The sequence below is a fragment of the Gordonia sp. 'Campus' genome (assembly GCF_022206305.1).
Taxonomy (GTDB): Bacteria; Actinomycetota; Actinomycetes; order Mycobacteriales; family Mycobacteriaceae; genus Gordonia.
This window is the reverse complement of sequence record NZ_JAKOIW010000015.1, coordinates 1-57,671: the sequence shown is the minus strand read 5'-3', so window position 1 is coordinate 57,671 and position 57,671 is coordinate 1. Positions and strand designations below refer to the sequence as shown.

52 protein-coding genes and 1 riboswitch (1 of these 53 running past the window's edge) are annotated in these 57,671 nt (G+C 68.0%); of the genes, 9 read left to right on the top strand and 43 right to left on the bottom strand.

Annotated elements, in window-relative coordinates; translation table 11 throughout:
• Window positions 1–293, top strand: the 3' portion of a protein-coding gene (locus MAY35_RS16245) for a quinone oxidoreductase (RefSeq protein WP_238422339.1). 679 nt of this gene lie to the left of the window's left edge; 293 of the gene's 972 nt are visible here — the last part of the coding sequence; its start codon lies beyond the left edge, outside the window; its stop codon occupies window positions 291–293.
• Between the two features lie 54 nt (window positions 294–347).
• Here the strand turns inward: MAY35_RS16245 and MAY35_RS16240 are convergent, their stop codons facing one another.
• The gene (locus MAY35_RS16240) at window positions 348–1,343 is read right to left on the bottom strand and encodes a heme o synthase (protein WP_238422338.1); all 996 of its coding nucleotides are present in this window, start codon (window positions 1,341–1,343) and stop codon (window positions 348–350) included.
• Between the two features lie 352 nt (window positions 1,344–1,695).
• Between MAY35_RS16240 and tkt the strand changes: the two genes are divergently transcribed.
• From tkt to pgl, 5 genes are read left to right on the top strand one after another with little or no spacing between them, the layout of a single operon-like run.
• A complete protein-coding gene (gene tkt / locus MAY35_RS16235; protein ID WP_238422407.1) occupies window positions 1,696–3,774 on the top strand; it encodes a transketolase in 2,079 nt (692 codons plus the stop codon).
• 51 nt (window positions 3,775–3,825) lie between these two features.
• Window positions 3,826–4,947, top strand: coding sequence for a transaldolase (tal, locus tag MAY35_RS16230; RefSeq protein ID WP_238422337.1), 1,122 nt, complete (start codon window positions 3,826–3,828; stop codon window positions 4,945–4,947).
• A gap of 6 nt (window positions 4,948–4,953) precedes the next feature.
• Window positions 4,954–6,507 carry a glucose-6-phosphate dehydrogenase gene (gene zwf / locus MAY35_RS16225; RefSeq protein ID WP_238422336.1) on the top strand — a complete coding sequence of 518 codons (1,554 nt, stop codon included), beginning with the start codon at window positions 4,954–4,956 and terminating at the stop codon, window positions 6,505–6,507.
• A 49-nt stretch (window positions 6,508–6,556) separates the two neighbouring features.
• Window positions 6,557–7,489 carry a glucose-6-phosphate dehydrogenase assembly protein OpcA gene (locus tag MAY35_RS16220; RefSeq protein WP_238422335.1) on the top strand — a complete coding sequence of 311 codons (933 nt, stop codon included), beginning with the start codon at window positions 6,557–6,559 and terminating at the stop codon, window positions 7,487–7,489.
• Window positions 7,486–8,223: a 6-phosphogluconolactonase gene (gene pgl / locus MAY35_RS16215; RefSeq protein WP_238422334.1), complete on the top strand. Its 738-nt coding sequence runs from the start codon at window positions 7,486–7,488 to the stop codon at window positions 8,221–8,223. The genes MAY35_RS16220 and pgl overlap by 4 nt, the downstream gene beginning before the upstream one ends.
• A 47-nt stretch (window positions 8,224–8,270) precedes the next feature.
• Here the strand turns inward: pgl and ppc are convergent, their stop codons facing one another.
• From ppc to MAY35_RS16125, 18 genes are all read right to left on the bottom strand, one after another.
• The gene (ppc, locus tag MAY35_RS16210) at window positions 8,271–11,102 is read right to left on the bottom strand and encodes a phosphoenolpyruvate carboxylase (RefSeq protein ID WP_238422333.1); all 2,832 of its coding nucleotides are present in this window, start codon (window positions 11,100–11,102) and stop codon (window positions 8,271–8,273) included.
• Window positions 11,103–11,150: 48 nt separating this feature from the next.
• Window positions 11,151–11,387 (bottom strand): preprotein translocase subunit SecG, encoded by a 237-nt coding sequence (gene secG, locus MAY35_RS16205; RefSeq protein WP_238422406.1) that lies wholly within the window; start codon window positions 11,385–11,387, stop codon window positions 11,151–11,153.
• Between the two features lie 110 nt (window positions 11,388–11,497).
• The gene (gene tpiA / locus MAY35_RS16200) at window positions 11,498–12,286 is read right to left on the bottom strand and encodes a triose-phosphate isomerase (protein WP_238422332.1); all 789 of its coding nucleotides are present in this window, start codon (window positions 12,284–12,286) and stop codon (window positions 11,498–11,500) included.
• A gap of 4 nt (window positions 12,287–12,290) precedes the next feature.
• Window positions 12,291–13,502 carry a phosphoglycerate kinase gene (pgk, locus tag MAY35_RS16195; protein WP_238422331.1) on the bottom strand — a complete coding sequence of 404 codons (1,212 nt, stop codon included), beginning with the start codon at window positions 13,500–13,502 and terminating at the stop codon, window positions 12,291–12,293.
• Between the two features lie 40 nt (window positions 13,503–13,542).
• Window positions 13,543–14,562, bottom strand: a complete 1,020-nt coding sequence (gene gap / locus MAY35_RS16190) for a type I glyceraldehyde-3-phosphate dehydrogenase (RefSeq protein WP_238422330.1) — start codon at window positions 14,560–14,562, stop codon at window positions 13,543–13,545.
• A gap of 180 nt (window positions 14,563–14,742) precedes the next feature.
• On the bottom strand, window positions 14,743–15,720 hold the full coding sequence (gene whiA, locus MAY35_RS16185) for a DNA-binding protein WhiA (RefSeq protein WP_238422405.1): 978 nt from the start codon (window positions 15,718–15,720) through the stop codon (window positions 14,743–14,745).
• A 113-nt stretch (window positions 15,721–15,833) separates the two neighbouring features.
• Window positions 15,834–16,862, bottom strand: coding sequence for a uridine diphosphate-N-acetylglucosamine-binding protein YvcK (gene yvcK, locus MAY35_RS16180; RefSeq protein WP_238422329.1), 1,029 nt, complete (start codon window positions 16,860–16,862; stop codon window positions 15,834–15,836).
• Window positions 16,859–17,836: an RNase adapter RapZ gene (gene rapZ / locus MAY35_RS16175; RefSeq protein ID WP_374237969.1), complete on the bottom strand. Its 978-nt coding sequence runs from the start codon at window positions 17,834–17,836 to the stop codon at window positions 16,859–16,861. The genes yvcK and rapZ overlap by 4 nt, the downstream gene beginning before the upstream one ends.
• A gap of 10 nt (window positions 17,837–17,846) precedes the next feature.
• Window positions 17,847–19,898, bottom strand: a complete 2,052-nt coding sequence (uvrC, locus tag MAY35_RS16170; protein ID WP_238422328.1) for an excinuclease ABC subunit UvrC — start codon at window positions 19,896–19,898, stop codon at window positions 17,847–17,849.
• 10 nt (window positions 19,899–19,908) lie between these two features.
• Entirely contained in the window at window positions 19,909–20,391 is a 483-nt protein-coding gene (locus MAY35_RS16165; protein WP_238422327.1) for a PH domain-containing protein, read from the bottom strand.
• The gene (ribH, locus tag MAY35_RS16160; RefSeq protein ID WP_238422326.1) at window positions 20,388–20,900 is read right to left on the bottom strand and encodes a 6,7-dimethyl-8-ribityllumazine synthase; all 513 of its coding nucleotides are present in this window, start codon (window positions 20,898–20,900) and stop codon (window positions 20,388–20,390) included. The genes MAY35_RS16165 and ribH overlap by 4 nt, the downstream gene beginning before the upstream one ends.
• Window positions 20,897–22,246 (bottom strand): bifunctional 3,4-dihydroxy-2-butanone-4-phosphate synthase/GTP cyclohydrolase II, encoded by a 1,350-nt coding sequence (locus MAY35_RS16155; RefSeq protein ID WP_238422325.1) that lies wholly within the window; start codon window positions 22,244–22,246, stop codon window positions 20,897–20,899. Before MAY35_RS16155 ends, ribH begins: the two co-directional genes overlap by 4 nt.
• Before the next feature lie 20 nt (window positions 22,247–22,266).
• Window positions 22,267–22,905 (bottom strand): riboflavin synthase, encoded by a 639-nt coding sequence (locus MAY35_RS16150; protein ID WP_238422324.1) that lies wholly within the window; start codon window positions 22,903–22,905, stop codon window positions 22,267–22,269.
• Window positions 22,906–22,949: 44 nt separating this feature from the next.
• A riboswitch (FMN riboswitch) is annotated at window positions 22,950–23,106 on the bottom strand.
• Window positions 23,107–23,188: 82 nt separating this feature from the next.
• Window positions 23,189–24,214, bottom strand: a complete 1,026-nt coding sequence (gene ribD / locus MAY35_RS16145) for a bifunctional diaminohydroxyphosphoribosylaminopyrimidine deaminase/5-amino-6-(5-phosphoribosylamino)uracil reductase RibD (RefSeq protein WP_238422323.1) — start codon at window positions 24,212–24,214, stop codon at window positions 23,189–23,191.
• 37 nt (window positions 24,215–24,251) lie between these two features.
• Window positions 24,252–24,956, bottom strand: coding sequence for a ribulose-phosphate 3-epimerase (rpe, locus tag MAY35_RS16140; RefSeq protein WP_238422322.1), 705 nt, complete (start codon window positions 24,954–24,956; stop codon window positions 24,252–24,254).
• An 819-nt stretch (window positions 24,957–25,775) separates the two neighbouring features.
• Window positions 25,776–28,301, bottom strand: coding sequence for a hypothetical protein (locus MAY35_RS16135; RefSeq protein ID WP_238422321.1), 2,526 nt, complete (start codon window positions 28,299–28,301; stop codon window positions 25,776–25,778).
• On the bottom strand, window positions 28,301–28,609 hold the full coding sequence (locus MAY35_RS16130; RefSeq protein ID WP_238422320.1) for a hypothetical protein: 309 nt from the start codon (window positions 28,607–28,609) through the stop codon (window positions 28,301–28,303). The genes MAY35_RS16135 and MAY35_RS16130 overlap by 1 nt, the downstream gene beginning before the upstream one ends.
• A gap of 96 nt (window positions 28,610–28,705) precedes the next feature.
• The gene (locus MAY35_RS16125; protein ID WP_238422403.1) at window positions 28,706–29,965 is read right to left on the bottom strand and encodes a DUF222 domain-containing protein; all 1,260 of its coding nucleotides are present in this window, start codon (window positions 29,963–29,965) and stop codon (window positions 28,706–28,708) included.
• 186 nt (window positions 29,966–30,151) lie between these two features.
• Here MAY35_RS16125 and MAY35_RS16120 point away from each other — a divergent pair, with 186 nt between their 5' ends.
• Together MAY35_RS16120 and MAY35_RS16115 are read left to right on the top strand one after the other, a co-directional pair.
• A complete protein-coding gene (locus tag MAY35_RS16120) occupies window positions 30,152–30,490 on the top strand; it encodes a helix-turn-helix transcriptional regulator (protein ID WP_238422319.1) in 339 nt (112 codons plus the stop codon).
• A complete protein-coding gene (locus tag MAY35_RS16115; RefSeq protein WP_238422318.1) occupies window positions 30,487–30,972 on the top strand; it encodes an SRPBCC domain-containing protein in 486 nt (161 codons plus the stop codon). Before MAY35_RS16120 ends, MAY35_RS16115 begins: the two co-directional genes overlap by 4 nt.
• A gap of 3 nt (window positions 30,973–30,975) precedes the next feature.
• Here the strand turns inward: MAY35_RS16115 and MAY35_RS16110 are convergent, their stop codons facing one another.
• The 18 genes from MAY35_RS16110 to MAY35_RS16025 form a co-directional block, all read right to left on the bottom strand.
• Window positions 30,976–32,430 carry an RsmB/NOP family class I SAM-dependent RNA methyltransferase gene (locus MAY35_RS16110; protein WP_238422317.1) on the bottom strand — a complete coding sequence of 485 codons (1,455 nt, stop codon included), beginning with the start codon at window positions 32,428–32,430 and terminating at the stop codon, window positions 30,976–30,978.
• Complete coding sequence (gene fmt, locus MAY35_RS16105; protein ID WP_238422316.1) at window positions 32,427–33,386, bottom strand: methionyl-tRNA formyltransferase; 960 nt, start codon at window positions 33,384–33,386, stop codon at window positions 32,427–32,429. Before fmt ends, MAY35_RS16110 begins: the two co-directional genes overlap by 4 nt.
• Window positions 33,386–35,362, bottom strand: a complete 1,977-nt coding sequence (locus MAY35_RS16100) for a primosomal protein N' (RefSeq protein WP_238422315.1) — start codon at window positions 35,360–35,362, stop codon at window positions 33,386–33,388. The genes fmt and MAY35_RS16100 overlap by 1 nt, the downstream gene beginning before the upstream one ends.
• A 58-nt stretch (window positions 35,363–35,420) precedes the next feature.
• Window positions 35,421–36,629, bottom strand: coding sequence for a methionine adenosyltransferase (gene metK, locus MAY35_RS16095; RefSeq protein WP_374237968.1), 1,209 nt, complete (start codon window positions 36,627–36,629; stop codon window positions 35,421–35,423).
• A gap of 89 nt (window positions 36,630–36,718) precedes the next feature.
• Window positions 36,719–37,990: a bifunctional phosphopantothenoylcysteine decarboxylase/phosphopantothenate--cysteine ligase CoaBC gene (gene coaBC, locus MAY35_RS16090; RefSeq protein ID WP_238422314.1), complete on the bottom strand. Its 1,272-nt coding sequence runs from the start codon at window positions 37,988–37,990 to the stop codon at window positions 36,719–36,721.
• A gap of 48 nt (window positions 37,991–38,038) precedes the next feature.
• Window positions 38,039–38,338: a DNA-directed RNA polymerase subunit omega gene (gene rpoZ, locus MAY35_RS16085; RefSeq protein ID WP_238422313.1), complete on the bottom strand. Its 300-nt coding sequence runs from the start codon at window positions 38,336–38,338 to the stop codon at window positions 38,039–38,041.
• A 90-nt stretch (window positions 38,339–38,428) separates the two neighbouring features.
• Window positions 38,429–39,046 (bottom strand): guanylate kinase, encoded by a 618-nt coding sequence (gmk, locus tag MAY35_RS16080; protein WP_374237967.1) that lies wholly within the window; start codon window positions 39,044–39,046, stop codon window positions 38,429–38,431.
• Window positions 39,047–39,098: 52 nt separating this feature from the next.
• Window positions 39,099–39,413: an integration host factor, actinobacterial type gene (gene mihF / locus MAY35_RS16075; protein ID WP_004021989.1), complete on the bottom strand. Its 315-nt coding sequence runs from the start codon at window positions 39,411–39,413 to the stop codon at window positions 39,099–39,101.
• 551 nt (window positions 39,414–39,964) lie between these two features.
• Window positions 39,965–40,795 (bottom strand): orotidine-5'-phosphate decarboxylase, encoded by an 831-nt coding sequence (pyrF, locus tag MAY35_RS16070; RefSeq protein ID WP_238422311.1) that lies wholly within the window; start codon window positions 40,793–40,795, stop codon window positions 39,965–39,967.
• Window positions 40,792–44,127, bottom strand: coding sequence for a carbamoyl-phosphate synthase large subunit (gene carB / locus MAY35_RS16065; RefSeq protein ID WP_238422310.1), 3,336 nt, complete (start codon window positions 44,125–44,127; stop codon window positions 40,792–40,794). The genes pyrF and carB overlap by 4 nt, the downstream gene beginning before the upstream one ends.
• The gene (gene carA, locus MAY35_RS16060) at window positions 44,127–45,296 is read right to left on the bottom strand and encodes a glutamine-hydrolyzing carbamoyl-phosphate synthase small subunit (protein ID WP_238422309.1); all 1,170 of its coding nucleotides are present in this window, start codon (window positions 45,294–45,296) and stop codon (window positions 44,127–44,129) included. The genes carB and carA overlap by 1 nt, the downstream gene beginning before the upstream one ends.
• The gene (locus tag MAY35_RS16055; protein WP_238422308.1) at window positions 45,293–45,928 is read right to left on the bottom strand and encodes a hypothetical protein; all 636 of its coding nucleotides are present in this window, start codon (window positions 45,926–45,928) and stop codon (window positions 45,293–45,295) included. The genes carA and MAY35_RS16055 overlap by 4 nt, the downstream gene beginning before the upstream one ends.
• On the bottom strand, window positions 45,925–47,250 hold the full coding sequence (locus tag MAY35_RS16050) for a dihydroorotase (RefSeq protein WP_238422307.1): 1,326 nt from the start codon (window positions 47,248–47,250) through the stop codon (window positions 45,925–45,927). Before MAY35_RS16050 ends, MAY35_RS16055 begins: the two co-directional genes overlap by 4 nt.
• A 31-nt stretch (window positions 47,251–47,281) precedes the next feature.
• Entirely contained in the window at window positions 47,282–48,232 is a 951-nt protein-coding gene (locus MAY35_RS16045; RefSeq protein WP_238422306.1) for an aspartate carbamoyltransferase catalytic subunit, read from the bottom strand.
• Window positions 48,232–48,831, bottom strand: coding sequence for a bifunctional pyr operon transcriptional regulator/uracil phosphoribosyltransferase PyrR (gene pyrR / locus MAY35_RS16040; RefSeq protein WP_238422305.1), 600 nt, complete (start codon window positions 48,829–48,831; stop codon window positions 48,232–48,234). Before pyrR ends, MAY35_RS16045 begins: the two co-directional genes overlap by 1 nt.
• A gap of 118 nt (window positions 48,832–48,949) precedes the next feature.
• A complete protein-coding gene (gene nusB, locus MAY35_RS16035) occupies window positions 48,950–49,435 on the bottom strand; it encodes a transcription antitermination factor NusB (RefSeq protein ID WP_238422304.1) in 486 nt (161 codons plus the stop codon).
• A 3-nt stretch (window positions 49,436–49,438) separates the two neighbouring features.
• On the bottom strand, window positions 49,439–50,002 hold the full coding sequence (gene efp, locus MAY35_RS16030) for an elongation factor P (RefSeq protein WP_238422303.1): 564 nt from the start codon (window positions 50,000–50,002) through the stop codon (window positions 49,439–49,441).
• A gap of 21 nt (window positions 50,003–50,023) precedes the next feature.
• The gene (locus tag MAY35_RS16025; protein WP_238422302.1) at window positions 50,024–51,133 is read right to left on the bottom strand and encodes a Xaa-Pro peptidase family protein; all 1,110 of its coding nucleotides are present in this window, start codon (window positions 51,131–51,133) and stop codon (window positions 50,024–50,026) included.
• A 93-nt stretch (window positions 51,134–51,226) separates the two neighbouring features.
• Here MAY35_RS16025 and MAY35_RS16020 point away from each other — a divergent pair, with 93 nt between their 5' ends.
• Window positions 51,227–51,766, top strand: coding sequence for a B-4DMT family transporter (locus tag MAY35_RS16020; protein WP_238422301.1), 540 nt, complete (start codon window positions 51,227–51,229; stop codon window positions 51,764–51,766).
• Window positions 51,767–51,839: 73 nt separating this feature from the next.
• Here the strand turns inward: MAY35_RS16020 and aroB are convergent, their stop codons facing one another.
• The 6 genes from aroB to mltG all read right to left on the bottom strand — a co-directional run.
• A complete protein-coding gene (gene aroB / locus MAY35_RS16015) occupies window positions 51,840–52,985 on the bottom strand; it encodes a 3-dehydroquinate synthase (RefSeq protein WP_238422300.1) in 1,146 nt (381 codons plus the stop codon).
• 11 nt (window positions 52,986–52,996) lie between these two features.
• Window positions 52,997–53,560 (bottom strand): shikimate kinase, encoded by a 564-nt coding sequence (locus MAY35_RS16010; protein WP_238422299.1) that lies wholly within the window; start codon window positions 53,558–53,560, stop codon window positions 52,997–52,999.
• Window positions 53,557–54,765, bottom strand: coding sequence for a chorismate synthase (gene aroC, locus MAY35_RS16005; protein ID WP_238422298.1), 1,209 nt, complete (start codon window positions 54,763–54,765; stop codon window positions 53,557–53,559). Before aroC ends, MAY35_RS16010 begins: the two co-directional genes overlap by 4 nt.
• Before the next feature lie 38 nt (window positions 54,766–54,803).
• Complete coding sequence (locus MAY35_RS16000; protein WP_238422297.1) at window positions 54,804–55,199, bottom strand: A24 family peptidase; 396 nt, start codon at window positions 55,197–55,199, stop codon at window positions 54,804–54,806.
• Window positions 55,200–55,280: 81 nt separating this feature from the next.
• A complete protein-coding gene (locus MAY35_RS15995) occupies window positions 55,281–56,153 on the bottom strand; it encodes a shikimate dehydrogenase (protein ID WP_238422296.1) in 873 nt (290 codons plus the stop codon).
• A gap of 14 nt (window positions 56,154–56,167) precedes the next feature.
• The coding region (mltG, locus tag MAY35_RS15990) for an endolytic transglycosylase MltG (protein ID WP_245404164.1) at window positions 56,168–57,671 on the bottom strand (1,504 nt) is incomplete at its 5' end.

Below are 57,671 nucleotides of genomic sequence, written 5' to 3'. Positions count from 1 at the left end.
TCCGCGGGACCATCGTGCTCTTCGGAGCGGCGAGCGGACCGGTACCGCCCTTCGACCTGCAGCGGCTGAACGCCGCGGGCTCGCTGTCGGTGACCCGGCCGACCCTCGCCCACTTCACCGCCACGGCACAGGAGCTGACGTGGCGGGCCGGCGAATACTTCGACGCAGTCCTCGACGGCCTCGAGGTCCGGGTCGGACAGAGCTATCGGCTCGCCGACGCGGCGGCCGCGCACACCGACCTCGAAGCTCGTGTCACCACCGGGACGACGGTGTTGCTGCCGCAGCAGAAGTGAACACCGTGGAGTGAGTACGGAAAAGCGAGAAACAGGGGCGTTCGGATAGAGCCGTCAGAAGTACGACGAGATGGTCTGCAGACCGATGACCGCGTCGATCGCGAGGCCGCAGAACACGATCGCCAGGTATTCGTTGGACTGCAGGAACACCTTGAGCGGGGTGACCTCGACTCCGCGTTTGGTGTCTCGGTACAGCTTGGTGACGCGCTCGAGGAACCACGCACCGGCCGCGAGGGCGATGACCGTGTAGATCCAGCTCGTCGCCGGGATCAGCAGCAATGAGCTGATGACCGTGAGCCAGGTGTAGACCAGCATCTGGCGGGTGACGCGCTCTTCGGTGGCGATGACGGGCAGCATCGGCACGCCGGCCGCCTTGTAGTCCTCCTTGTAGCGCATCGCCAGAGCCCAGGTGTGCGGGGGCGTCCAGAAGAAGATGACCGCGAACAGGACGATGGGTTGCCAGCTGATGGAGCCGGTCACCGCGGCCCAGCCCACCAGCGTGGGCATGCATCCGGCCGCGCCGCCCCACACCACGTTCTGCCAGGTGCGGCGCTTGAGGATGAGGGTGTACACACCGACGTAGAAGAGAATGGTCGCCGAGACGAGCAGTGCGGACAGCAGATTGGCTGCGAAGTAGAGGACGGCGAACGAGGCCGCCCAGAGGGCGAGGCCGAAGATCAGCGCGCTACGGGTGGCCACGGCGCGTCGGGCGAGCGGACGGCGCGCGGTCCGCTTCATCTTCTTGTCGATGTCGGCGTCGGCCACCATGTTCAGGGTGTTGGCGCTACCTGCGCCCAGCCATCCGCCGATGAGGGTGAAGGCGATGACCGCGAGGTCCACGTGCCCTCGGTCGGCCTGCAGCATCACCGGAATCGTCGCGACCAGGAGCAGCTCGATGACACGCGGCTTGGTCAGTGCGATGTAGGCCAGCAGCGTCGCACGCACGCGCCCGGCCCACGACTGATCGGCCGGCGCGACTGGATTCGTCGAAACCTGCGGATTCGATGCGGTGTCGGTCGAGTGAGATGCGGCGGAACTGTCCCCGCTCACACGCTCCCCTATCCTCACGAACACTCCTCGTCCGCCCGCACAGACGCCGCGGGCTACTACAGAGCATGGTAGACGTTTGCCTCTGCCAACCGTGAATCGAGGCACCGCCACCGGGACGGCGGACGACCCGGTGCGCGCCGTGACCGGCGGCGATGGATGAACTCGCCGGTAACCTTCGGTCGGCGCGCAGCGCCGGGCCGACGACGATTACTCTGGACCCGTACGCGCCGACAATCGTCGGTTGCCTGGTACGAGTCGGCAGGTGGCGAACCCGCGGTGCCGACGGGCCGCCGGCGTCCACCTCTTCACGTTCACCGATCGCACCGAGCAGGCACAGGAGATATTCAGCATCGTGGCCGACACAGACGAGATCCGCGCTTTGACCACCCCCCGCCATCCGGACGACTGGACCGAGGTCGACACCCGGGCCGTCGACACCGCCCGTGTGCTGGCCGCCGATGCCGTGCAGAAGTGCGGCAGCGGACATCCCGGTACCGCCATGAGCCTCGCGCCTCTCGCCTACACCCTCTTCCAGCGGGTCATGCGCCACGACCCCACCGACACCGACTGGGCCGGACGCGACCGATTCGTCCTCTCGTGCGGACACTCCAGCCTCACGCTCTACATCCAGCTCTACCTCGGCGGGTTCGGTCTCGAACTCTCCGACATCGAGGCGCTGCGCACCTGGGACTCGCTGACCCCCGGCCACCCGGAGTTCCGCCACACCCGTGGAGTCGAGATCACCACCGGACCTCTCGGACAGGGCCTCGCCTCGTCGGTCGGCATGGCGATGGCCGCGCGCCGCGAGCGCGGGCTCTTCGACCCCGACGCCGCTCCGGGCCAGAGCCCGTTCGACCACTACATCTACGTCGTCGCCTCCGACGGTGACATCGAAGAGGGCGTGACCTCGGAGGCCAGCTCGCTGGCCGGCACCCAGCAGCTCGGCAACCTGATCGTGTTCTACGACCAGAACCAGATCTCGATCGAGGACGACACCGACATCGCATTGTCGGAGAACGTCGCCAAGCGTTACGAGGCCTACGGCTGGCACGTCCAGACAGTCGAGGGCGGCGAGGACGTCGTCGCCATCGAGGCCGCGGTCGAGGCCGCCCGGCAGGTCATCGACAAGCCGTCGATCATCTGTCTGCGGACGATCATCGGCTACCCGGCCCCCAACATGATGAACACCGGAATGGCCCACGGGGCGGCGCTCGGTGAGGACGAGGTCGCGGCGACCAAGAAGGTGCTCGGTTTCGACCCGGACAAGAACTTCGAGGTGAGCGACGAGGTCATCGGGCACACCCGCAAGCTCATCGAACGCGGCGCCGAGCAGCGCAAGGCTTGGACCGCGTCGTTCGACGCCTGGGCCGAGAAGAACCCGGACCAGAAGGCGCTGTTCGACCGGCTCACCGCCCAGGAACTGCCCGAGGGCTGGACCGACGCCCTGCCGAGCTGGAATGTCGGCGACAAGGACGTGGCGACCCGCAGCGCATCGGGCAAGGTGCTCGGCGCCCTGGCCCCGGTTCTGCCCGAACTGTGGGGCGGCTCGGCCGACCTCGCCGGCTCCAACAACACGACGATGGACGGCGAACCGTCGTTCGGTCCGACCTCGATCAGCACCAAGAAGTGGTCGGCGAACCCGTACGGCCGGACCCTGCACTTCGGCGTGCGCGAACACGCGATGGGCTCGATCCTCTCGGGCATCGCCCTGCACGGGCCCACCCGCGCGTACGGCGGCACCTTCCTGCAGTTCGCGGACTACATGCGTCCCGCGGTGCGCCTCGCCGCCCTGATGGAGATCGACCCGATCTACGTCTGGACCCACGACTCGATCGGTCTCGGCGAGGACGGCCCGACGCACCAGCCGATCGAGCACCTCGCCGCGCTGCGCGCGATCCCCAACCTCGACGTGGTGCGCCCCGGTGACGCCAACGAGACGGCGTTCGCGTGGCAGCACCTGCTGACCCGGCGCAACCACCCGGTCGGCCTGGCCCTCACCCGCCAGAACATCCCGATCCTCGAGGGCACCTCCGCTCAGGGCGTCGCCAACGGCGGATATGTCCTCAGCGACTCCGAGGGCGATCCCCACGTCGTGCTCATCGGCACCGGTTCCGAGGTCCACCTCGCCGTCGAGGCGCAGAAGGCTCTCGCGGACAAGGGAATCAAGGCGCGCGTCGTCTCCATGCCGTGTGTGGAATGGTTCGACGAGCAGCCGCAGGGCTACCGGGACGACGTCCTGCCGCCGTCGGTGCCGCGTGTCGCCGTCGAGGCCGGCATCGCGATGCCGTGGTACCGGATCGTCGGTGCCGGCGGCGAGATCGTGTCGATCGAGCACTTCGGTGCATCCGCCGATTACAAGGTGCTGTTCACGAAGTTCGGGATCACCGCCGAGGCAGTGACCGCCGCCGCCGAGCGCGCTGTCGCCGGCTGAGCTAGCCGCTGACACCACCGGCAGAGAAGCCATCCACCAGAGGAGAGAATCGTGACCCAGAACGAGAAGCTCGCCGAACTGTCCGCCGCCGGAGTCTCGGTGTGGCTGGACGACCTGTCCCGAGACCTGATCAGCTCAGGTGACCTCGCCGACCTCATCGCGACCAAGTCGGTCGTCGGGGTGACCACCAACCCGTCGATCTTCCAGGCCGCCCTGTCCAAGGGCAACGCCTACGACGATCAGATCAACGAGCTGGCCGCTCGCGGCGCCGACGTCGACGCCACCATCCGGACCGTCACCACCGACGACGTGCGCAACGCGTGTGACGTCCTGGCGCCGACCTTCGAGCAGACCGGCGGCGTGGACGGCCGCGTGTCGATCGAGGTCGATCCGCGTATGGCCCACGACACCGACGCCACCGTCGCGCAGGCCGTCGAACTGTGGAAGATCGTGGACCGTCCGAACCTGCTCATCAAGATCCCGGCCACCGAGGCCGGACTCCCGGCGATCACCCGGGTGATCGCCGAGGGCATCAGCGTCAACGTCACGCTGATCTTCTCCGTCGAGCGCTACAAGAAGGTCATGGACGCCTACCTCGACGGCCTCGATGCCGCCGCCGAGGCGGGCCACGACCTGTCGCGCATCCACTCGGTCGCGTCGTTCTTCGTCTCGCGCGTCGACACCGAGATCGACAAGCGCCTCGACGCGATCGGCACGCCGGAGGCCGTGGAGCTCAAGGGCAAGGCGGCACTGGCCAACGCCCGTCTGGCGTATGCGGCCTACCAGCAGATCTTCGAGGTGGAGTCCCGCTTCCCCGATCTGCTGGCCAAGGGTGCCCGTCCGCAGCGCGCCCTGTGGGCCTCGACCGGCGTCAAGAACCCCGACTACCCGGACACGCTGTATGTGAGCGAACTGGTCGCCCCCAACACCGTGAACACGATGCCGGGCAAGACGATGGACGCCTTCGCCGACCACGGCTGGGTCAACTCCGACTCGATCATCGGGCTCGCCAACGAGTCGCAGGAGATCTTCGACAAGATCTCGGCGCAGGGTGTCGACACCGTCGACGTGTTCAAGGTCCTCGAGGACGAGGGCGTCAGCAAGTTCGAGGACGCCTGGAACGACCTGCTCGGCGCCACCGCCGAGCAGTTGTCCGCGGCGAACAAGGGCTGAGGCGCGGTGGCCGCAGGCGAGGATTCGGTCGGGTCCGGTTCGCAGACCAATCCGCTCCGTGACCCGCAGGACAAACGGCTTCCCCGCATCGCGGGCCCGTGCAGTCTGGTGATCTTCGGAGTCACCGGAGACCTGGCACGCAAGAAGCTGATGCCTGCGGTCTACGACCTCGCCAACCGCGGCCTCCTCCCGCCGTCGTTCGCTCTGGTGGGTTTCGCTCGTCGTGACTGGAGCGACGAGGATTTCAGTGCGATCGTCCACGACGCCGTCCGCGAACACGCCCGCACCGGCTTCCGGGAAGAGGTGTGGGAGCGGCTGGCCGAGGGGTTCCGCTTCGTCCAGGGCGCCTTCGACGACGACGCCGCGTTCGACAGGTTGCGCGACACCCTGAAGTCGCTCGACGTCGAACGCGGGACCGACGGCAATCACGCGTTCTACCTGTCGATCCCACCCAAGGCGTTCCCTACGGTGTGTGAACAGCTCGAGCGCAGCGGTCTGGCGGCCCCCACCGGTGACAGCTGGCGGCGGGTCGTCATCGAGAAGCCGTTCGGGCACGATCTCGAGTCCGCTCGCGAACTCAACGCGATCGTCAACAACGTCTTCCCGGAGTCCTCGGTGTTCCGCATAGACCACTACCTGGGCAAGGAGACCGTCCAGAACATCCTGGCGCTGCGGTTCGCCAATCAGCTGTTCGATCCATTGTGGAGTTCGCATTACGTCGACCACGTCCAGATCACCATGGCCGAGGACATCGGTCTCGGTGGCCGGGCGGGGTACTACGACGGCATCGGCGCGGCACGGGATGTCATCCAGAACCACCTGATGCAGCTCATGGCCCTCGTGGCCATGGAGGAGCCGATCTCGTTCGAGCCCAAGCAGTTGCAGGCCGAGAAGATCAAGGTCCTGGCCGCCACACGCAACGTGCTGCCGATCGACGAGAACACCGCCCGTGGGCAATACGGACCCGGCTGGCAGGGCAGCGAGAAGGTACCGGGACTGAAGGAGGAGGACGGTTTCGCGAAGGATTCGAAGACCGAGACCTTCGCCGCGATCGCCCTCGAGGTCGACTCCCGCCGCTGGGCGGGTGTGCCGTTCTACCTGCGCACCGGTAAGCGTCTCGGAAGGCGGGTCACCGAGATCGCCCTCGTGTTCAAACGCGCCCCGCACCTGCCCTTCGATCAGACCATGACCGAGGAGCTCAGTCAGAACGCGCTCGTGATCCGGGTGCAACCGGACGAGGGCATCACGCTGCGCTTCGGGTCCAAGGTTCCGGGATCGAGCATGGAGGTCCGCGACGTCAACATGGACTTCAGTTACGGCACCGCCTTCACCGAGGCCTCCCCGGAGGCGTACGAACGGCTGATCCTCGACGTCCTGCTGGGCGAGCCGTCGCTGTTCCCGGTCAACGAAGAAGTCGAATTGTCTTGGCGCATTCTCGATCCGGTGCTCGAGCACTGGGCCGCGACGGGGTCACCGGACACGTACGAGTCCGGAACGTGGGGCCCGCGCTCCGCCGAGGAGATGATGGCCCGCACCGGCCGCGCGTGGCGCAGGCCGTGACGAGAAGTCCGCACGACCTCACCGACCGACCCGTTCAGGAGGCCTCCCGATGATCGTCGAACTGTCCGACACGTCGACCGGAAAGGTCGCGAAGAAGATCATCGAGGTGCGCGCCGCGGGTGGGGCGCTCAGCCTAGGCCGGGTGTTGACGCTCGTGGTCTGTGTCGAGTTGGGCGAGCCGATGGAAGGCGCCATCGAGGCGGCGGTCGGCGCGAGCCGCGAGCACCCGAGCCGCGTCATCGTCGTCTACCGCGGTGTGCGCGAGGGTGATTCACGGCTCGACGCGCAGATCCGCGTGGGCGGGGACGCCGGCGCCTCCGAGGTGGTGGTGCTGTCCCTGCAGGGAGAGCTGGCCGACCACCCCGACAGTGTGGTCACCCCGTTCCTGCTCCCCGACACCCCCGTCGTCACCTGGTGGCCGGGCAAGGGTCCCGAACGTCCCGCCGACGATCCGCTCGGCAAGCTGGGCCACCGCCGGATCGTCGACGCCACCAAAGCGGGCGACTCGCTGGCGGTGCTGGCCCGACGACTCGAGACCTACTCACCGGGCGACACCGATCTCGCCTGGACCCACGTCACCCACTGGCGCGCGATCCTCGCCTCCGCGGTGGACCGTCCCCCGCACAGCCCGATCACCGAGGTTCAGGTGACCGGCGCGCAGAATTCCCCGTCGGTCGACCTGCTCGCCGGCTGGCTGCGCTCCGCCCTGAAGGTGCCGACCCGCCGCCTGCGCGGGAGCTTCGAGATCCGCCTGTTCCGCGACGAGGGGCCGACCATCCTCGCCGTGGACGAAGAGAACAACGCGGTCCTGACGATGCCGGGTAAACCCGACGGACGCGTCGCCATGGGCCGTCGTGAACTGCCCGCCTGCATCGCCGAGGAACTTCGACGCCTCGACACCGACGAGGTGTATGTTGCGGCACTCCAGGGTGTGCCCGAGGTCGAGTTCGCAGCCGACACGCAAGGAGTTGCCGCACGATGACCACCGAGACCCTCGTCTTCGACACCAAGCAGGAACTCGTCGACACCGCCGCGTCGCGATTCGTCGATCTGATCACGCGCGCCCAGGCCGAACGCGGCGTCGCCAGCGTGGTCCTGACCGGTGGCAGCAACGGCATCGGCATCCTGTCGGCGTTGGCCGCCGACAGCGGCACGATCGACTGGTCGAAGGTCGACATCTATTGGGGCGATGATCGTTTCGTGCCCGCCGACGACCCCGAACGCAACTCCGGCCAGGCGCGTGAGGCGTTGCTCGACAAGGTGCCGGTCGACCCGTCACGGATCTTCCCGATGGCGCCGTCGGACGGACCGTTGGGTGATGACATCGGGGCCGCCGCCGCCGACTACGCGGCGATCCTGGCCGGCCGGTCCAGTGACGGAGTGGCTCCGGAGTTCGACCTGCATCTGCTCGGCATGGGCGGTGAGGGGCACATCAATTCGCTGTTCCCGCACACGGAGGCCACCGCGGAGACCACGAAGTCGGTTGTCGCCGTCGAGGATTCGCCGAAGCCCCCGCCGCGTCGCATCACGCTGACGCTGCCGGTCGTCAACCGCGCACGCCAGGTGTGGTTCCTGGTCGCCGGGGCCGACAAGGCCGAAGCGGTCGCTGCCGCGCATCGCGGCGCCGACGCGGCCGACTGGCCGGCAGCCGGCGCGCACGGCACCGAGGAGACCATCTGGTTCCTCGACGACGCGGCCGCCGCCGACCTGAAGTGATCTCATAGCTCGAAACCGCGATAGCAGCGGTTTCGAGCTATGGATGCCTAGCCCGAGTTGCGCAGTGCGGTCGCCAGACCGTTCATGGTGAGCTGGATCCCGCGACGCACGATGGGGGTGTCCTCCCCCGCCCGGAACCGGCGGAGCAGCTCGACCTGCAGCAGATTCAACGGCTCGAGGTACGGGAACCGGTTGTAGACGGACCGTTTGAGCGCGGCGTTGTCGTGCAGCAGATCGTCGGTTCCGGTGATCTGCGCACACATCGCGATGGTGCGTTCGTGTTCGTCGGCGATCATGCCGAAGACCTTGTCGCGCAACTCCTCGTCGGGAACGAGCTGTGCATACCGGTGTGCCAACCCCATGTCCGACTTCGCCAGCACCTGCGCCATGTTCGACATGACGGTCCGGAAGAACGGCCACTTCTCGTAGTACCGCCGCAGCGTCTCGAGACGTTCGGGATCGTCGCCGACCCACTCCTCGAAGGCCGAGCCCGTCCCGTACCAACCCGGCAGCATCACACGGGATTGCGTCCACGACAGGACCCACGGGATCGCGCGCAGATCGGAGATCTTCTCGGTCTGCTTGCGGGAGGCGGGACGGCTGCCGATGTTCAGCGCGCCGATCTCCGACAGCGGCGTCGAGGTGGTGAAGTACTCGACGAACCCCGGTGTCTCGTGGACCAGCCGACTGTAGGCGGCTCGTGCCTTCGCGGCGATGTCGTCCATGATCTCGTAGGCCGAGTCGGATTCGTCGCCGAGGCCCTCGACATCGAGCAGCGACGACTCGATGGTCGCGGCGAGCAATGTCTCGAGGTTGCGGCGGGCGGTCACCGGTTCGGCGTACTTCGCCGCGATGATCTCGCCCTGCTCGGTGATGCGCAGCGATCCCTGCACGGCTCCGGGCGGCTGGGCCAGGATCGCGTCGTAGCTGGGGCCGCCACCGCGACCGACGGTGCCGCCACGTCCATGGAAGAGTCGCAGCCGGATACCCGAGCGGGACGCCGCCTCGACGAGGTCGAGCTCGGCCCGATAGAGCGCCCAGTTGGCGGCCATGTAGCCGCCGTCCTTGTTCGAGTCGGAGTAGCCGAGCATGATCTCCTGCATCCCGTTCTGGGACTCGACCATCGCCCGGTAGAACGGCACCTCGAGAACCGCGAGAAGCGTCTCGGCACCTTGCTGGAGGTCTTCGATCGTCTCGAACAGCGGCACCACACGCACCGAGCAGCGCGGGTCATCGTCATTCGGGTCGTAGAGACCGGCCTCCTTGAGCAGGATCAGCGCCTCGAGCATGTCGCTGACCGACGTGCACATGCTGATGATGTAGTTGGGCACCGCCTCGGGACCGAAGGTCGCCACCGCTCGCGCAGCCGCACGCACGATACCGAGTTCCTTGGTCGCGAGCTCGCTGAGCGCCGCATCCGGTCTGGTGAGCGGGCGCCGGGCGCGCAGCTCATCGGACAGGATCGCGACGCGCGCGGCCTCGTCGAGCGACGCGTAGTCCGGGCACACCCCAGCCCAGGCCAGCAGTTCGGCCACCACTTCCTCGTGTGTGTCCGAATTCTGCCGCATGTCCAGACCGGACAGGTGGAAGCCGAAGGTGCGGACCGCTTCCCGCAGCGACGACAACCGATCGTCGGCGATGGAGTCGTCCTTGTTGGCGCGGAGCGCGGCGTCGATCACATCGAGGTCGGTCAGGAGCTCCCCGGCGTCGGCATACGACGGCTTCCCGTCGATGAGGAAGAGGTCGCCTGCCGTGAGGAAGTCGTCGTCGAACATGTCCCGCGCGGTGGCGATGAGCCGAGAGCGGATGTGCCGCAGTGCAAGCCGGAACGGCTCGTCGGCCGACGGTTCGTCGGCCGCCACCCCGGCGAGTTCGAGCAGGGTCTCGTCGGTGTCGATGAGTCGGGCAGACATGCTGAGTTCTTGGGCGAGAGTTTCCAATTCGGACAGATGGTGCCCGACGGCGGTCTGCGCGGCGAGTGTGGTCGCCAGGGTCACGACCTCGCCGTTCACGAACGGATTGCCGTCGCGATCGCCGCCGATCCATGAACCCATCCGGATCATCGGTTCGTCTGCCAGCCCGGCCGCCGGGTATGTCGAGCGCAGGGCCGCCCGAACCGAGGTGTTGATGGCGGGCACCACGTCGAAGAACGACGCCTCGTAATACCGTAGCCCGGAACGGATCTCGTCCTGGATCGTCAGACGCTCGAGCCGGATCAGGGCGGTCTGCCAGAGGGTGAGGATCTGCCGGCGGATCGCTTCGGTGACCTCCGCGTCCTCGTCCGGGGTCAGCTCGGTGCGACCGCGAAAACGCATCAGCTCGGTGATCCGGTTCTGCGTCTCGAACACCGTGCGGCGTCGGGTCTCGGTGGGATGCGCGGTGATCACCGGGACCACGGCGGCGTCGGCGAGAGTCCTGCCGACCTCCTCGTCGACGAGCCCGGCGTCGGAGAGTTTGGCGTAGGTGGCGGCCAGGCTGCTGTCTTGCGGCGGGTCCCCTGCACGCACGTGGATCGCGCGACGGCGTTCACGGTGGATATCCTCGGCCAGATTGGCCAGCAGGGCGAAGTGGCTGAATGCGCGGATCACAGGCACGGCCGTCGAGACGTCGAGGTCGACGAACATGTCGGCCAGCTCGGTGCGGTCGATCTCGTTGCGCCGCACGCGGAATGCCGCTACACGGGCGGACTCCACGAGGTCGAAGACCTCGGTTCCGGAGTGTTCGCGGACGACGTCGCCGAGAATCCCGCCGAGGAGGCGGATGTCTTCGCGCAGCGGTTCGGTCAGCGCTCTGCCCGCGTCGTCGACGACGATGTGGTCGACGATCGAGATGGACGGACGCGATGCCGGAGTCCCCTGCGCGGGAACGGTGTCACTCATGCCGTCGAGTATCCCGGCAGAACCGGGGCGCGGCATCTCGGGGGGAGGCTATCCGGAGAGCTTGATGTCGACGCCGACGCCGACGATGAAGATGACCCAGATGAGGCCGACGAAGATGGTGAGGCGATCGAGGTTGCGTTCGACGACGCTCGATCCGGACAGGCTGGACTGCACACCGCCGCCGAACAGCGACGACAGACCGCCACCCTTGCCGCGGTGCAGCAGGACGAGCACGATCAGCAGCACGCTGGTCACGATCAATCCGATGTCGAGTGCACCTTGCACAGTCACGAGTCGAAACGCCCTTCCGTAAAGCCCTCAAATACAGCTGTAGCAGGTCGGCCCCGGGGTGAACCGAAGCCAACCTGCCACAGTGTACGCGGAGGTTCTGCCCGTCAGGGCAAGGGGCCACCGGCGGCGATCGCCGACAGTGTCGCGAACTCGTCGGACTTCAGCGAGGCCCCGCCGACCAGCGCGCCGTCGACGTCGGGGCGTCCCACGATCTCGCCGACGTTCTTGGCGTTGACCGATCCGCCGTAGAGGATGCGCACCGACGCCGCGGTCTCGGCGTCGGCGATCTCCGCGAGGGTCTCGCGGATGGCCTTGCAGACCTCCTGCGCGTCGTCGGCGCTGGCCACGCGGCCGGTACCGATGGCCCACACGGGCTCATAGGCGATCACGGTCTTGGCGATCTCGGCGGCCGACAGGCCGGCGAGGGAGCCCTTGAGCTGTGCGACGTTGTACGCCACGTGCTCACCGGCCTCACGGACGTCGAGCCCCTCACCGATGCACACGATCGGGGTGAGTTCGTGCTTGAGCGCGGCCTTGGTCTTGGCCAACACGACCTCGTCGGTCTCGTTGTGGAGGGTGCGACGCTCGGAGTGCCCGACCACCACGAAGGTGCACCCGAGTTTCGCGAGGAACGCACCGCTGATCTCGCCGGTGTAGGCACCCGAGTCGTGAGCCGACAGATCTTGCGCACCGTAGGTGAGCAGGAGCTTGTCGCCGTCGACGACGGTCTGCACGCTGCGAATGTCGGTGAACGGCGGGATCACCGTCACGTCGACCTTCTCGAAGTACTTCGCCGGCAGCGCGAACGCGATCTTCTGAACCAGCGCGATGGCCTCGAGGTGGTTCAGGTTCATCTTCCAGTTGCCCGCGATGAGGGGCTTGCGGCTTGCCATCTGATCAGCTCTCCAAGACGTTCAGGCCGGGCAGTTCCTTGCCCTCGAGGTACTCCAGGGAGGCGCCGCCGCCGGTGGAGATGTGCGAGAAGTCGCTGTCGGGCAGACCGAGGGTCCGCACCGCCGCGGCCGAGTCGCCGCCGCCGACGACGGTGAACGCACCGTTGCCGGTGGCGCCGGCGATGGCCTCGGCGACCCCGCGGGTACCCGCGGAGAACTTCTCGAACTCGAACACGCCCGACGGGCCGTTCCAGAAGATGGTCTTGGCACCGGACAGGACTGCGGCGAATCGCTTCACCGATTCCGGTCCGATGTCGAGGCCCATCCAGCCGTCCGGGATCTTGTCGGCCGCCACGGTGTCGGACTCGGCGTCGGCCGCGAACTTGTCGGCCACGACCACGTCGACGGGCAGGTGGATGACGTCGCCGAACCGTTCCAGCAGGCTCTTGCAGACGTCGATCTGATCTTCCTGCAGCAACGAGGTGCCGACCGAATGTCCTTGTGCGGCAAGGAACGTGAACGCCATGCCGCCGCCGATGACCAACGTGTCCACCTTGGGAGCCAAGGCCTCGATGACCCCGAGCTTGTCCGAGACCTTCGAGCCGCCGAGGACGACCGCGTAGGGACGCGTGACCTCCTCGGTGAGCTTGGAGAGCACGTCGACCTCGGCCGCCACCAGTTCTCCCGCGTAGTGCGGGAGCAGCTTCGCGACGTCATAGACCGAGGCCTGCTTGCGGTGCACCACCCCGAAACCGTCGGAGACGAAGGCGCCGTCATCGCCGACGAGCTCGACGAGCGCCTTGGCCAGCGACTCACGCTCGGCCTCGTCCTTGGAGGTCTCCCGCGGATCGAAGCGGATGTTCTCCAGCAACAGGACGTCACCGTCGGTGAGGCCCTCGGCGCGGGCGAGCGCATCGGTGCCGACGACGTCGCCGGCGAGCTGCACGTTGCGACCGAGCTCCTCACCGAGTCGCGCCGCGACGGGCGCCAGCGAGAACTTCGGATCCGGTTCGCCCTTCGGGCGGCCGAGGTGCGCGGTGATGATCACCTTGGCGCCGGCGTCGATCAGTGCGTTGAGGGTGGGCAGGGACGCGAGGATGCGACCCGGATCGGTGATCGTCGACCCGTCGAGCGGGACGTTGAAATCCGACCGGACCAGCACGCCCCGGCCCGAAACACCCTCCTCCAGAAGGTCTTTCAGAGTGGGAACACCCATGTGGCGTTGACTCCCTTTCAGGTGGAACGACGTGGGTGGACTAGAGCGACTTGCCGACGAGACCGATGAGGTCGACGAGGCGGTTGGAGTAGCCCCACTCGTTGTCGTACCAGGACACGACCTTGGCCTGATCGTCGATGACCTTGGTCAGGCCGGCGTCGAACAGCGAGCTGTGCGGGTCGGTGACGATGTCGGAGGAGACGATCGGGGCGTCGTAGTACTTGAGGATGCCCTTGAGCGGACCGTCGGCGGCAGCCTTGAGGGCGGCGTTGATCTCGTCGGCGGTGGCGGTCTTGGACAGCTGCGCGGTGAGGTCGGTGACCGATCCGGTGGGGATCGGCACACGCAGCGCGTAGCCGTCGAGCTTGCCCTTCAGCTCCGGGAGCACCAGGCCGATGGCCTTGGCCGCACCGGTGGAGGTCGGCACGATGTTGATCGCGGCGGCGCGGGCGCGACGCAGATCCTTGTGCGGGCCGTCCTGCAGGTTCTGGTCCTGGGTGTAGGCGTGAATGGTGGTCATCAGGCCCTTGACGATGCCGAACTCGTCGTTGAGGACCTTGGCCAGCGGGCCGAGGCAGTTGGTGGTGCACGACGCGTTGGAGATGATGTTCTGGCTGCCGTCGTACTTGTCGTCGTTGACGCCCATGACGATGGTGATGTCCTCATCCGACGCGGGTGCGGAGATGATGACCTTCTTGGCGCCGGCGTCGAGGTGGCCCTGGGCCTTGGCACGGGCGGTGAAGATGCCGGTGGACTCGACGACGACGTCGACACCGAGGTCTCCCCACGGGATCGCGGCCGGGCCTTCCTTGACCTCGAGCGCCTTGATCTTCTTGTCGCCGACGACGATGGTGTCGTCACCCTCGAGGGTGACGTCGTCGGACAGGCGACCGAGGATCGAGTCGAACTTCAGCAGGTGCGCGAGAGTCGCGTTGTCGGTGAGATCGTTGACCGCGACGATCTCGATGTCGGTGGTGCCCAAAGCCTTTTGCGCTTCGACGGCACGGAAGAAGTTGCGGCCGATCCGGCCGAATCCGTTGACGCCTACCCGAACAGTCACAGTTGTGCTCCTTAGCGGTATTCATGGTCAGGCCTGTGAGTCAAGCCCTGTCTGGCCGCGCCGTGAGCGGTCACCGGCGGCACACAGGAGTGATCACGCCTCCGCCCACGTCTCCCCCAGCCTAGTAGGCCCTGTAGGGCACGGCACACCGCAGGTCCGGGTCGCGACCGCGGGGCGGCCTCAGGCGTCGTCGAGCAGCTCCGAGGTGACCGCGGATTCCGTGTCGGGGATCCCGTCCTGGCGCGCTTTCTTGTCCGCCATCGAGAGCAGGCGACGGATACGGCCGGCGACGGCGTCCTTCGTCATGGGCGGATCCGCCAGCTGGCCGAGCTCCTCCAGGGAGGCCTGCCGGTGTGTGATGCGGAGCTGCCCCGCGGCGATGAGGTGGTCGGGTACCTCGTCGCCGAGGATGTCGAGCGCGCGTTCCACGCGAGCCGCCGCGGCCACGGCCGCCCGCGCCGACCGGCGGAGATTGGCGTCGTCGAAGTTGGCGAGCCGGTTGGCGGTCGCGCGCACCTCGCGACGCATGCGCCGTTCTTCCCAGACCAGCCGGGTGTCGTGGGCACCCATCCGGGTCAACAGCGCACCGATCGCCTCGCCGTCGCGGATGACCACGCGGTCGGCGCCACGGACCTCGCGGGCCTTGGCGGTGACGCCGAGCCTGCGCGCCGCACCGACCAGCGCGAGTGCGGCCTCGGGGCCCGGGCAGCTGACCTCGAGCGCCGACGACCGTCCGGGTTCGGTGAGCGATCCGTGGGCGAGAAAGGCGCCACGCCAAGCGGCCTCGGCGTCGGCGACGCTGCCGCCGACCACCTGCGCGGGCAGTCCGCGAACAGGCCGGCCGCGCATGTCGAGCAGACCGGTCTGCCGCGCGAGCCCCTCACCGTCCTTGGTGACGCGCACGATGTAGCGGGCGGACTTGCGCAGACCGCCGCCGCGCAGCACATGGACATCGGAGGAGTAGCCGTAGAGATCGTGGATCTCGCCCCGCAGGCGCCGGGCCACGTTGCCCATGTCGACCTCGGCCTCCACCACGACGCGCCCGGCGACGATGTGCAGACCACCGGCGAAGCGCAACAGCGCCGACACCTCGGCTCTCCGGCAACTCACCTGAGTCACCGACAGGCGACTGAGTTCGTCCTTCACCGCCGCCGTCATCGCCACCGGTCCCTGTCCTCCTGTCACCAGACCACACGTCCCTCGTATCCACGGCCCGCGCGAGTTTGAGCGCACGACTGCATGTCATCGCACGACGGCATCACCGACATGAGTCAGGCGTCCGCCCGGCCAGAGTAACGGGTCAGTTCACCTTCGCACAGTTCGTTCACGACGGCGGCGACTTTCGCCGGGTCATGGACCTGCTGGCCGAGGACGGCGACGTCGCCGACATTCAGCTCGGCGCCGAACAATCCGGCCGCGCGGACCAGGTGGTCGCGTTCGCGGCCGGCGGGCACCGATGACTCGTCCACGAGCACGTGGTCGACGCGGAAACTGTCGGCGTGGGCGTGCAGGACGTGGAGGTGGCGTTCCACCGAGAAGCCCGGGGTCTCCCCCGGCTCGGGCGCCAGGTTGACGACCAGGACCTTGCGAGCGGGGCTGCGCTGCAAGGCTTTCAGCTGCTCGGGTACGAGTACGTGCGGGATCACGCTGGAGAACCACGATCCCGGTCCGAGCATCACCAGGTCTGCCGATTCGATTGCCTCGAGCGCGGATTCGCATGCCGGCGGCTCGTGCGGCAGCAGTCGCACGCGTCGAACCTTGCCGGGAGTGGTGGCGACCGCGACCTGTCCGCGGATCTCGCGACTGATCCGGGGGTCGGCCTCGAGGCCGGACACGTCCGCCTCGATGTCGAGCGGGACCGTCGACATGGGCAGCACCTGTCCTCGGATCCCGAAGACGTCGCGCAGTTCGGCCAGCGCCGCCACGGTGTCGCCGAGCACCTCGGTGAGCCCCGCCAACAGGAGATTGCCGATCGGATGACCGGCCAGCGCACCGCGTCCACCGAATCGATGCTGGAGCACGTCCGCCCAGAGTTCGTGACGCCGGCGGGTGTCGGGGTGCCCGGCCACCTGAAAGTCCTCGAGCGCCTTGGGCGCACTCATGAGCGCGGCGAGCGCCATCCGCAGGTCGCCCGGCGGGATCAGGCCGAGCTCGGCCCGCAGGCGTCCGGAGGAGCCACCGTCGTCGGCGACGGTGACCACCGCCGTGATGTCGGTGCTCAGGTAGCGCATCGCGGTCAGCGTCGCGTAGAGGCCGTGCCCACCGCCCAGGGCGACGATCCTCGGGTCGCGCGGGGTCATTCGCGCCCCAGGTCGCGATGCATGACGCGCACGTCGTAGGACGCGAGTCCGGCCTCGTCGACGGCTCGACGCAGACGCGCCGACAGTTCTTCGGCGATGGCGACGCTGCGATGCTTGCCGCCGGTACATCCGACGCTGATCGTCATGTACCGCTTCCCTTCTCGCAGATAACCGCGTCCGACGATGGACACCAGGTCGGTGTAGAGGTCGAGGAAGCCACCGGCGTCGGGCTGACCCAGGACGTAGTCCCGGACCGGCGCCTCCTGCCCGTTGTGGTCGCGCAGTTCGTCGATCCAGTGCGGATTGGGCAGGAACCGCACGTCGGCGACGAGGTCGGAGTCGATCGGCAGCCCGTACTTGAACCCGAATGACTGGACGGCGATCGACAACCTGGGCTCGGTGTCGCCGGGCGCCACCCCCTCGACGACCGCGCGCAGCTTGGCGGCCGTCAGTGCGGACGTCTCGACGACGAGATCGGCGACGTTCTTGATCGGCGCCAGGATGGCGCGCTCCCTCGCGATGCCCTCCACGAGCGTTTCCTTGCCCTGCAGCGGGTGTCGGCGCCGGACCTGCTCGAAGCGGCGCACCAGGACCGAGTCGCTGGCGTCCAGGTACAGCAGGCGGGTGCGGATGCCGGACTCCTCGAGCCGGTCTCGCAGCTGCTCGAGTTCGTGCGCGAGGTTCGCGTCAGAGGCGCGCAGGACCATCGCGAGCCTGGTGATCGACGGGTCGCTCTCGCGGACCATCCCGACCATCGTCGAGATGAGTGACGGCGGCACGTTGTCGGCCACGTACCACCCGTCGTCCTCGAGGACGTTGGCCGCGGTGGATCGGCCCGCGCCGGACATGCCGGTGACGAACAGGACGGTGAGTTCACCGTCGGGGCCCGCCCCGCTCGCATCGGGATCGACCGCTGCCTGCGTGTCCCCCGTCTGCGGGTCCCCGGTCGACTTGTCCCCAGTCGACTTGTCCACTGACGTCTGGTTATTCATCGACACCTCGTCGCGGATCGGCGGTCGCCACGGTCATCTCCTTCTCGGCCATGTCCGGGGCCGGGGTCGGGATCTGTTGCGGCGCCGGGGTGTCCCCGGCGAGCGCGGCCTGCACCGCACGCGCCGTGGTGGAGCCGATTCCCGGCACCTGCGATATCTCGTCCAAGGATGCCTCACGGAGCCGGGCCACCGAGCCGAAGTGCGTCACCAGCGCGGTGCGCCGGGTGCGGCCCAGGCCGGGAACCCCGTCGAGCACGGACTCGGTCATCCGCTTGCTGCGTTTGCTGCGGTGGAAGGTGATGGCGAAGCGGTGCGCTTCGTCACGCACCCGCTGCAACAGGAACAGCGCCTGACTGTTGCGCGGCAGGATCATCGGATCGTCGTCGCCGGGAACCCACACCTCCTCGAGGCGTTTGGCGAGGCCGATCACCGCCACGTCGGTGATGCCCAGTTCGTCGAGGACCGCGGCGGCCGCGTGCACCTGCGGCGCACCGCCGTCGACGACGAAGAGATTGGGCGGATAGGCGAACTTGCGGGGCGCAGCGGGGGTGTCGGCGGCCGCGTTGATCTCCCCGGACACCGGCGGTGGCGCGTCCCGGTCGGTGCGGTGCCGCAGGAAGCGGCGGCGGGTGACCTCGGCGATCGAGGCCACGTCGTCGGAGCGCCCCTCGCCGGCGGCGTGCCGGATCGAATAGTGGCGGTAGTCGGATTTGCGCGGGAGCCCGTCTTCGAAGACCACCAGCGATGCGACGACATCGGTGCCCTGTACGTGCGAGATGTCGACACACTCGATGCGCAGCGGAGCCTGGTCGAGCAGCAGTGACTCCTGGAGCTCGGTCAGCGCCGCCGAGCGGGTCGTGAGATCACCTGCGCGCCGGAGTTTGTGCTGCGCCAACGCTTCACCCGCGTTGCGGGCCACCGTGTCGAACAATGCTTTCTTGTCGCCTCGCTGCGGGACCCGCAGACGCACGCGGCTGCCGCGGAGCCCACTCAGCCACTCCTCGAGTTCTTCGGCGTCCGAGGGCAGTTCGGGCACCAGCACCTCGCGCGGGATCGACTCGCCGCGTGCACGGTCGGAACCGACGGCCACCGTGGCGTCGAAATCGACCTGAGCGCCATAGAACTGGGTGATGAACTCCCCCACGACGTCGCCGTCGGTGCCGTTGTCACTGCGTTCGACGACCCAGCCGCGCTGGCCGCGGACGCGACCGTCGCGGACGTGGAAGACCTGGACGGAGACCTCGAGTTGGTCGCCGGCGAGTGCGATCACGTCGGCGGTGGTGCCGTCGCCGAGCACCACGGCCTGCTTCTCCATGGCGCGTCGCATCGCGCCGATGTCGTCGCGCAGCCGAGCCGCCCGTTCGAAATCCAGATCCTCGGCGGCCGCGGCCATGTCGCGCTCCATACGGCGGATCATCAGGTCGGTGCGCCCGGCCAGGAAGTCGCAGAAGTCCTCGACGATCTCGCGGTGCTCTTCGGCGTCGACCCGACCCACGCAGGGTGCGGAGCACTTGTCGATGTAGCCGAGCAGGCAGGGCCGGTCGATCTGACGGTGCCGCTTGAACACGCCGGCCGAACATGTCCGCGCCGGAAAGACGCGTGTCAGCAGGTCGACTGTCTCGCGGATCGCCCAGGCGTGCGCGTACGGCCCGAAGTACCGCACCCCGCGTCGGCGTGGACCGCGATAGACGAAGAGCCGGGGGTATTCCTCGTTCAGCGTCACCGCGAGCATCGGGTAGCTCTTGTCGTCGCGGTACCGCACGTTGAAGCGCGGGTCGAACTCCTTGATCCAGTTGTACTCGAGCTGCAGCGCCTCGACCTCGGTGCCGACGACTGTCCACTCGACCGACGCCGCCGTGGTCACCATCTGTCGGGTACGCGGGTGCAGCGACGTGATGTCGGCGAAGTACGACGTCAGCCGGGACCGGAGGTTCTTGGCCTTGCCGACGTAGATGACGCGGCCGTGCTCGTCGCGGAACTTGTACACCCCGGGATCGGTCGGGATGGTTCCGGGCGCAGGACGGTAGGTTGTCGGGTCGGCCACGAGTTCCAGGCTAGTGGCCGGGCCGGACAGTCCCGCGATAGCGCTCCTCGAGCTCGCGGAATCGCGCCATGGTGTCGATGGCGCGCTGACCGTCACCGGCCTGAACGGCCAGGACGGTGATGTGTTCGTCCGACGGGAACAGCAGCCAGGCGCCGAAACCGCTCTCCGGGTAGGTGAGACCGAGGACACGGTCCCATTCGAAGAGCCGGGTCGTCGCGAGGTTGCGGACCTCGACCCCTTGGGGCCCCACCCGGAGGCGCGGCCGGGTCAGCAGCAGGATCGCGCCCGCGACCAGCACACCGATGAGGATGATGGCGACCTGGTCGGAACCGCCCAGATTGCGGACGCCGACGTCGTCGATCGTCAGCAGCAACCCGAAGGTGATGTGGATGGCGAGCACGACGACCGCGGCCGCCACGGCCCACCGGGGCAGCTTGCGCGGCCGGTACACCAGGTCCCACGAGGCGACGTCTGCATCCCCCGCGGAGCTCACGCCGAAGACCCTCCGGCACCCACCGTTGCAGCCTGGTCGTCGGCGAGGGCCCGCAGCGTCAACGCCGACGCCAGGGCCGCGACGGTGGCCTGCGCACCCTTGTCCTCGGTCGAACCGGGCAGCCCGGCGCGGGCGATGGCCTGGTCCTCGGTGAGCACCGTCAGGACGCCGTTGCCGACCGGGGTCGACTCGTCGAGCGACACCCGCGTGAGACCCGCGGTCACCGCATCGCACACGTACTCGAAATGCGGTGTCTCGCCCTTGATCACGACGCCGAGTGCGACCACCGCATCATGGGTGCGTGCGAGAGCCTGCACGATGACGGGCAGTTCGATGGCTCCGGCGACGTGCACGATGGTCGGTTCGGTCACGCCGTTGTCCCGCGCCGCCCGGATCGCACCGTCGAGCAGTGCGCCGCAGATGGTCTCGTGCCACTGCGACGACACGATGGCCAGGCGCAGCCGGCCGGCGTCGGTGAGTTCCAGGGTGGGCTCTCCGTGCCCGCTCATGCCGGAGCTCCTTCGGAGGGATCGATGCGGTCGATCGGGTTGACGTGCTCGGTCGGATTGTCATGGTCGTCGAGTCCGACGAGGTCGTGGCCCATCCGATCCCGTTTGGTGCGGAGGTACCGCAGGTTCTCGGCGTTCGCGCGCACCGGCATCGCGACGCGGTCGACGATCTGCAGCCCGTAACCGTCGAGCCCCACACGCTTGGCGGGATTGTTGGTGAGCAGTCGCATCGACCTGACGCCGAGGTCGACGAGGATCTGGGCGCCGAGTCCGTAGTCCCGCGAGTCCGCGGGCAGGCCCAGTTCCAGGTTGGCGTCGACCGTGTCCGACCCCGCGTCCTGCAGCTGGTAGGCCTGCAGCTTGTGCAGCAGGCCGATGCCCCGGCCCTCGTGGCCGCGCATGTAGAGGATGATGCCGCGGCCCTCGTCGGCGACCATCTCCATCGCCGCGTCGAGCTGGGGCCCGCAGTCACAGCGCAGGGAGCCGAAGACATCGCCCGTCAGGCATTCGGAATGCACGCGGACGAGAACATCGTGGCCATCGCCGTCGGCGCCGGTGATGTCACCCTTCACCAGTGCGACGTGCTCCACGTCGTCGTAGACGCTTGAGTATCCGACCGCACGGAAGTCGCCGTGGCGGGTCGGGATGCGGGCGTCGGCGACGCGGACGACGTGCTTCTCATGACGACGTCGCCATGCGATGAGGTCGGCGATGGAGATGAGTGCGAGGTCGTGTTCGTCGGCGAACACGCGCAGCTCGTCGGTCTGCGCCATCGCGCCGACGTCTTTCTGGCTCACGATCTCGCAGATCACACCGGCCGGGGCGAGGTTTGCCAACCGGGCGAGGTCGACGGCGGCCTCGGTGTGTCCCGGGCGACGGAGGACGCCGCCCTCCTTGGCGCGCAGCGGCACGACGTGACCCGGCCGGGTGAAGTCGGCGGCGCTGGCGCCTGGGTCGGCGAGAAGCCTCATCGTCGTGGCGCGGTCGGCGGCGCTGATCCCGGTGCCGATGCCCTCGCGCGCGTCGACGGTCACGGTGTAGGCGGTGCCGTGCTTGTCCTGGTTCATCGAGTACATCGGCGGCAGACCGAGTCGGTCGCACGCGTCGCCGTCGAGCGGCACGCAGAGGTAACCCGAGGTGTACCGGACCATGAACGCCACCAGTTCGGGGGTGGCCATCTCGGCCGCGAAGATGAGGTCGCCCTCGTTCTCGCGGTCCTCGTCGTCGACGACCACCACGGCTTTGCCCGCCGCGATGTCGGCTATGGCGCGTTCGATCGTGTCGAACGCGACGCCGGTCCCCTCGGCTGCGGTCACGTCTGCACCGTCTCGCGGCGACTCGCTCATCAGAACCTCACTCGTTGTGCTCATTTCGCCCCCGCAACATCAGGAGTACCAGTCGTGTCCGAACCCAGATGAAGGCGCTCGACGTATTTGGCGATCACGTCGACTTCGAGGTTGACCACGGCACCGGGTCGGGCGGCACCGAGGTTGGTCTCGTTGAGAGTGGTCGGGATCAGCGAGATCTCGAACCAGGAGTCATCGCCCGACCCGCCGACCGCGGACACCGTCAGCGACACACCGTCGACGGTGATCGATCCCTTCTCGACGAGGTAGCGGGTGAGTTCGGCGGGGATCGCGATCCGTACAACCGTCCAGTTCTCGGACGGGGACACTGTCGCGATCGTGCCGGTTCCGTCGACGTGGCCCTGCACGATGTGGCCGCCGAAACGCCCGTTGGCGGGCATGGCCCGCTCGAGATTGACCGTGCTGCCGGCGGCGAGATCGGACAGCGAACTGCGGCGCAGCGTCTCCCGCATCACGTCGACCGTGAACTCACCCGGACGGAGATCGACGACGGTCAGACACACGCCGTTGACGGCGATGGAGTCGCCGTGGCCGGCGTCGGTGGTCACGATGGGGCCGCGAACGGTGAAACGGGCGGCGTCGGAGAGATCCTCGCGGTCGGCGATGACGCCGAGTTCTTCCACGATTCCGGTGAACACGCACTCCTCCTGCTCGCTCGGAGCAGACAGGGCGGCCTTGTGTCGCCTGTTCTCTCGCATCCGGACTGTGACCGTCGGCTTCGGATTCTCACCGAATCTGCTGTCCCTGCCTGTCGGCAGGCGCTCGCGGGCTGGACGATGCGGATCCACCGCACCCTCATCACCGCCGGTGGGGAATTTCACCCCGCCCCGAGAACTGGTGACATCGACGCTAGCACGGCCCGGGAAGTCAGTCGCATTGCGATTCCGGTGAGTGAAAAGGGGCGGGACCATGCGTCGACCTTCACCCGTCGAGTCGGTCGGTGTCCGGGGCCGACAGGGTGATGAGGACATCGTCGCCGAGCCGGGTCACCGAGGTGGTCCGGAACCGTCGGGCGTCGTCGAGTGTGCTGACACCCGGGATCTCCACCGAGCTCCGACCGGCACCGAGGACGAGCGGTGCGACGTAGGCGTGCACCTCGTCGACGAGTCCCGCGGCGACGAACGCCCCGATGATGTGCGGGCCACCTTCGACGAGGAGCCAGAGCGCGTCCGGGAGCGCGGCCAGGACGTCGGCGGGATCGTGGGAGTCGACCCTGACCAGCCGGCCGCCGGCCGTGCCGCGCAGGTTGGCGTCGACGGGGAGGTCGCGGTGACCCAGGACGACCCGGGCCGGTTGATGCGGATGGAGCGTGCGGTCCGGTGTGCGGGCTGTCAGGGTCGGGTTGTCGGCGAGTGCGGTGCCCGTGCCGATCACGATGGCGTCGAGACGCGCGCGCTGGGCGTGGGCGTGATCGCGGGCCGCCGAACCGGTGATCCACTGGCTGGTTCCGTCGGGCGCAGCGATGCGGCCGTCGATCCCGGCGGCGATCTTCGCGGTGACCATCGGTCGGCCGAGGCGCTGCCGGGTGAGCCATGGCCGCASCGGACCGTTCTCGACGGTGTCGACGGCCACTCCCCCGGTCACGTGCACCCCCGCAGCCCGCAACCTGTCGGCCCCGCCCGCCGCGATCGGGTTCGGATCGCTCACCGCGTAGTGGACCTCGGCGATCCCGGCCTCGATGAGCGCCTCGGCACAGGGTCCGGTGCGGCCGGTGTGGTTGCACGGTTCGAGGGTGACGATCGCGGTTCCGCCGCGTGCCGCCTCGCCGGCAGCGCGCAGGGCCATGACCTCGGCATGTGCTCCGCCCGGTGGCTGGGTGGCGCCGACACCGGCGACGGTGCCGTCGTCCGCCAGGATCACCGCACCCACCGGGGGGTTCGGCGAGCTGATCCCCATCGCCTCGGCGGATGCACGGATCGCGCGATCCATGGCGGCGGCGATGTCCATCGGGTCAGGTCTGATTCTGCGTCAGTTTTGGTTTGGGTCAGTTCTGGTTCTGGGCCCGAGCGGTGGCGGCGGACTCACGAAGCGCCGCGACGGCCTGTCCCGGATCGTCGGCGCCGTAGACGGCAGACCCGGCGACGAAGCAGTCGATACCGGCCTCGGCCGCTTCCTCGATGGTGTCGGCGTTGATGCCGCCGTCGATCTCGACGAGGAGCGTCAGATCCTCCGCGTCGATGAACTTCCTTATCGCGCGGGCCTTCTCGAGAACCTCGGGCATGAACTTCTGGCCACCGAACCCGGGCTCGACGCTCATGATCAGCAAGGTGTCGAACTCGCGCAGGATCTCCAGGTACGGCTCGAGCGCGGTGCCCGGCTTGATCGACAGACCCGCCTTCGCGCCCGCCGCACGGATGTCGCGGCCCACGGCGATCGGGTTCTCGGTGGCCTCCGCATGGAACGTCACGTTGTATGCGCCGGCCTCCGCGTACGGCGGCGCCCAACGCTCCGGGTTCTCGATCATCAGGTGGCAGTCGAGCGGGATGTCGGTGGCCTTCAGCAGGCTCTCCACGATCGGCAGCCCGAGGGTCAGATTGGGCACGAAATGCGCGTCCATGACATCGACATGCAACCAGTCGGCGCGGGTGGCACCCGGCTGAGCGACGGCCGCCGCCTCGGCGGCGAGATTCGCGAAGTCCGCGGACAGGATGGACGGAGCGATCATGGGCGCGGAACCGGCGGTGCACATGGTCGACAAGTGTAGGGCGCGGGGTTCGTACGGACGAAAGCGCTCGAGTGTCTCAGAGACCGTGGGCCGGCCAGCCGGGGTATTGGGGCTCAGGGGGACGCGGCGAGCTACTGCGTTGGCCCGGAACGAAGTCTTCCGATACCACCCCTTCGGGTATTGGTTGAGTACGGCAAATCTCCATCTCGGCCGAAAATCGCCCACCGACCGCGATGAATTCGAATTCGTCCACATGCCACCCGCCGAAGACACTCCGTTGCGGTCCGCGCACGGCACCTCGCTGGTCAGCAGGTGGCACCTGGCCTGATCTTCTGAGACCGATAACAGTGGGCACCGCGCTCTTGACGTAGTTCGTCCAAACGCCTCGACCCCCGAAACCTCCGCTGGACGCAAACCCGTATTCGCACAGTATGAACCTGGTTCGGTCACCGCGATCTTCTCGGCTGGCCGCGACAAAGACACTCGTCCCGACGAGCCCCCCATCAGCACTCTCACTAGGTAAGTCACGGACCCGGTCCCGAATGTCCGGTGTCGACGCATCTATGAAGCCTGGATAGCCCCACGCAGTGGACTGCCCCTCGTTTGCGAGATAAAAGGACTCGACATACGCACGCACGAATGTCCCCATCGGACTGAACAGGTTCAAGTCGTCGTTTCCTAGCCAGCGGAACGTAACATCGAATCCAGGTGGCCTATCCTGCATCTGCGTCGAAATGGACGGTGCCGCATCGTAGGCATTATCCGTAGGCTTTTCACTACAAGAGGCGAGAACGAGTGTCATCGCAACCACGATTACGGCAACGATCGGAAAGGCACGCCCGGTCACCATCCGGCACCATCCGGAAAGTCCTTGTCCTTCATTCGGGCGAGTTGACCGTTATAATCCGAAAAGAAGTAACTTCCGTGTCCCCCAATGATGTCCTGCACAACGTTCTTCAACACTTTCTCATCCCAGCCAGCCGGGAGTCCCCCATCTGCCAGCGATTTGAGGAACTCGGGATTCTCTGCACGCGCGCCATAAATTGACCGGAACTCGGCAGAGTCGACAAACTCGGGATGTCGCGAGATGTAGCCTTCGAGAATGTCCTCGTACACAAGACCGTCGCTTGTACTGTGATATAGGCTCGCACGCAACGCGTCGAACTTTGTCGCTGACTCGATTGCGTCCGGATCTGGGGGAAGTCCGATTGCGTCGATCCGCAGCGATGGAGCCGACACGTCGATAACGGCTTTCAAAATCGGACTCAACCCCGGAATGGCCGACCCGGCCGCCTTGATTGAATCAAATGTGGCACCCGCAAGAGCGTAATTTCTTGCCGCATCGTATCGACGATCCGCAGAGTCCTCATCCAACATTGAATTCATTCCAGAAGCCATTCCACCATGCAATCTTGCTACCATCTCTCCAAGATCGGTTCGCTCCGGGTCGTGCCCGAATACCTGCTCCAAGACGTTGGCTTGCCATAGTGCATGGGTGTTCATCACACGTCCCGCGTCAGGGTCCGAGTCGAGGATTTGGAACAGCGCTTTGAACTGGTTCGCTTCGTCGAGCGCGGTCACTCCCCGGGTATCGAACAGCGTGGGGTCCACGCCGGCGAGCTCGGCCACGTACGGACCGATTGCGTTTGCGAGAGTTCGCGTCAGCTCGGCGTTGACTTCACCCAGCGAAGCGGACCCGCCGTTCATGTCCTGGAAGTCACTCTTGTTTTCGGCAATGATCCGAGCCAGCTCACTGGCGACCTCGCCGGACCTTATTCCGTCAGCCATACGCTCGGCAGATACGCCGTCGGGAGTGCTTGCGACTTCCGGCATCCAGTTGAACAACCGATTGATACCGTCGTTCTCGCGTCCCGCCTTGTCGGTCCAGTCGAACTGGAAGAGGTCTTTCATTGCCCGGGATGCGTCGTAGGGCTTTTCGCCGCCGCCAAGGTCGTGAACGATGGGCATCGCCGAATGGGATCCCCCCGTCGTCCCCAACACCGCATCGTGGACGGCAATGTGGTCGGATCCGGCGACTCCCAGCATTCTGTCGAGCAGCCTCTCGACGGACGAGTGTGAGATTGTCTCGTTCCGATCAGAGACGTAGCGCTCGTTGTGATCCCCGCCGGCGATCTCGCTCGCGCGGGCGATGAGCGCCCGGTCGACGTCACTCCCCAGTTGAACCGATTGAGACCCGTATGCGGCGTTACCCGAGTCCTCGGTGCGATGCTCCAACACGTCCACGAGGCTGTTGAAGTCTTCGAAGGAATCGAGGCGCGTGACATCCATCATCCGGGTGCCGTGCTGACCGGACGGGTCGTTGGAGATACTCGCCTTCGACGCTGCCTGCCCACTCAGTAGGTCCCGGATGGGCGCCGGTAGCTCCCGCATCCCGCCGCTCACGAACGGCGGGCTCGTCCTATAGATGTCGGAGAGGACATTCGATTCTGTCTGCTCGGTCCGCAGGTGTGGATTCCCGAGCATGAACACGCCATCGGCGAGCCCTTGCTTGAAGTTCTCTCGTTCCGCGCCGGTGTACTTGTCGCCGAAGGACTTCAGTGCCTCGAGGGAGAACGGCTGTCCTTGCGGGCCCGGACCCCAAGTGGGCGTGTAGATCGCCTTCAGGTAATCGAATTGCTCCTTGGGAATCACCGCGTGATCGCCGCGCGCCAGCGCCGCTCGCTGTTCCGAGGTCAGACTGGTAGCGCGGAAGAACCGCCCCTTCTGCTCGATTGTCGCGGTACCGCTCATGATCGCCTGGACGTCGATGCTCGCCTGCCCGGGCGAATAGCTGGAGCTGATGGGAGCGTTGGCTCCCGCGTCACCGAAAGCGGTGGCGAGAACCCGCGCGCCGTTGCGGTCGTCTTCGCCCATCTGATCGGCCAGAGAGTGCAGCGACAGCGTTGCGGTCCTGGCTTCTTCGGCACGTGCCGCCTGAGCGTCGAGAATTGCCCGTTCGGTCGCGCTGCCCGCCTCGACACCAGTGAGTTCGGCGGCGTAGTCGCGAGTGTCTCGGACAGTCCAGTCGTCGGCCACACTGAACTGGTCTCGTTCCAACCCGAGCGCCTTGATCAGCGCGGTGGTGCGATTCGGGCTGATCGCTGACGCCGTGTCCCGGAGGACGGTGGCGGCGTGGGTGAGGTCGGAGCCGAGTTTGTTGATCTCGACACGATCCGACTCGGTACGGTTCTCGCAGCCGAGTTGCGAGTCCCCCATCCACTTTCTCGAGTCGCCTGCCCGCATCGGCGCATCCGCCATTCGCTGCGTCAGATCACGCAGATCGGTCACCGCCGCGTCGAGCGCCGTGGCCGCGGCATCGAGCGACATCAGGTCCCAACCGTTGACGGTGGACCGCGATGGTCGCGTCATCAGAACTCGCTGATCGCCCGAAAACCGCTGGCCAGCGACTCTTCGGTGTCGGCGACGTCGCCCGCCGCCTGGTAGCAGGTCTGAGCAACCTGATCCATCCTCGCCGCCGCCCGGCCCAGCAGTGCTCGGACGATGTCGTCCTTTCCTGCACACTCTGCTCCGATGGCGGATGCCGGCATGGCGCTGGACGCGTCACCGAATGCCGATTTCCCGGACCAGAGGGCCCGCGTGTCCGCGGAGCATCGTCCCAGGGCGTCCCCGACTCCGGTGATGACACCCAATTCCTCGACACCGAACCGCTCAGCCATACAAACCCCCGAGTTTGCAGCAACAGACGACGTGGCACACCGCCACGACGAACAACTTAATACGACGGAGCGCCACCGTGCCGGTTCCGTCCACAGTCACGCTGCGGCGAGTAGCTGCAGTAGTCGTGTCTCGACCTCGCTGCGAGACGACGGACGATGTCCGATGGCAGCCGGTGCAGCACTGATGTGCCGCCCACCGGTGGGTGTGATCACGTCTATCACGTGCACACCGTCGACGACCCGGGCGTTGTAGCTCCAACCGGCAGCCTCCTTGGCGCGGTTGTGGATGACACAAATTCCATCGGCGTTCTCCGCACTGGTCGGACCGGACCTGCGATGCGCTGTCGCGTGGTCGATCTCAGCAATCGGCGCACCGCAGTATGGGGTTCGGCACCGTTGATCTCGCAGACGGATGTATCGAGCGAGAGCAGGTGGGAAGCCGCGCGATCGCGATTCCATGGCCACAAGCGCGCCGTCGGCCGGGCGGGCGTACAGCCGACGCAAGGTCGATGAGGTCTCATCGCCGGGGGCCATCGAATCGGCGACGAGGAGGCGTGCGACGGTCGCCGGGATCGGGCCGAAACCCGGAACGTCCGCAGCCGAATCGTCGACACCGAACAAAGAGCGGTCGGACAAGACTAGATTCACCGCCACCGGCGTCGGCTCGGCGACAGATCGACCAGTGACACGTTCGATGAGCGTGTCCGTCATGACCTGGGCGTGCGTCCGATCGTCAGAACCGCATACCGAGTCGGCGTGCTTTTTTAGCGCCGCGTACACCGCGATCCCGTCCGTCAGTGGTAGAAGTGCCGATAATTGCGTCATCAGATCGGGTGCGGGCCGGACACTGACGTGACGATCCCTCTCCGCCTTGGCCTTACGAGCCACCACCGCTTCGGCTTCCAACTCGTAGGCATGAGACTTGGCGAGCGCCTCGATCTCGCGATCGGACATACCCACCAGCGTCGCGGAATCTCCACAGATGCGACGGTCCACCTCTTCACGCGATTCACGTGTCAGATAGGCGGTCTCGCGAACCAGGATCGTGGCGCGCCACTCCGTGAGGACTCCTACGGTGAGTGCCGCCATCGTGTGCGGCATCTCATGCCCCAGAGCACGGGCGAAACCGAGGTATTGACTTCCCTTCCGCGGGGACACCTTGCGTGCCAGACCCACTTCGGCGGCGAGCCCACGGCCGCGCTTGCGCTCTGGGACGTTCCGGACAGCCTCGTCCGCCGCACGCAGCTCATCGAGGTTGACGGTCTGCCGAACCTGGGCCGAAGTACACGCCGACTTGATCTCCTCGAGCAGGGTCAAGCGCTGAACCGACTCCGCTTCGTCCGCGCCGGGCCGCATCAGCGCGAGACGATTCATCAGCAGCCGCAGGCCGTCGGCATCAACCTCAGTTTGCGTAGCACCGGTCTCGCTCATACGTTCGATACTACACGAATACCGGCTGCTTCGGGGCCTCATTCACATCAGATGAGACTCGAAGATACTTAGCTATTGAGTTCAGTGACGACCTCTGTGACACTTAGCCACATGGCACATGGTTCAGCCCCTTTGGACGACATCTTCGGCGCGCTCTCCGACCCCACGCGCCGTGCGGTCGTCGAACGCCTGGGGCGCGGGCCGGCCAGTGTCGGGGAGCTCGCCGATCCCTTCCCGATGACCCTGCCGTCCTTCATGAAGCACCTGCGCATCCTCGAGGACAGCGGACTCGTCATGACCAAGAAGACGGGTCGAACGCGAATGTGCACGCTTGACCGTCGTCGGTTGAGGCGCGTGTCGACGTGGCTCGAACACCAGCGCGTGGTCTGGACCGAACGCACCGACCGACTTGAAGACTTCGTCACCCACATCGAGGAGAACGACCGATGATCGACCCCGCACTCGACCTGACCCTGCACCGCGTGATCCGCGCTCCGCGCGAACGCATCTGGGACGCATGGACCCGCCCCGAACAGTTCGCGAAGTGGTGGACGCCGGCGCCGACGGTCACCCGCGTCGACCGGCTAGAGGCGCGCCCCGGCGGCGCGATCGTCACCAGGATGAGTGATGACGGTGCCACGTTCGTCCCGCACATGGACGCAGTGTTCCTCGTCGTGAAGCCCCATCACCGGCTCGTCTTCACCAATGCGGTCGACAGCTCTTGGCGCCCCGCGAGGCCCGCACCGGTCCCCATGACCGCGGAGATCACGCTGACCGAGCACAGCGACGGGACCGAGTACGACGTCGTTGTGCGGCACGGCAATCCGAGCGATTGCACTCGGCACAGCGAGCTCGGATTCCTCGACGGCTGGGGTTCGGTCACCGCCGCACTCGCTGCTCTCGTCGAGAACGTGGCGGCGTCGCATCCCTGAGGATCACTCCCGCGTCAACGCCGCCAGGAACATCGCATCCGTGCCGTGAACATGCGGCCACAGCTGGACATGCGGGCCGTCGCCGAGTAGATCAGCACCGAGCTTGCCCACCGTCACGAGTGGGCGCGCATCGAGCTGACGCACGCCGTCGACCGACGCCACCACATCGGCCACCACAGCCGTCGTCTCGGCCGGATGCGGTGAGCAGGTCGAATAGATCACCACACCACCGGGTTTCACCAGACGCAGGGCCTCGGTGAGCAACTCCTTCTGCAAGACGACCAGTTCATCGACGTCGGAAGGCTTGCGGCGCCAACGTGATTCGGGTCGTCGTCGCAGTGACCCGAGTCCCGAACACGGCGCGTCGAGCAGGATTCTGTCGAACCCCTCATCGAGACCACTCGACCGGGCGTCAGCGACGTGGATCGTCACCGGCAGATCCGACACCACCTTGCGGATCAGGTCCGCGCGATGGTCGGACACCTCGACGGCATCGAGTCGCGCACCGTCGATCTCGGCGAGCGAACCGATGAGGGCGGCCTTTCCACCAGGGCCGGCGCACATGTCGAGCCATCGGCCACCGTCGTCGGCGACCTCGGCCACGGCGACCGCACGCGCGACCAGTTGACTGCCCTCGTCCTGCACACCCGCGTAACCCTCACGGATGGCCGCGACGTCCGCCGGATCACCACCGGGAAGGTACACGCAATACGGCGAGTAGTCGCCGACGTCGCCACCGCTGGTCAGCGCCAGTTCTTCTGCCGTCATGAAGCCGGGCCTCGCGACCAGGTGCACGGGCGGCCGTTCGTCGTCGGCGGCCAGGGCCGCCTGCAGCTGACCGGCCGAACCGCCGAGCGCGTCGCGGAAGACTTCGGCGATCCATCGCGGATGGGCGTACTGGAACGCGAGATAGCCGACGAGGTCTTCGGCAGGCGACGGGGCCAGCTCGTCGACCCACATCTCCTCGGTCTTCTGCGACACCTTCCGCAGTACGGCATTCGCGAACCCCGAGGGCCCCATACCGTTTTCGGAGCGGACGATGTCGACGGAGGTGGACACCGCGGCGTGTGCGCCGACCCTCGTCCTCAGCAGCTGATAGGTACCGAGCCGCAACACGTCCAGGACCTTGCCGTCGATGTCGGCGACGGGCCGCTGGGCAGCCGACTCGATCACCGCATCCACCAACCCCTGCGCCCGTGCCGTGCCGTAGGCGAGCTCGGTGGCGAAGGCGGCATCGCGTCCCTCGATCCGCCTCTCGCGCAGCATTTTCGGCAGAACGAGGTTCGCATACGCGTCACGCTCCCGCACCGCGCGCAGCGTGTCGCGGGCGGCGACCCGAGCCGGGTCCAGATCCTTCTGCCGGAACTTCGCGGTGTTCTTCCCGGGGTTCTCGCGCCGACCGCTGCTTTCTCGTCTGCCGGGGCCGCGTCCGCGGGAGTCCCTTCGTTCCGCGCTCATCCGAGCACCGTCCCGTCGGTCAGGCGCGCGCCGCGCGCCCAGTCGGCGGCCGGCATCGGCTTCTTGCCGGGCGGCTGTACCGTGCCGAGAGCCACCGGCTGTGAACCGGTTCCGACGAACACCGCCTTCTTCGTGACGGCGAGGGTGCCCGGAGGCAGCGACCCGTCACGAACGGCCTCCGGGAGTGCCTGGTCGCCAGCCGCCTCGACAACCCTGAGCGGACCGATCTTGATCCTGGCATCGTCGAGACTCGTCCACGGTCCGGGCGACGGGGTGTATGCCCGGACCAGACGATCGATGATGTGCGCAGGCAGGTCCCACCGGATGCGGGCGTCGTCCACCTCGACCTTGGGTGCGTGACTCACGCCCGTCGACGGTTGCGGCTCGGGCACGAGGCCCCCGGCCTCGAGTCCGTCGAGGGTCGACAGCAGCAGTCCCGAACCGGCGTCGGCAAGACGCCCCAGCAGATCGCCGCTGGTGTCGGTCGGCCGGATCGTCTCGGTGAGCACACCGAAGACGGGGCCGGTGTCGAGCCCCTTCTCCAGGCGGAAGGTACTCGCGCCGGTCACCTCGTCGCCCGCGGCGATCGCGGCCTGAACCGGGGCGGCGCCGCGCCAGGCGGGAAGCACCGAGAAATGCAGGTTGATCCATCCGTGCGTGGGCAGGTCGAGCAGCCCGGGCGGGACGAGCCCGCCGTAGGCGACGACGGCACCGCAGTCCGGGGCCCAGCGACGGAGGACCTCGTCGACGTCGGGCTCGGACAACCGCCGCGGGGTGATCACCTCCAGGCCGTGCTGATCCGCGAGCACCCCGACGGACGACCGGACGACCTTGCGGCCGCGACCGGACACGGCGTCGGGACGGGTGATCACCCCGACGACGTCGTGTGGCGAATCGATGAGGGCCTGCAACGACGGGACGGCGACCTCCGGGGTCCCGGCGAAAACGATGCGCATCATCCGATCGTAGGCGGATCGATCTGCACCCGGATCGGCCCGGTCTCGCGATGAGTGTTGCGACGCACCTGTCCGGCGACGAGCGCCTCCGCCAGCAGCCGTCCGTGCCTGCGCGGCAGGCGAACGAGGATCCGGTCCATCTCTTTGTCTGCGTCGGCCGGGGCAGCAGCCTCCCATTCCGCGCTTCCCGCCGGGGGCCGTACCCCCGGTGGCAACGGGACGGGACCGAGAACGTCGGCGTCGTCGGGCAATTCGAGATGCTCGACGAAATCGGTGATGACCCCAGTGGGGCCGTCGACCGACGCCATCGTCACGGCGGGCGGGAAGCCCAATTCCACGCGCTGATTCAGTTGCATGGTTGCGAAACCGACGGGGTCCCAACGGATCAGGGCCTGCACCGGTGCCAGTGACGAGTCCGCGACGATCACCACCCGTCCGCCGTCACCGTGTGCGGTCACCATGGCCGCCAGAGCCATCCACCTCCGCACCGCGTGTTCTTCGGCGCGCAGGTCGGCGCGATCCAGTTGCGCCCAGGTGTCGACGACGACGGCCGCGCCGTAACCGCCCGGCGCGACGGGTTCGGCGCCCGGCGTCGACACGACGAGGCGCGCGCCCGGTTCGATCTCGTCGAGAATCGTGTCACCACCGCTGGTCACGACCGGGACCCCGGCGAACGCCCGCCCCAGCTCCTCCGCGGTGCGTCGTGCCCCGGTGACCGTCGCGCGCACCGAGGTGTTCCCGCATTCCGGGCAGCGGAAGGACCGTTCCGGCCGCCCGCACCATCGACAGCTCAATCGCTGATCGGCGTCGAGCTGCATCGGTCCGTGGCAGGCCCGGCACCGCGCGTGCTCCCGGCATCGGGTGCACGCCAGGGACGGTACGTAACCGCGACGGGGAACGCTGAACACCACCGGTTTGTCGGCCGCGAACGCCGATCGGGCGGCGTCGAACGCGACTTCGGGGATGCGCGCCGACCGCGCCATCGGGTCCCGGGCGATCTGACGATCGTCGTCGGAGATGGCCTGCACCCGGGGGGTGTGGCGTCGTACGGTCGCCCGTTCGGCGACGAGGTCGTGTGCCCACCCGGACGCGACGAGCGCCTGTGCCTCGGCGCTCCGCGCGAAACCGCCGAGCAACATCCCGCACTTCGAGTGATGCGAACGGAGTACGGCCACCTCGCGTGGGTGCGGGTACGGCGCACGAGGGTCGGCCATGCTGTCGTCGCCGTCGTCCCACACCACGACCAGGCCGAGGTCGGCGACGGGTGCGAACACCGCACTGCGGGTGCCGATCACGAGCTGGGCGGCACCGCGACGCACGGCCAGCCATCGTCGGTAGCGGGCGGTGGGTCCCAGACCCGCCGACAACGCGACCCCGCGATCTCCGATGAGCGGTTCACATTCGGCCCACACACGGTCGAGGTCACGTTGATCGGGGACGACGAGGATGCATCCGCGCCCCTGAGCGAGCGTCGCGGCCGCGAGTTCGGCGAGGCGACGTGGCCAGTCCTCCCCCGGTAGTGCCTGCCAGACCGCACGCGGATGACCGTCGGCGAGGCTCTCGAAGTAGGCATCGGCGAGCTGATATCGCTCCCACCCCGCCAGATCGGGGGTCTCGACGACCGCGGTCGGTTCCGGGGTCGTCTCCCTCTCGGTACGCGCATGCCGAGGCGGGATGGCCAGGCGGACGACGTCGCCCATCGTGCCGGCGTAACGGTCGGCGACCGCGCGGCACAGCACGGCCAGCTCGGGTGTCAGCACCGGCTCGGCGGATACGACACGGTCGAGCCAGCCGAGCTTGCCCGGGTGATCGCTGGTCTCGATGCGCTCGAGGAGATAACCGTCGACGAGACGGCCCGAGAAGCGCACACGCACCCGCACTCCCGGCACCGCACTCTCGTCCTGGTCGGCGTCGACGAGGTAGTCGAACGGCCGGTCCAGGTGAGCGAGGCCCAGAACAGGCAGAACACGGGCCACCGGCAGCTCAGCTGCCGGGACCCGTGCTCCCTTGGGGGTCAGTGACTTTCGCCCGGGTCTACAGACCCGCGGCGGCCCGCAGCTTGTCGGCTCGGTCGGTCCGCTCCCACGGCAGGTCGACGTCGGTACGGCCGAAGTGGCCGTACGCCGCGGTCGGCGCGTAGATCGGACGCAGCAGGTCGAGATCGCGGATGATCGCGAGCGGACGCAGGTCGAAGTTCTCCTTGATGACGCGCTCGATGACCGCCGGATCGACCTTCTCGGTGCCGAAGGTCTCGACGAACAGACCGACCGGGGCCGCCTTGCCGATCGCGTAGGCGACCTGGACCTCGATGCGGTTCGCCAGACCCGCGGCCACGGCGTTCTTGGCGACCCAGCGCATCGCGTACGCCGCGCTGCGGTCGACCTTCGACGGGTCCTTGCCGGAGAACGCGCCACCACCGTGGCGGGCCATGCCGCCGTAGGTGTCGACGATGATCTTGCGTCCGGTCAGGCCGGCGTCACCCATCGGGCCGCCGAGGACGAACTTGCCCGTCGGGTTGACCAGGAGGCGGTAATCGGTGGTGTCGAGGGTAGGCAGGTCGATCTCGGCGAGCACCGCGTCGACGACCTGCTTCTTGATGTCCGGAGCGAGCAGGTTGTCGAGGTCGATGTCGGCCGCGTGCTGGGTCGACAGGACGACGGTGTCGAGACGGACCGGGGTGTCGCCGTCGTATTCGATGGTGACCTGCGTCTTGCCGTCCGGGCGCAGGTACGGCAGCGTGCCGTTCTTGCGCACCTCGGTGAGGCGACGCGACAGGCGGTGGGCCAGCGCGATCGGCACCGGCATGAGTTCGGGGGTCTCGTTGGTGGCGTAGCCGAACATGAGGCCCTGGTCGCCGGCACCCTGGCTGTCGATCTCGTCCTCGGAGATGCCGCTGCGGCTCTCGTGCGAGTTGAAGACGCCGCCCGCGATGTCCGGGGACTGCGCACCGATCGCGACGTTCACGCCGCACGATGCACCGTCGAAGCCCTTGGTCGAGGAGTCGTAGCCGATCTCGAGAACCTTGTCGCGGACGATCTTGGGGATGTCGGCGTATGCGGTGGTGGTGACCTCACCGGCGACGTGCACCTGTCCGGTGGTCACGAGGGTCTCGACCGCGACACGCGCCTTCGGATCGTCGGTGAGGATGGCGTCGAGAATCGAGTCGCTGATCGCGTCACAGATCTTGTCGGGGTGTCCCTCGGTGACGGATTCGCTCGTGAACAGGCGTGACGAGGTGGTCATCAGATCCTCTCGAGATCTACGCGCGTCGGTGGTCGCCGCGCCGCTGGCAGTGTCGGCCAGATCCGACTGGCCGGGTGAATACATCCAACCTAATCGGTCGGTCGAGCTCCCCGACCATCAGGCACCAGTTGTCGCACTTCGTCAAGTATCCGACTCGACATGAGTGTTTTCGACCCGAAGGGCAGCGCGGTCTCGTCGCCGTTGGCGGCGAGCAACCAGCCGGTGTTGTCCTCGGTTCCGAAAGCCTTGCCGTCTCCCACGGCGTTGACCACCAGGAGGTCGCAGCCCTTGCGGGCGAGCTTGGCGCGGCCGTGATCGAGGACACCGCCCGTCTCGTCGCCGGTCTCGGCGGCGAAGCCGACGATCACGGTCTCGTGCGGGATCCGGCCCTCGTCGCGGGCGGTGACGAGTCCGCGGAGAATGTCCGGGTTCGTGGTCAGTTCGATGGGTGCCGGGCCCGCGTCGCCCTTCTTGATCTTGGCGTCGGCGACGGAGATCGGCCGGAAGTCCGCGACCGCGGCGGCCATGATGACGACGTCGGCGTCGGCCGCGCGCTTGGTCATCTCCTCGGCGAGTTGCTCGGCAGTGGCGATCCGGACGATGTCGACACCCGCCGGCATCCCGGGGTCGGCGGTGGATCCGGCAACGACGGTGACACTCGCGCCGCGCTGCGCCGCCGCACGGGCCAGTGCGAAACCCTGCTTACCGGAGCTGTGGTTGCCGAGATAGCGCACGGGATCGAGCGGCTCGCGGGTGCCACCGGCGCTGATCAGCACCCGGACGCCGGCGAGATCGTAGGGCAGCGCATCCGGACGGTCGAGGAGCAGCTCGCCGACCAGCGCGATCTCCTGCGGGTCCGGGAGCCGGCCGCGACCCGAGTCCGTACCCGTGAGGCGCCCGGAGGCGGGAGTCATCACGACGGACCCGTGCGAACGCAGGGTCGCCACGTTGGCCTGCGTCGCGGGGTGCTCCCACATCTCGGTGTGCATCGCGGGGACGAAGAGCACCGGACAGCGGACGGTCAGCAGCGAGGCGGTGAGGAGATCGTCGGCCCGCCCCTGCGCCGCACGCGCCATCAGGTCAGCCGTCGCCGGGGCGATCACGACGAGGTCAGCGCCTTGCCCGAGCCGGACATGGGCCACTTCATCGACGTCGTCGAAGACCGTCGTCGAGACCGGGTTGCCGCTCAGGGCCTCGTAGGTCGCCTTGCCGACGAACTCCAGAGCCGCGCGGGTGGGGACGACGCGGACGTCATGGCCGGACTCGGTGAAGTGCCGGATGACCGAGCACACCTTGTACGCCGCGATTCCGCCGCCGACGCCGATCAGTACACGGCGTCGGGTTCCGGTGGGTGTGGTCATCAACGGTTACAGATAATCAACGGTTACAGATAGCCGCCGGGCCGAGGACTATTCGCCCTCGGTGTGCTCGAGGAGGTCGGAGTGGATCTCACGCATCGCGATCGAGAGGGGCTTCTCCTGCAGGCCGGGCTCGACGAGCGGTCCGACGTATTCCAGGATCCCGTCGCCGAGCTGGTTGTAGTAGTCGTTGATCTGACGCGCACGCTTGGCTGCGTAGATGACGAGCGCATACTTCGACGAAGCGCGATCGAGGAGATCGTCGATCGGCGGATTGGTGATACCCAGCGGCGTGTCGTATGCCGGTGCGTCGGCGATGTCGGTGATGTCGAGGTTGGTCGGGGTGCTCACACAAACTCCTGCGTCGAGGTCTGGGGGTGCCGGGCGTCTGAACCGTTGTCCAGGGTCGATCGGCGGTTGAAGCTCTGGTCTGGAGGGCCGTCAGGTCGCGGGCGCGGTGGGCTGTTCGGGTCCGACCAGCAAGGATACCAACTCATCGGCCGCCTGGTCGACTTCGCTGTTCACGATGACGTGGTCGAACTCGTCCTGGGCGGCCATCTCGGTGCGGGCGGTGCCCAGTCGGCGCTCGATTGCCTCGGGAGTCTCGGTCGCTCGACCGGTCAGTCGCGCGACGAGTTCGTCCCAGCTGGGCGGGGCGAGAAAGACGGTGACGGCCTCGGGGAGTCGGGCGACCACGTTGCGCGCACCGACCAGGTCGACCTCCACGAGTACGGGCTTTCCGGCTTCCAGTGCGGCGAGCACGGGGGCGATCGGGGTGCCGGATCGTTGCAGGCCACCGTGGATCTCCGCCCACTCGAGGAGCTCGTCACCGGCGATCATCCGGTCGAACTCCTCGGCCGAGACGAAGTGGTAGTCGCGACCGTCGACCTCGCCGGGGCGCGGACCCCGCGTCGTGGCGGAGACGCTGAAGTACACCTCGGGGAGCGCGGCGCACACCTTGGCGACCACAGTGGACTTACCGACGGCCGAGGGGCCGACCAAGACAATCAGTCGACCCCTCGTGCGTGCGGTTCCCGCGTGGTCTCGCCGGTCGGTCACCGACCGGTCCACGGTTGCGGCACGCTGCCGTTTTCGGTTCGGCTGCTCACGCTCAGGAGCTGAACTTCTCGAGCAGAGCCTTGCGCTGACGGTCGCCGAGACCGCGCAGGCGGCGGGTCGGGGCGATCTCGAGCTCGGTCATGATCTCCTGCGCCTTGACCTTGCCGACCTTGGGCAGGGCCTCGAGCAGAGCCGAGACCTTCATCTTGCCCAGGATCTCGTCGTTCTCGGCATCCTTGAGCACCTGCTGGAGATCGGTGCCACCGCGCTTGAGGCGCTCCTTGAGCTCCGCGCGGACGCGACGAGCGGCAGCTGCCTTCTCCAACGCAGCGGCGCGCTGCTCATCGGTCAACTGGGGAAGGGCCACGGGTTCCTCCGTCTTTCGTTCTCGATTGGGACTGCATCGTTCGCCCGGGGGCGTCCGAGGCGCTGTGCCGTGCGACCTCGGCTGGGTCGCCATCCCCGGCGTATCGACCGGGTCTGCACCCGGCCGACGCCATTGGAATGTTGGCGGCGATTGCGACCGTACCCACGTGAGCAGGCATTTGCGAGTGCGACCCCCCGTTTTCGCGGCGTTTTCTCATGTTGTAGGGCCCGGTGTGCGTTCAGGTGAGCACAGCGGGAATTCATCAGGAACCGCGCGCTTCTGACTACGCATTATGCGCTGTTTCCGCAGGTCAGCACAGCCGAGACTCGACGCGGTATCGATAGCCATGCGAACGACCCGTGAGCCGCCGGTCGAAATGATGAGACGCGTGTGACAAGTGTGATGTGTCGAAGATCGTCGGGAATTCGACACCGCACCGCGCGTGTCGCGCGTCGTCCGGACCCAGGGGCGACGCCCCGGGCCGGCACCTCCTCGACGTGTGGGATCGGTGCCGACAACCGACACCGATCCCGCACTCTGCCGAAAACATCTCAGCCGAATGCGGCCTCGACCTCGTCTCGGGTCCTGACGAACGCGTCGCGCAACGAGGTCGGGTCCGGCCCGGCGCGAAGAACCCCGCGCGAACTCGCGGGCAGCACCCAGGCCGGATCGGCGCCGTCGAAGACCACCGGCAGATCGGCCGGGGTCGCCCCCTGAGCGCCCAGTCCCGGCGCCAGGATCGGGCCGCGAAGGTCCGCAAGATCCAGGCCGTGTTCACGCGTGGCCCCGACGACCAGTCCGACCGTGGCGCTACCGTCGGCGTTCTCGCCTGCCGCGGCATCGACGATCGACTGCGCGACCGTCTGCTCCCCCGCTCGCGCCCGCTGGATGTCGCCGCCCTCGGGGTTGGAGGTCCGAGCCAGCACGAACACTCCGCGGGAGCCCTCGCGAGCGAGGTCGAGCGCGGGGCGGAGGGACTCGTAGCCGAGATACGGCGACGCGGTCACCGAGTCGGCGCACAGCGGCGACGTCTCCGACAACCACGCCTGCGCGTAGGCGGCCATGGTCGATCCGATGTCACCGCGTTTGGCGTCGGCGATCACCAGCGCACCCGCATCCCGGCAGCCCGCGATGACCCGTTCGAGCACCGCGAAACCGGCCGCGCCGAACGGCTCGAAGAACGCGACCTGCGGTTTGATCACCGCGGCCACCGGCCCGAGCGAGTCGACGCAGATGTCGGCGAAGCGGGACAGGCCGTCGACGGTGACCGGCAGCCCCCACTCCTCCAGCAGCGTCGCGTGTGGATCGATCCCCGCACACAGACGCCCGCGCTCGGCGACCACATGTGCGTAGCGGTCACCGAACCCGGGCGCGTCGATCACGACCGCCCGGCCAGTTCCGCGTGGCGGTTCTGCAGCGACCGGACGCCGATGTCGCCGGTCATCGCGGCCTCGATGCCCTGCACGGCGGCGGAGGCACCCTGCACCGTGGTGATGCACGGGATGTTGACCGACACCGCTGCGCTCCGGATCTCGTAGCCGTCGACACGCGGACCGGAGTTGCCGTACGGGGTGTTGATGACCATCGTCACCTCGCCGCCCCGGATGATGTCGACGATGGTCCGCTGACCCTCGGCGGCCTCGAAGTGCTTGCGCACCGTCTCACACTTGATCCCGTTGCGGCGCAGCACGTCCGCGGTGCCCTCGGTGGCCAGGATCTCGAAGCCGAGGTCGGCGAGGTGCTTGACCGGGAAGATCAGCGCCCGCTTGTCCTTGTTGGCCACCGACACGAAGATCTTGCCGCTGGTGGGCAGAGACCCGTAGGCGGCGGTCTGCGACTTGGCGAAGGCGCGCCCGAAGTCGGCGTCGATGCCCATGACCTCACCGGTCGACTTCATCTCGGGGCTGAGCAGGTTGTCGACGCCGCTTCCGTCGTGTCGCCGGAACCGGTTGAACGGGAGGACCGCTTCTTTCACCGAGATCGGTGCGGTGGCCGGGGCCTCGCCCCCGTCGCCCGTTGCGGGCAGGATGCCCTGCTCGCGCAGGTCGGCGATCGATGCGCCGAGCATGACCCGGGCACACGCCTTCGCGAGGGGTACCGCGGTCGCCTTGGAGACGAACGGAACCGTCCGGCTCGCACGCGGATTCGCCTCGAGCACGTAGAGGATGTCGTCCTTCAGCGCGTACTGGACGTTGAGCAGCCCCTTCACGCCGATGCCCTTGGCCAGCGCCTCGGTCGACGTCCGCACCATCTCCAGGTCGGCGCGCCCGAGGGTCACCGGCGGCAACGCACAGGCGGAGTCGCCGGAGTGGATGCCGGCCTCCTCGATGTGTTCCATCACGCCGCCGATGTAGACCTCGTCACCGTCGCACAGGGCGTCGACGTCGATCTCCACCGCGTCCTCGAGGAACCGGTCGACCAGCACCGGGTGATCCGGCGTCAACTCCGTCGCCCGAGAGATGTAGTCCTCCAGGGACTTCTCGTCGTAGACGATCTCCATGCCGCGTCCACCGAGAACGTACGACGGCCGGACGAGCACCGGATAACCGATCCGTGCGGCCGTGTCGCGCGCCTCGGCGAAGCTCGTCGCGGTACCGAACGCCGGTGCCGGTAGCCCGGCAGCGGTGAGGACCTTGCCGAACTCGCCGCGATCCTCGGCCAGGTCGATGGCGGCCGGGCTGGTCCCGACGATGGGTACGCCGGCCTCCTCGAGCCGATGTGCCAGTCCGAGCGGGGTCTGACCGCCGAGCTGCACGATGACTCCGGCGACCGTCCCCGACTGCGACTCCGCGTGATACACCTCGAGCACGTCCTCGAAGGTCAGCGGCTCGAAGTACAGGCGATCTGCGGTGTCGTAGTCCGTCGACACGGTCTCCGGGTTGCAGTTGACCATCACGGTCTCGTACCCGGCGTCCGACAACGTGAGCGCGGCGTGCACACACGAGTAGTCGAACTCGATGCCCTGTCCGATGCGGTTGGGACCCGACCCCAGGATCAGGACCTTCTCCCGATCGGTCTGCGGTGCGATCTCGCTGGTCGCCGCCGGGTCGAGCTCGTAGCTCGAGTAGTGGTACGGCGTCTTCGCCTCGAACTCGGCCGCGCAGGTGTCCACGGTCTTGTAGACCGGACGCACGCCCAGCTCGATCCGATGTGCGCGCACGGCCGCCTCGTCGGCGAAATCTGTACGCAGCGCCGCGATCTGACGGTCCGAGAAGCCAGTCGACTTGGCCTCGCGGAGCAGGGCCTCGTCGAGGGTGTCGGCGTCGCGCAGCTCTGCTCCCAGCGCGGCGATGCCCCCGATCTCGGCGAGGAACCACGGGTCGATCGCGGTGGCCTCGTAGAGGTCCTCGATCGTCGCTCCCGCGTCGAAGGCCAGCATCAGCTTGTACAGCCGACCGTCCTTCGGGGTCTTGATGTCCTCCAGCAGCGCGGGCAGGTCGACCGTGGCCGGGTCCGGGCGGTTCGGCTCGGCCCAGAATCCACCGGCCTTGGTCTCGAGCGAGCGCATGACCTTGCCGAGCGCCTCGGCGAAGCTGCGGCCGAGGCTCATCGCCTCCCCCACCGACTTCATGGTGGTGGTGAGGGTGTCGTCGGCGCCCGGGAACTTCTCGAACGCGAACCGCGGAGCCTTGACCACCACGTAGTCGAGCGTCGGCTCGAAGCAGGCCGGGGTCTCCTTGGTGATGTCGTTCACGATCTCGTCGAGGCTGTAGCCGATGGCGAGCTTGGCGGCGATCTTCGCGATCGGGAAGCCGGTGGCCTTCGACGCCAGCGCCGACGAGCGCGACACTCGCGGGTTCATCTCGATGACGACGAGCCGGCCGTCGCGCGGGTCCTGGGCGAACTGGATGTTGCAACCACCCGTGTCGACGCCGACCTCGCGGAGGATGTCGATGGAGAGGTCACGCATGATCTGGTACTCGCGGTCGGTCAGCGTCATCGCCGGGGCGACGGTCACCGAGTCGCCGGTGTGCACACCGACCGGATCGAGGTTCTCGATCGAGCAGACGACCACGACGTTGTCGCGGTTGTCGCGCATCAGCTCGAGTTCGTATTCCTTCCACCCGAGGATCGACTCCTCGATGAGGACGTTCGCCGTCGGCGACGCGGCCAGGCCGCCGCCGGCGATGCGGTCGAGGTCCGCGTCGTCGTAGGCCATGCCGGAACCGAGGCCACCCATGGTGAACGAGGGTCGGACGACCACCGGGAAGCCGAGTTCGGCGACGGTGTCGCGCACCTCGTCCATGCTGTGGCAGACCCGCGACCGGGCGCTCTCGCCGCCGACCTTCTCCACGATGTCCTTGAACATCTGGCGGTCCTCGCCGCGCTGGATCGCGTCGAAGTCGGCACCGATCAGTTCGATGTCGTACTTCTCCAGCGAACCCCGATCATGAAGTGCGACAGCGGTGTTCAGCGCGGTCTGCCCGCCGAGGGTGGCCAGCACCGCGTCGATGGGGTGCCCGGCGTCGCGTTCGGCCTCGATGACCTTCTCCACGTACTCGGCCGTGATCGGCTCGATGTAGGTGGCGTCGGCGAACTCCGGGTCGGTCATGATCGTCGCCGGGTTGGAGTTCACCAGGGACACGCGCAGGCCTTCGGCCTTGAGCACACGGCACGCCTGGGTCCCGGAGTAGTCGAATTCGCAGGCCTGGCCGATGACGATCGGTCCGGAGCCGATGACCAGGACGTGGTTGATGTCTTCGCGGCGCGGCATCAGGCCCTCGTTCCTTTCTCTTCGTCGCCCTCGAGCAGGGTGACGAATTTGTCGAACAGATACGCGGCATCGTGGGGTCCGGCGGCCGCTTCCGGGTGGTATTGCACGGAGAAGGCGCGACCGGAGAGCAGCTCGACGCCCTCCACGGTGCCGTCATTGGCGCAGACGTGGCTGACCCGGGCGCGGCCGAAGTCGGAGTCGAACTCCTCCCCCGCCTCACCTTCGAGTGCGAAGCCGTGATTCTGCGAGGTGATCGAGACCTTGCCGGTGGCGTGATCGACGACCGGGATGTTGATGCCGCGGTGACCGAACTTCATCTTGTAGGTCGAGCGGCCGAGCGCGCGGCCCAGGATCTGGTTGCCGAAGCAGATGCCGAACAGCGGGATGTCCTGGCCGAGTACCCCGCGGGTGAGTTCCACGACGTCGTCGGCGGTGGCCGGGTCGCCCGGACCGTTGGAGAGGAAGACACCGTCGGGCTTGAGGTCGGCGATCGCCTCGAGTGCGACCGTCGCGGGCAGCACATGGGTCCGCACTCCGCGTTCGGCGAACATGCGGGGTGTGTTGGTCTTGATCCCCAGGTCGATGGCGGCCACCGTGAACCGGTGCTGGTCGATGGGCTCGACGACGTAGCCGTCGCTGGTGGTGACCTCGTCGGCGAGACGGGCGCCCTTCATGTCCGGCTGGTTGCGCACCCGGTCGATCAATTCGTCGGTGTCGGCAAGTGCCGGACCGGAGAAGATGCCCGCCTTCATCGAGCCGTGGTCTCGCAGGATGCGCACGACCGTCCGGGTGTCGATGCCCCCGATCCCGACGATCCCCTGCTTGGTCAGTTCGTCCTCGAGTGAGGTGGTCGCTCGCCAGTTGGAGACGCGTCGGGTGGGATTGCGCACGGCGTACCCGGCGACCCAGATCTTGCCCGAGTCACCGTCGAGGTCCGTGCTGCCGGCACTGCCGGTGCTCTCCCCGTCCTCGTCGTTCCAGCCGGTGTTCCCGATCTGCGGCGCGGTGGCCACGACGATCTGCCGGTGATAGCTCGGATCGGTCAGGGTCTCCTGATAGCCGGTCATCGCGGTGCAGAACACCGCCTCGCCAAGGGTCTCGCCGACTGCGCCGTAGCTCCGGCCGGTGAACACCTGACCGTTCTCCAGCACCAAGACCGCTGTGTTCATTCCTGTGCCCCTTGTCCCTGTGGACCGTGTCCACTGTCATGCGTCCCGGCGAAGGCGTTCACCCAGCCGGGGTAGATCGATTTGTCGTCGGCGCGCACCCCGGAGTCGATCTCGGTGCCGCTGGGCAGGACCCAGCGGATCGCGAGCACTCCGTCCGCGGTCATCACCTTGCCCGCGATCCCGCGTTCGGTCCGGACCGCGGTGATCGATGAGCGGGGTATCCAGATGTCGCTCGCACCCTGGCGGGCGATGAGGACGCCGCTCTCGAACTCGGTCAGCACCGACGACGCCCGATCGCCGATGTCGCCCACGGTCACCCGGTTCTGCCAACTCGGTGCGATGGTGCTGCCGAGATACAGGCCGGTGTCCGGGCCTCGCAGGACCGCGCCCGGGTCCGCGGGGCACACGGGCAGCTCGCCGATCACGGCCTCCTGGGCTGCGACCTTCTTCTGGTTACCGGTCGCCAGGAGATAGAAGACCGACACCACACCGATCGCGAGCAGCGCGACCACTCCGATGAACCACGCGTTGAAGACTATTTTGCCGTATCCGAGGACGGTGGCGATCACCGAGGCGACCACCAGCACCGCGAGGAGTGCCGGGATCGTCCCGCGCCTCGATGCGATGCTCATCGGGTCACCTGCCCGTCGCGTGCGGTGACGATCCCGCGCAGCACGGTGGCCGTGATCGAGGCCGGCATCGTCATCGTCTCGAACGGGGTGTTGTCCGACAGGCTCGCCAGCTCGCGTCCACGCACCACCCACGAAGCCTCCGGGTCGACCACGGTGAGGTTCGCGGGTTCTCCGACTGCGATGGGACGCCCCTGGTCGGTGAGCTCGACGATCTGCGCCGGCCGCTCGCTCATGACACGGGCCACCCCGCGCCAGTCGAGCAGACCGGGCTTCACGAGCGTCTCGACGATGATCGGCAGCGCCGTCTGCAGGCCGAGCATGCCGGGCTTGGCCTGGGCGAACTCGCAGCACTTCTCCTGCGAGGCGTGCGGCGCGTGATCGGTCGCCACGCAGTCGACGATGCCCTCGGCCAGCGCCTGTCGCAACGCGTGCTTGTCACGGACCTCACGCAACGGCGGATTGACCTTGTTCACCGGGTCGTAGGTGTGCAGGACCGAGTCGTCGAGAAGCAGATGGTGCGGCGTCACCTCCGCGGTGATCGCAATGCCCTGGTCTTTCGCCCAGCGCAGCAACTCGACGGTTCCCTCGGTCGAGGCGTGGCAGATGTGGATGCGCGCACCCGCGTCGCGTGCGAGCAGCGCGTCGCGGATGACGATCGACTCCTCGGCGGCGCGCGGCCACCCGGCGAGGCCGAGTCGGGAGGCGGTCGGACCCTCGTTCGCGACGGCACCGACGGTCAACCGCGGCTCTTCCGCGTGCTGGGCGATGAGGACGCCCAGTCCGGTGGCGTACTCGAGCGCACGGCGCATGAGCAGCGGGTCGTCGACGCATTTGCCGTCGTCGCTGAACATCCGCACCCCCGCGGCGCCGGCGGCCATCATGCCCATCTCGGCGAGCTGCTTGCCCCCGAGTCCGACCGTCACCGCGCCGACCGGGTAGACGTCGACGAGCCCGACCTCGCGACCCGAGCGCCACACGTTGTCGGTGACCGTCGAGTTGTCGGCCACCGGACTGGTGTTGGCCATCGCGAACACCGCGGTGTAGCCGCCGAGGGCGGCGGCCGCCGAACCCGACCGGATGGTCTCGGTGTCCTCACGCCCCGGTTCGCGCAGGTGGGTGTGGAGGTCGACGAAACCCGGCAGCAGGACTCCACCGTTGCCGTCGATCACCTCCGCGTCGTCGGGACCCGTGATGCCGGAAGCGATCTCGGAGATGACCCCGTCGACGACGAGGACATCGACAGGATCGCCTTCGCCGTAGGGTCGGACAGCGGTGAGCAGGACGGACCCGGTCGGTGGGACGGATCCGGTGGCGGCGGTCACTTCTCGACTCCTGGAACGGTCTCGTAGGGGGTCATAGATGGGCTCCCGCGGAATCGGAGCCCACGAGCAGACGGAACAGCACCGCCATGCGCACGTGCACGCCGTTGCGGACCTGCTCCAGCACGGTGGCCTTGGGTGAGTCCGCCACCGAGTAGCCGATCTCCATGCCGCGCAACATCGGTCCCGGATGCAGGACGACGGCATCGTCGGACAGCAGCGACAGCCGACGGTCGTTGAGGCCGAAGCGCACCGCGTACTCGCGGGCGCTGGGGAAGAACCCGCCGTTCATCCGCTCGGCCTGCACCCGGAGCATCATCACGGCGTCGACCGCGGGGAGTTCGGCGTCGAGGCTGCCCGACACACTCACCGGCCACTCCTCGACCCCGGCCGGCAGCAGTGTCGGCGGCGCGACGAGAACGACCTCCGCGCCGAGTGTCGAGAGAAGGTGGGCGTTGGACCGCGCCACCCGGGAGTGGACGATGTCGCCGACGATCGCGACGCGGCGTCCGTCGAGTGAGCCGAGGCGCTGCCGCAGCGTCAAGGCGTCGAGCAGCGCCTGGGTGGGATGCTCGTGTGTTCCGTCGCCGGCGTTGATCACGGCGGGCCCGTCGCCTTCTGGAGACGTTGTCCAGTCGGCGATCTGGGCCGGCGCACCCGAGGCCGGGTGCCGGACGATCAGCGCATCGGCGCCGGCGGCGTGCAGGGTCTTCACCGTGTCGCGCAGCGACTCCCCTTTGCCCGCAGACGAACTCGAGGCACTGACGTTGATGACGTCGGCGCTCATCCACTTGCCCGCGACCTCGAACGAGACCCGGGTGCGCGTCGAGTTCTCGTAGAAGACGGTCATGACGGTGCGGCCGCGCAGCGTCGGGAGTTTGCGGACCTCACGCCCGGTGAGCGCCTGCTCGAAGCGTTCGGCGTCATCGAGCAGCGCGGTGGCGTCCGCGCGACTCAGGTCCTGTGTCGAGAGCAGATGCCGCATCACGAATCGCCCTCGGTCGCAGGAGAATCAGACGCAGAGGAATTGGACGCGGAACTCAGCACGACCTCGTCGGCGCCGTCGTGTTCGACGAGATGTACCGACACCTGTTCGTCGCGGGCGGTCGGGATGTTCTTGCCGACATAGTCTGCGCGCAGCGGGAGTTCGCGATGACCGCGGTCGACGAGGACCGCGAGCTGTACCGCGGCCGGACGTCCGAGGTCGCGCAGCGCGTCGAGCGCCGCGCGCACGGTCCGCCCCGAGAACAGGACGTCGTCGACGAGGATCACGACGGCGTTGTCGACGCCACCGGCGGGCACGACGGTCCGTTCGAGCGGGCGGTGCGGTTTGCCGCGGAGATCGTCGCGGTAGAGCGTGATGTCGAGGGAACCCACGGGCACGTCCACGCCCGCGAACTCGCCGATCCTGGCGCCCAGGCGGGTCGCCAGAGATGTTCCGCGAGTAGGGATTCCGATGAGAACGACGCGGGGTGCGTCGGGCGAGTCCAGGGCAGTCTTCTCGATCACCTGGTGCGCGACACGAGCAATCGTGCGCGACACGTCAGCGGCATCGAGCAGCACCCTGGGAGCGGGGCTGGCCAAAGCCGACCTCCTTCTCCGCCTCGCAGGACGGATCGTTAAAGGATGTCTGTCTCGCGACACTCTACACCGGGCGGCGACGCGGACGAATTCCCGCGACCTACGCCACACCCGGTGCGGATCAGTTCTTCTCCGGCCCCCCGGGTGCGGCTCCGCCGGGCTCGGCCGCGGCAGCCGCCCGCACCTGCGGGGCGAGTTCGGCGATCTTCGCGAGCACGCCGTTGACGAAGGCGGGCGAATCGTCGGTGGACAACTCCTTGGCGAGCTCCACCGCCTCGTCGACGACGACGATCGTGTCGACGTCGAGGGAGTTGAACAGCTCCCACGTCGCCAGGCGCATGATGGCGCGGTCGACCGCGGGGAGCCGTTCGAGGGTCCAGTCCCGCAGGTACGACGAGATGACCGCATCGATCTGGGACTGATCGTCGGCCAGCCCCTGGATCACGGTCGCCGTGTAGTCGTGGATCGAGCCGACGCTCTCGTCCGATCGGACGTACTCACGACGCTCGGTGACCAGCTGCGCGGGACTGACGCCCTTGGCCTCCGCCTCGAAGAGCAGATCCACGGCGCGACGCCGCGCCTTGTGTCGGGTTCCGGGTTGTTTCACAGGTCAGGAGTTGACGCGGCCGAGGTAGCTGCCGTCGCGCGAATCGACCTTGAGCTTGTCACCGGTGTTGATGAACAGCGGGACCTGGATCTCGGCACCGGTCTCGAGGGTGGCGGGCTTGGTGCCGCCGGTGGAGCGATCACCCTGCAGGCCGGGATCGGTCTGGGCGACGATCAACTCGACGGTGACCGGCAATTCGACGAACAGCGGGTTGCCCTCGTTCAGCGACACCTGAACGGTCATGTTCTCCAGCAGGAAGCGCGCGCCGTCGCCGACGGTGGCCGGCGAGAGCGAGAACTGCTCGTAGTCCTGCGAGTCCATGAACACGTAGTCGGTGCCGTCGTTGTAGAGGAAGGTCATGTCACGACGATCGACGGTCGCGGTCTCGACCTTGACCCCTGCGTTGAAGGTCTTGTCGACGGTCTTGCCGCTCAGCACGTTCTTGATCTTGGTGCGCACGAACGCGGGGCCCTTGCCCGGCTTGACGTGCTGGAACTCCATGATCTGCCAGAGCTGGTCGTCCATGCGCAGCACGAGGCCGTTCTTGAAGTCGGCGGTGGATGCCATGTGGTATTCGTTCCCTTGCAGTCAGATGACGGTGAATGTCTTGTCGGTGGCGGTCAGCAGGTCGGGGCCACCCTCGGTGACCACCAGTGTGTCCTCGATCCGGACCCCGCCCCATCCGGGCAGGTACACACCGGGCTCCACGGTGACCGCTGCACCGCAAGGCAGTGTACCCGCCGCGAGTTTGCCGATTCCCGGCGCTTCGTGGATCTCCAGCCCCACCCCGTGGCCCAGGCCGTGCACGTAATACTCGCCCCGACCCGCGTCGGCGATGACGTCGCGGGCCGCGGCGTCGACGGCCCGCAGCTCGGCTCCGGGGACGAGGGCGTCACGGCCCGCCTCCTGTGCGGTGGCAACGAGGTCGTAGAGGTCGCGTTGCCAGTCCGCCGCACGGCGCAGGACGAACGTGCGGGTCATGTCCGAGTGGTATCCGGCGACGACGGCGCCGAAATCGATCTTGACGAAGTCGCCGTCGGCCAGCGCGGTGTGCGTGGGCCGGTGATGCGGGATCGCCGAGTGAGCGCCCGCGGCGACGATGGTCTCGAAGGCGATCCCGTCCGCGCCGAGCCGGTACATCTCCCACTCGAGTGCCCGCGCGGCCTCCCGTTCGGTGGTACCGGCACGCAGGACACCGTCGGCGATGATCGCCGCCAGTGCCGCGTCGCCGATGGCGCATGCCGCCCGCAGGAGGGCGACCTCGTCCGCGTCCTTGACCGCGCGCAGGCGCTGCACGATCCCGGACAGCCCGACGAGCTCGACGCCCGACCCGTCGAGCGTGGCGGCCAGCGCACGGTGCGCCGCGACCGTCTCGGTGTCGGCCTCGAAGCCGATGCGCCGCGCGCCGGCCGCACGGGCGTGTTCGACGAGAGCCGGGACGCAGGCCCGCTCGATGACCGGTGCGATGTCGGGCACCTGGGCGGCGACCTGGGTGATGTACCGGCCATCGGTGGCCACCCGGTCGGCCGACGGATCGTCGGCGTCGATCAGGACGGCCGCGTTCGAACCGGTGAACCCGGTCAGATATCGGACATTGACCAGGTCGGAGACGACGAGAGCCGCGACCGGCTCGTCGGCGGATCTCAATTGCGACCGGAGGCGGTCACGGCGGCCTGCGGTGTCGTGGATGATCGGCACCCTGCCACGCTACGGCGAGTGCTCGCCCCGGGCGAACCGCGACATCGACCAGGTGTGTCCGCAGTCACCACCGTGGTGCGTAGTATGACGCGCATGTCTTCGTGGTTGGTGCGCGGTCTGACGATGACCGCCGTTCACGTCCTCGCCCGTGTGTTGCTCGGTGTGGCGGTGGTGCAGGCTCCCCTGAACTCCACCATCTGGCGGACCATCGCCATCGCCGCCGTCGTCCTCGTGGCCCTGCTGTGGGGTGGCTACGACGGGATCCGCGACGCCCGCGCCAACCCCGATCCCGACGACTACGAGGATCTGACGGTCCGGTGGCTGCAGGCAGGCGTTCTGGCGGGTGTGCTCGCCGGCCTGATCTCCTGGATCCTCGGCACCGTCGTGCTCGCCGGCATCGGCCAGGCCAGCCTGTTCATCGAACTGATCGCGGGGGCCTCGTTCACCGCTCTGCTCGTCTTCGTCCCGGCCTTCGTGGGTGCCGCGATCGGCCGCTTCCTCGTCCGACGCGATCAGAACAAGAACGCCACCGACGACGACTGGTCGGTCCACGAGGATCGGCACGCGGATCACGGTGACGGCACTCGTCGCGACACCACCGCCGACGACGCGCCGACCCAGCAGATCCGGTGAGCCCGTCGCGGTCGGAATCGACCGCGACGGGTGACGCAGCCCGAGGCGACCAGCGGCTGGAGCGGTACGGCGGCTAGAGGAGTACCGAGGTGCTCTTCGCCGCCGGGCCGCCCGCCACCGCGGAGTACGCGGCTGCGATCAGACTGGGGTCGGGCCCTTCCAGGCGGCCCGGCTTGGCGAGCCCGTCCAGGACCACGAATCGCAGAACACCCGACCGGTTCTTCTTGTCCCCCGCCATGCCCTGCAGGAGATCGCCGAACGCATCCGGGTCATACGTCGTGGGCAGCCCCACGAGCTCGAGGATGGCCTTGTGTCGATCCGCCGTGGCGTCGTCGAGGCGTCCGGCCAGGCGCGAGAGTTCGGCGGCGAAGACCAGACCCACCGACACCGCGGCACCGTGACGCCAGCGGTACCGCTCGCGACGCTCGATCGCGTGACCGAGCGTGTGCCCGTAGTTGAGGATCTCCCGCAGGGAGGATTCCTTGAGGTCGGCCGACACCACGTTCGCCTTCACCTGCACCGACCGACGGATCAGTTCCGGCAGGACCTGGCCCGTCGGATCCAGCGCGGCCTCGGGGTCGGCCTCGATGATGTCGAGGATCACGGGGTCGGCGATGAAGCCGGTCTTGATGACCTCGGCGAGGCCGGCGACGATCTCGTTGCGCGGCACCGTTTCCAGGGTGCCGATGTCGATGAGGACCGCGTCGGGCTCATGGAACGAGCCGACCAGGTTCTTGCCCGCCTCGGTGTTGATACCGGTCTTGCCGCCGACGGCCGCGTCGACCATCGCAAGCAGCGTCGTCGGGATGTGGATGACGCCGATGCCGCGCATCCACGTCGCGGCGACGAAGCCCGCGAGGTCGGTCGCGGCGCCACCGCCGAGGCTGATGACCTTGTCGTTGCGCTTGAGTCCGATACGGCCGAAGACCTCCCAGCAGAAGGAGGCGACGGACAGGTCCTTGCCGTCCTCGGCATCGGGGATCTCGACCCGGTGGGCGTCGAAACCCCTGCCCGCCAGGAATTCCCGCACCTGCTCGGCCGTTTTGCCAAGGGGTGGCTGGTACAGGATGGCGATGCGGTCGGCGCCCGCTGCGGCGGCGGCGACCTCACCGAGGAGACCGCGGCCGATCGTCACGTCGTACGGTGCGCCGGCGTTCACCCGGATCGCGATGGGTTCGGTTCCGGTCTGATCGATCCCGGTCTGGTCTGGTTCGGACATGCTCGGCTTCCTCACATCAGTTCACGGGCGAGTTGCACGACGACGGCGTCGGCGACGGTGTCGGGATCGGGATCGGCGTCCACTTCGAAGGAGCACACCGAGGTGTACACGCCGCTTCGTTCGGCGAGCAGTTCCGCGTAGCGCGCAGCGGGATCACCGGTCGCCAGGAGCGGGCGGTCGGTCCCGGAGACCCGCGCGTACCCGCGCTCGGGCGAGACGCGCAGGTAGACGACCCGCTGATCGGTGAGCGCGTCGCGTACCCCGGGGGTCGTCACCGCGCCGCCTCCGAGTGACACGACGCCACCGTGGTTGTCCAGGACGTCGGTGACCACGTTCTCTTCGATGGTCCGAAAGGCGGCCACGCCGTCGGACTCGAAGATCTCCGGAATGCTGCGCCCGGTCCGGCGGACGAGTTCCACGTCGGTGTCGATGAAATCGACACCGAGCCGGTCGGCGAGGACCCGGCCGACCGTCGACTTGCCGGCCCCCATGAAGCCGATCAGCACCGCTGCCGGACGCCTCCCCGTCGTCGCCCGCGTCGGGGACGGGACCGCCGGGGTCGGGGGCTGTGTCATGCGCGCGGCGGCCGCGCCTCGACGGCGGTCAGGTAGGCGCGGAGGTTGGCCGCGGTCTCGGTGACCGAGTCGCCCCCGAACTTCTCGAGCGCGGCCTGCGCGACGACCAGCGCGACCATCGCCTCGGCCACGACACCGGCAGCGGGCACGGCGCACACGTCGGAACGCTGGTGGATGGCGCTCGCGGTCTCCCCCGTGGCCATGTCGACCGTCGAGAGCGCGCGCGGCACCGTCGAGATGGGCTTCATCGCCACCCGAACCCGCAGGTCCTCGCCGTTGGTCATGCCGCCTTCGAGGCCGCCCGCGCGGTTGGTCGACCGCAGGACGCCGTCGGCACCGGGGACCATCTCGTCGTGCGCCTCGCTGCCGCGGCGCCGGGCGGTGGTGAAGCCGTCGCCCACCTCGACGCCCTTCATCGCCTGGATACCCATGAGGGCCGCGGCCAGGCGTGCGTCCAGACGCGTCTCACCGCTGACATGGGACCCGAGGCCGACCGGCACACCGGTCGCGACGATCTCCACGACGCCGCCGAGGGTGTCGCCGTCCTTCTTCGCAGCCTCGATCTCGGCGATCATCGACGCCTCGGCGTCGGCGTCGAACGCCCGGACCGGGCTGGCGTCGATGGCCTCGAGGTCGGAGATGCGCGGCGGCGGACCGACGTAGGGATCGCTGGCGCCGATCGAGATGACATGGGAGACGACGTCGATGCCGAGCACCTGCCGGAGGAAGTTCCGGGCGACCGTACCGGCGGCCACACGCGCGGCGGTCTCGCGGGCACTGGCCCGCTCGAGCACCGGTCGGGCGTCGTCGAAACCGTACTTGAGCATTCCGGAGTAGTCCGCATGCCCGGGCCGGGGACGGGTGAGCGGCGCGTTGCGGGCGCTGCCCTCGAGTTCGGCGGCGTCGACCGGGTCGGCCGCCATCACGGTCTCCCACTTGGGCCACTCGGTGTTGCCGATCTCGATCGCGACCGGACCGCCCATGGTCTCGCCGTGGCGGACGCCACCGAGCACCGTGACCTTGTCGGCCTCGAACTTCATCCGCGCACCACGGCCGTAGCCCAGGCGCCGGCGCGCCAGCTGTTCGGCGATGTCCGATGAGGTGACCTCGACACCGGCCACCATGCCCTCGACGATGGCGACCAGGGCAGGTCCGTGGGATTCTCCGGCAGTTATCCAGCGCAACACAGTGATCGATTGTTCCATGCGGGTCCGGCCGGGCCGACGGCGGCGCCGACGAGACCTCACAGCAGGCCTGCGACGACCACGGTCGCGGCGACGAGGACCGGCCCGTGGGCGTGGGCGGCGGTGTCTCGGCGGGTCACAGCCCTGTACGCGCTGATGCCCAGTGACAACGACGCGGCCACCGCGACCATGAGCAGCGCCGCGTCCCACCTCAGGGTGAGACCGCCGCAGACCGCGGCGAGCTTGACGTCACCACCCCCACACCAGCGTCTGCCGAAGCACAGCGCGTACGGCGCGGCGGCGACGACGGCGGCCACTGCGGGTTCCGGGTGCACGACACCCACCACCGCCACCGCCCAGATTCCCGGCCAGACGAGGCGGTTGGGGATTCGCAGGGTGCGCGCATCGGTGTCCGCGACGGCGATCAGCCACACCAGGATCGACAACTCGGTCATCGACGAAGGGTCCCGCCCGCGGCCGACACCTCGCGGCGTCCATCCCCAACCGACGAGGCCTGGGGAGCGTCCGGGAACCGATCAGCCGGCGGCGGTGAGCGCCTCGACCATCACATCGCGAGGGGCAGGCAGTCCGGTGAACAGTTCGACCTGACGAAAGGCCTGGTTGACGAGCATGACCAATCCCCCGACGACCCGCCCGCCGGCGGCGCCCACGGTGGTCGCGAGCGGCGTCGGCCACGGGTCGTAGATCACATCGACGACTTTGGGCGCGAGCGCCACCGAAGGCGCCAGCGTCGCGGCCGCCTCGGCCGGCACCGTCGACACGACCACGGCCGCGCCGCTGCAGACGCGATCCAGCTCGGGGCCGGGCTCGAACGCGGACACGCGGCCGGCGATCCCCAGTCGCTCACACAACGCGAGAACCGGTGTCGCGCGTCCGGAATCACGCGCGACGACGGTGAGGTCGGTGACGCCCGCACCGGCGAGCGCCAGAACCGTCGGCAGCGCGGTCCCGCCGGCCCCGACGACGACGGCGATCGGCGCCGCCCCGGCGGCGATGTCGGCATCGACGGCGAGATCGGTCAGCGCCCCGGCCATCCCGTCGACATCGGTGCAGTCGGCCCGCCACCCGCCCTCGATCCGCACCAGGGTGTTGGCCGAGCCGACGAGCTCGGCACGCTCGGTCCGTTCCGAGGCGAACGCCAGCGCCGCCAGCTTGTTGGGCATCGTGACCGAGAAACCGATGAAGTCGGGATCGGCCCCGGAGACGACGTCGGGCAATTGCTCGGCCGTGCACTCGATGCGGTCGTAACCCCAGTCGTGGAGCCCGAGCGCGCGGTACGCCGCGAGATGCACACGCGGCGAACGTGAATGTGCGATCGGAGAGCCGAGAACCGCTGCGCGACGGTGATCGCCGTACGGCGAACGGGTGTGGACGGGCGCGGTGTTCACGACAGGCACGCTGCTCACTGACTACATCCCGTGGCCACCAGCTTGTTCCGGCAGGCGACCTCGCGATTGCGCTTGTGTTCTTCGAAGGTGTCGGCGAACAGCGTGGTCCCGGCGGTGTCGACGGTCACGAAGTACAGCCAGGAACCCGGTGCCGGATCGAGCATCGCCTCCAGCGCGGGCACGCCAACCGCGGCGATCGGGGTCGGCGGTAACCCCTTGTACCGGTAGGTGTTCCACTCGTTGTCGGCCTTGTACGCCTCACCGTGCACGTCGATGTTGGTGATGTCGGCGGTGTAGTTCTGCGTCGAGTCCATCTGCAACAACTGATCCCGATCGAGCCGGTTGCGGATCACGCGTGCGACCTTCGGCGCGTCCTCGACGTGGCGCACCTCGCGTTCCACGATCGAAGCGGCGATCAGCGTCTGATATGGATCGAGCCCGGAGTTGTTGCGATCCACGAGACCCCACTGCTGGAACATCGTTCCGCTCTGGGAGATCATCTCCTGCAGGATCTGGGTCGCGGTGTGGTCCGGCTCGACGCGTTCCCATGTCGTCGGTGCGATGAGGCCCTCGATGCGCCGATGGTCACCGGTCATCTCGACGACGTTGCGCCGTGCCCACTCCGGCACGCCGAGCTCCTCCGGGGTCGCCCCGGCGGCCGCCTTCTCGAGGTCGGCGACGGTGACACCTTCCTGCTGTCCGTTGACAGAGAACGAGGTCGCGTTCTCGATGAGCTGGAAAATGCCCGGCGTGACCTTGCCGTCGACACCGGTCTTGGAGTCGAGCTGAAGGCCCGGCGGGATCACCACGCGACCGACGCGGTGCTGTGCCCCGTCGTCGGTCAGCATCTCGACAGCCGTGCTGGCGGGGATCTGGGTGCGCATCTTGTAGAGGCCGCCCGAGATGGGCTGGCCGTCGGCGGCGTCGACGAATGCGCGCACGCTGCCGACCACATCGGCGTCGACGAGGATGCGTCCGAAGTCGGCGAGCGTCGAGTCGTCGGGGATGTCGACGACGACATCACCCGCGCCCGCGGCGGTGGAATAGTCCTTGCGCGACTCGAGCATTCCGGTGGCCCGCAGTCCGTAGTAGCCCACGCCGGTGATCAGCGCCAGCATGAACACCAGGGCGAGCACCAGGACCATGCGTCGCTTCTTGCGGTTGCGGCGCGGCGGGCGCCGGGTCTGTTGGGCCGGCTCGACATCGTCGACCCCGGGCCACCAGTCGTCGTCCGGCGACTCGGACCCATGAGCCTGCGACGGGCGGGTCCGGACGTCGTCATGACCGGCCTCGTCGCGGTACGACGGGGTGTACGCGCCCGGGCGGGCCATCGTGAAGTCGGTGTCGAGGTCGTCCTCCTCGACGGGCGCACTCCGCGGCTGCGCAGGCTGCGGGGTCACCGACCGCGGGGCAGGCGGAGGCGGGGTCACGCGCGGCGGGGCGGGTCGCCGTGGCGACTCCGGATGCGCGGGTGCGTCGGGACGCGAGGGTGCCTCAGGGCGGGGCGGTGCCTCCGCG

Coding starts and splice junctions, on each gene's coding strand:
- pgk (WP_238422331.1), bottom strand. CDS start 13,502: ATGGGTGTTCCCACTCTGAAAGACCTTCTGGAGGAGGGTGTTTCGGGC.
- MAY35_RS16125 (WP_238422403.1), bottom strand. CDS start 29,965: ATGCGGCCCGGCGCGGACGAAGCGGAGTCGGTTCAGCGCTTGACCCTG.
- rpe (WP_238422322.1), bottom strand. CDS start 24,956: ATGTGCACCGCCGGTTCCGCGCCCATGATCGCTCCGTCCATCCTGTCC.
- MAY35_RS16115 (WP_238422318.1), top strand. CDS start 30,487: ATGATCGACCCCGCACTCGACCTGACCCTGCACCGCGTGATCCGCGCT.
- ribH (WP_238422326.1), bottom strand. CDS start 20,900: ATGAGCGGGCACGGAGAGCCCACCCTGGAACTCACCGACGCCGGCCGG.
- MAY35_RS16120 (WP_238422319.1), top strand. CDS start 30,152: ATGGCACATGGTTCAGCCCCTTTGGACGACATCTTCGGCGCGCTCTCC.
- MAY35_RS16055 (WP_238422308.1), bottom strand. CDS start 45,928: ATGAGCATCGCATCGAGGCGCGGGACGATCCCGGCACTCCTCGCGGTG.
- metK (WP_374237968.1), bottom strand. CDS start 36,629: ATGACCACCTCGTCACGCCTGTTCACGAGCGAATCCGTCACCGAGGGA.
- MAY35_RS16045 (WP_238422306.1), bottom strand. CDS start 48,232: ATGCGGCATCTGCTCTCGACACAGGACCTGAGTCGCGCGGACGCCACC.
- ppc (WP_238422333.1), bottom strand. CDS start 11,102: ATGAGTGACACCGTTCCCGCGCAGGGGACTCCGGCATCGCGTCCGTCC.
- carA (WP_238422309.1), bottom strand. CDS start 45,296: ATGAACACAGCGGTCTTGGTGCTGGAGAACGGTCAGGTGTTCACCGGC.
- tpiA (WP_238422332.1), bottom strand. CDS start 12,286: ATGGCAAGCCGCAAGCCCCTCATCGCGGGCAACTGGAAGATGAACCTG.
- efp (WP_238422303.1), bottom strand. CDS start 50,002: ATGGCATCCACCGCCGACTTCAAGAACGGCCTCGTGCTGCGCATGGAC.
- MAY35_RS16000 (WP_238422297.1), bottom strand. CDS start 55,199: ATGACCGAGTTGTCGATCCTGGTGTGGCTGATCGCCGTCGCGGACACC.
- MAY35_RS16110 (WP_238422317.1), bottom strand. CDS start 32,430: ATGAGCGCGGAACGAAGGGACTCCCGCGGACGCGGCCCCGGCAGACGA.
- yvcK (WP_238422329.1), bottom strand. CDS start 16,862: ATGACCCCGCGCGACCCGAGGATCGTCGCCCTGGGCGGTGGGCACGGC.
- MAY35_RS16220 (WP_238422335.1), top strand. CDS start 6,557: ATGATCGTCGAACTGTCCGACACGTCGACCGGAAAGGTCGCGAAGAAG.
- whiA (WP_238422405.1), bottom strand. CDS start 15,720: ATGACGGCGGCGGTGAAGGACGAACTCAGTCGCCTGTCGGTGACTCAG.
- aroB (WP_238422300.1), bottom strand. CDS start 52,985: ATGTCCGAACCAGACCAGACCGGGATCGATCAGACCGGAACCGAACCC.
- MAY35_RS16020 (WP_238422301.1), top strand. CDS start 51,227: ATGTCTTCGTGGTTGGTGCGCGGTCTGACGATGACCGCCGTTCACGTC.
- coaBC (WP_238422314.1), bottom strand. CDS start 37,990: ATGACCACACCCACCGGAACCCGACGCCGTGTACTGATCGGCGTCGGC.
- MAY35_RS16130 (WP_238422320.1), bottom strand. CDS start 28,609: ATGGCTGAGCGGTTCGGTGTCGAGGAATTGGGTGTCATCACCGGAGTC.
- MAY35_RS16135 (WP_238422321.1), bottom strand. CDS start 28,301: ATGACGCGACCATCGCGGTCCACCGTCAACGGTTGGGACCTGATGTCG.
- MAY35_RS16155 (WP_238422325.1), bottom strand. CDS start 22,246: ATGAGCGAGTCGCCGCGAGACGGTGCAGACGTGACCGCAGCCGAGGGG.
- carB (WP_238422310.1), bottom strand. CDS start 44,127: ATGCCGCGCCGCGAAGACATCAACCACGTCCTGGTCATCGGCTCCGGA.
- aroC (WP_238422298.1), bottom strand. CDS start 54,765: ATGGAACAATCGATCACTGTGTTGCGCTGGATAACTGCCGGAGAATCC.
- MAY35_RS16010 (WP_238422299.1), bottom strand. CDS start 53,560: ATGACACAGCCCCCGACCCCGGCGGTCCCGTCCCCGACGCGGGCGACG.
- pgl (WP_238422334.1), top strand. CDS start 7,486: ATGACCACCGAGACCCTCGTCTTCGACACCAAGCAGGAACTCGTCGAC.
- fmt (WP_238422316.1), bottom strand. CDS start 33,386: ATGCGCATCGTTTTCGCCGGGACCCCGGAGGTCGCCGTCCCGTCGTTG.